Raw genomic sequence first — 56083 nt, 5'->3', positions numbered from 1 at the left:
TTACACGGTCCGCAAGCAGGGGGAGAACCAGTGCGTGGGCTTCGTAGCCAGCTTCATCGACGACAGCTATATCCCCGGCGGGGAGCAGCTGCTGGAGCCGGTGGCGGAGCTGCTGGGAGAACTGCTGTGCGACCCGGTGACCGAGCGGGGGCGCTTTGTGTCCGCCTATTTTGAGGGGGAGAAGACCAACCTGATCGACGCCATCCGTAGCCAGGTGAACGACAAGCGGGAGTATGCCTACGCCCGCCTGCTGCAGGAGATGTGCGGCGAAGAGCCCTACGGCATCAGCCGTCTGGGCGATGAGGAGAGCGCAGAGAAGCTCCAGATGAAAAAGCTCCACGCCCTGTACGGGGAGCTGCTCTCCACCGCCCGGCTGGAGCTGTTCTACTGCGGCAGCGCGCCCCTGGAGCGGGTGCGGCAGGCCCTGGCCGCCGCCTTTGCCACCCTGCCCCGGGACGGGATCCGGGACATCGCTGTCGCCGAGCCCCATCCGGCCCGGGCTGAGGTGAAGCGGGTGGAGGAGGCCATGGACGTGACCCAGGGCAAGCTGGGCATGGGCTTCGCCTGCGGCAGCGATGACCGCGCCGCTGTCCTGATGGGCAACACCCTCTTCGGCGGCAGCAGCAACTCCAAGCTGTTTTTGAACGTGCGGGAGAAGCTGTCCCTGTGCTACTACGCCTCCTCCAACTACCACCGGCAGAAGCGGATCATCACCGTCTCCTCCGGCATCGAGTTCCAGAACTACCAGAAGGCCTATGACGAGATCATGGCCCAGCTGGCCGCCGTGCAGGCCGGCCGCCTGGAGGACTGGGAGCTGGAGGGCGCCCGCAGCACCCTGCTGAACGCCTACGCCTCCATGGGAGATTCCCAGGGCAAGCTGGAGAACTTCTATCTGGGCCAGGCGGCCACCGGACAGGAGGACACGCCGGAGCTGCTGGCGGAGCAGGTGCGGCAGGTGACGGCGGAGCGGATCTTCGACGCCATGCAGACCGTCTCCCTGGACACGGTGTACTTCCTGAAGGGAAAGGAGGGTGCGGAATGAAGCAGACGTATTACGAGCGGGTCGGCGAGTCCGTCTACCGGGAGGTGCTGCCCAACGGCCTGCAGATCTGCGTGGTCCCCAAGCCGGAGCACGCCAAGAAGTACGCCTTCTTCGCCACCCGCTATGGCGGGATGGACACCCGCTTCTGTCTGGACGGCAAGTGGCTGGACACCCCGGCGGGCATCGCCCACTACCTGGAGCACAAGATGTTCGACACCAAGGAGGGCAACGCCCTCCAGGAGCTGGCGAAAAACGGCGCGGAGCCCAACGCCTTCACCTCCAACGCCATGACCGGCTATTACTTCGACTCCACGGAGCACTTTGAGGAGAACCTGGAGATCCTGCTGTCCTTCGTCTCCATCCCCTATTTCACAGAGGAGAGCGTGGCCAAGGAGCAGGGCATCATCGGCCAGGAGATCCGCATGATCGAGGACAATCCCGACTGGCAGCTCTACACCCGGATGATGCAGGCCCTGTACCAGAAGAGCACCGCCCGGACCTCCATCGCCGGCACGGTGGAGAGCATCTCCCACATCACGGCGGAGACGCTGTACGACTGCCACAAGGCCTTCTACACCCCCTCCAACATGATCCTGACGGTGGTGGGCAACGTGGACCCGATCCATGTGGCGGACCTGGCCCGGCGGATCCTGCCCCGGGAGGGCGGTCCGGTGATCCCCCGGGACTACGGCCAGGAGCCGCCCCAGGTGGCGGAGAAGGAGACCCGTATGGCCATGGAGGTCTCCGCCCCACAGTTCCTGACGGCCTACAAGTGCGCCCCTGCGGCGGATGGGGAGGACTACCTCCGCGCGGCTGTCATCGGGGATATGGCCTGCGACATCCTGCTGGGGGACTCCAGCCCCCTGTATCAGCGGCTCTATGAGGAAGGGCTCATCAACACCAGCTTCGGCGGCGCCTTTGAGATGATGCCGGGCGTGGCGTATCTCTACGCCGGCGGCGACAGCAAGGACGCCCGCCGGGCTGCGGCGGAGATTCAGAAGGAGGCGGAGCGCCTGGCGGCGAACGGCATCGACGAGGACTACTACCAGCGGGTGCGCCGGGCGTCCTTCGGCTCCAACCTCCGGGGACTGAATTCCTTTGAAAACATCGCCGTCACGCTGACGGAGGGGTATTTCCACGGCTATGATCCCTTCCGGTTCCCACAGGTGTTCGACTCCATCACGAAAGAGGATGTGGCCGCCTTCCTGCGGGACAATCTGACGGCGGACCGGGCCGTTCTCAGCGAGATCGTGCCCCGGGAGCGCTGAATCCAAGACATACAAGAAAGAGGGGGAACCCTATTTGAGAGCGTTACAGGACATGCCCATCAGTTTTCCTGGGCTTTTCGGCGACTGGGAGTTCAATCCGGATCCCATTGCCATCCACATCGGACACGGCGTGTACTGGTACGGCATCATTCTGGCCATCGGACTGCTGGCGGGCCTGCTGCTGTGCCTGAAGCAGTCTAAGCGGTACGGCCTGACAGAGGACAACGTGCTGGACATGGTGCTGTGGGCGGTGCCCAGCTGCATCATCGGCGCCCGGCTGTACTATGTGATCTTCTATCTGGACCTCTATCGGAATGCCGACGGCAGCCTGAACTGGGGCGAGATGGTGGCGGTCTGGGACGGCGGCCTGGCCATCTACGGTGCGGTCATCGCCGGCGCCATCGTGGCGTTTTTCTACACCCGGCACAAGAAGATCAAGCTGGGCGCCATGACGGATCTGGCGGTGATGGGGCTGCTGCTGGGCCAGTGCATCGGCCGCTGGGCCAATTTCATCAACCGGGAGGCCTTCGGCGCCGAGACCACCCTGCCCTGGCGGATGCGCCTGTGGGTCAGCCAGTATCAGTCGATCGAGGTCCATCCCACCTTCTTCTATGAGAGCCTGTGGAACCTGATCGGTCTGCTGCTGATTTTGTTCGTGGTCTCCAGAGCCCGCCGGTTCGACGGGGAGAACACCTGGTTCTACTTCCTGTGGTATGGCCTGGGCCGCTTCTGGATCGAGGGACTGCGGACGGACAGCCTGTATCTCTTTGACTGGACCTTCATGGGGGAGCCCATCCGGGTGTCCCAGGCGCTGAGCCTGCTGCTGGCCGTCACCGCCGCCGTGATGCTGTTCTACAACATCCGGATCAAAAAGCACTCCCGGGATGAGCTGCTGGTGAATCAGGTGGCGGCGGCTGCCGCGGCGAAAGCGGCCGCTGCGGAGCCGGGCGCAGAAGAGCCGCTCGCTCCGGCAGATGCCGCCGGCGAGGCGGAGGAGGCACAGGGGCCCCTGGAAGAGGAGCCGCAGCCCGCCGAGACCCAGAACGAAGAACGGGAGGAACCGGATGGCAACGCGCATTGACGGAAAGGCCCTGGCCGCCAAGGTCAAGGAGGAGGTCGCCGTGGAGGCGGAGCAGCTGTCCCGCCGCCCCGGTCTGGCGGTGATCCTGGTGGGGAATGACCCTGCCTCCCGGGTGTATGTGAACGGGAAAGAGCGGGACTGCGCCGAGTGCGGCTTCAGGAGTTTTGAGCATGCTCTGCCGGAGGATACCGCCCAGGAGACGCTGCTGGGACTGATCGAAGAGCTGAACCGGGACCCGCAGGTAGACGGTATTCTGTGCCAGCTGCCCCTGCCGGCCCATCTGGACGAGGATGCCGTGCTGAATGCCATTGCACCGGATAAGGATGTGGACTGCTTCCACCCCTACAATGTGGGGCGGCTGATGATCGGCGACCCGGTGTTCCTGCCCTGCACCCCTGCGGGCGTCATGGAGATGCTGCGGGAGTATGGCATCTCCGTCCGCGGAAAGCGGTGTGTGGTGCTGGGCCGCAGCAACATCGTGGGCAAGCCTATGGCCATGCTGCTGCTCCAGCAGGACGGCACGGTGACGGTTTGCCACTCCAGAACGCCGGATCTGGCAGCCATTACCCGGCAGGCGGACATCCTGGTGTCCGCCGTGGGCCGTGTGGGCCTGATCACCGCGGACATGGTGAAGGAGGGAGCCGTGGTCATCGACGTGGCCATGAATCGCAACGAGGCGGGCAAGCTCTGCGGCGATGTGGACTACGAGGCGGTGGAGCCCAGGGCCGCCTGCATCACCCCGGTGCCCGGCGGTGTGGGCCCCATGACCCGGGCCATGCTGATGCGCAACATCCTCGCAGCCGCCCGCAGGCACCAGGCGGAGATCTGAAACAGACAGAACGAGCGCCGCGGCAAACGCCGCGGCGCTCGTTTTCCATGCGGGGAGACGGCCTATCGCTCCTCCCGGAAGTAGGAGAGGCCCAAATGGGCCGGAGGCTGGTTTTCCCGCTTTTTCCGGGTGCTGATGAGGATCAGCACAGCGATGGTCACCAGATACGGCAGCATCTTGAACAGCTCCATATCCTTTCGGGTCAGATTCGGGATGTAGAAGTACAGCCAGGTCAGCGCGCCGAAGAGATAGGAGCCCCAGATGGTGTTCAGGGGCCTCCACACGGAGAAGATCACCAGAGCCAGGGCCAGCCAGCCCAGGGACTCGATGGTGCCGTCATTGCCCCAGGTGCCCTTGATGTAGTCCATGGTATAGTACAGACCGCCCAGGCCGGAGATCCCGGCGCCGATGCAGGTGGCCAGGTACTGATACCGGGTGACATTGATGCCCGCGGCGTCGGCGGTGGCGGGGTTCTCACCCACAGACCGCAGATTCAGGCCCGCCCGGGTGCGGGTGAGGAAATACCACAGGACAATGGCTACCGCAATGGCCAGATAGGCCATGAACCCGTAGCCGAACAGCAGGTTGCCCAGCGGGAAATCACCGATGGCAAGGGAACTGAGGCCGGGGATCTTGGCGCGGTACACCGCGCTGGTGGCGGCCACGGAGATCTGCCCCACGCCGCCGGCCAGGGTATTCAGGCTGCCGCCGAAGAAGTTGGCCACGCCCCCGCCGAAGATGGTGATGGCAAGACCCGTCACATTCTGATTGGCGCGGAGGGTGATGGTCAGGAAGCTGAAGAGCAGCCCGCCCAGCGCCGCAGCTGCAAAGGCGGCCAGAAAGCTCAGCAGCAGGCAGACCGCCGGGTTGGGGGCGGGATTGTTCAGCTCATAGAAGAAGGAGGCCGCCAGACCTGCGATGCCGCCCAGGTACATGATGCCGGGGACGCCCAGATTCAGGTTGCCGCTCTTCTCCGTCAGGATCTCTCCCATGGCGCCGTACAGGATCACCGTGCCGAAGACGATGGCCGCCTGGAACAGAGAGACGAATTGGGTCATGCTCATTTGCCGGCCGCCTCCTTTCTGCGGTGGAACACCAATTTGTAGTTGATGAAGAATTCACTTCCGATGATGCAGAACAGGATGATGCCGGTGATGATGTTGGAGGCGTCGTTGTTCAGATTGAACTGAGAGGCGATCTCGATGGCGCCTTTTTCCAGAAACGCCAGAAGGAAGGCGATCAGGATCATCACGAAGGTGTTGAACTTGGCCAGCCAGGCCACGATAATGGCGGTAAAGCCCCGGCCGCCGGCGGTGTCCACGGAGATGGTGTGGCCCGCGCCCGCCACAGAGATGAATCCCGCCAGGCCGCAGATGGCGCCGGAGATGGCCATGGTGCGGATGTAGACCCGGCTGAGCTTGATGCCGGCGTAGCGGGCGGTGTTGGCGCTCTCGCCCACCACGGCGATCTCGTAGCCCTGCTTGGTGTATTTGAGATAGAGGAACATGCCGACGGTCAGGGTCATCACCAGGATCACATTGAGCATGCAGTCCTGGCCCAGGATCTTGGGGAACCAGCCGGCCCGGGTCTGCATGTTGATGATGCCTACAGTGTTGGAGCCGGCGGGATTTTCCCACAGGGCCACGCAGTAGCTGGTCAGCTGGATGGCCACATAGTTCATCATCAGGGTGAACAGCGTCTCGTTGGTCCCCCAGCGGGCTTTGAAGATGGCGGGGATCAGGCCCCAGAGCGCGCCGGCCGCAATGCTGGCCAGGGCCATGATGCAGAGCAGGATGGGGGTGGAGAAGGTATATCCCAGATGGATCATCAGTCCGGCGGTGAGGATGCCGCCCACCAGGATCTGCCCCTCGGCGCCGATGTTCCAGAATCGCATCTTAAAGGCAGGGGCCAGGCCCACACCGACGCACAGGAGCATCATGGCGTCGCGGATCGTCACCCAGGTGTTGCGCTCAGAGCCGAAGGCCCCCTCGAACATACCCTGGTACACCGCCACGGGATTCAGATGGGTGACGGCAAAGATGAACAGACCGCTGAGCAGCAGGGCCAGCACCACTGCCAGAAGGCGGATGCACCAGGCCTTCCAGGTGGGGATGCTGTCCCGCTTGACGATTCGGACAGCGGGCTCGTGTTGGGTCACGGGTGCGCTCATACGCCGGCCGCCTCCTTCCTGAGATTGGTCATCATCAGGCCGACCTCCTCCTTGGTGGCGGTCCGGCCGTCCACGATGCCGTTGACGTGGCCTGCGCAGAGGACCAGGATCCGGTCGCACAGCTCCAGCAGCACGTCCAGGTCCTCGCCCACGAAGATGACAGCCACGCCCTTCTTCTTCTCCTCGGTCAGAAGGTTGTAGATGGTGTAGGAGGTGTTGATGTCCAGGCCCCGGACAGCGTAGGCCGTCATCAGCACAGAGGGCTCCTGGGCGATCTCACGGCCCACCAGCACCTTCTGCACATTGCCGCCGGAGAGCCGGCGGACCGGGGTATTGATGCTGGGCGTCAGCACGTCCAGCTCCTGCTTCACCTTCTCCGCAAGGGCCCGGGGCGGCTTGCGGTTCAGCAGGGGACCCCGGCCGGAGCGGTAGGTCTTCAGCATCATGTTGTCCGCCATGCCCATGGAGCCCACCAGGCCCATGCCCAGCCGGTCCTCCGGCACAAAGGCCATGGACACGCCGATCCTGTGGATCTGCCGGGGATTTTTGCCCAGCAGCTCCTCGCCGTCCGGAGCCACCGGCACATGGGCGCCGGCAATGGCTTCGTCCGGCGTGGGGGGGTGATAGATCACGTGAGAGCCCGGCTGCGCGGTCTGCAGGCCGGCGATGGCCTCCAACAGCTCCTTCTGGCCGCTGCCGGAGATGCCTGCCACCCCCAGGATCTCACCGCCGAAGGCCTGGAAGGACACCTGGTCCAGCGCCCGGACGCCCTCCGGCGTCAGGACGGTCAGGTCCTTCACCTCCAGCCGCAGGGGGCGGGGTTCCACCAGGGGGCGGTTGATGTTCAGTGTCACCGCGTGCCCCACCATCATGTCCGTCAGCTTCTGCGGATCGGTCTCGCTGGTGGAGACCTCTCCCACAAACACGCCCTTGCGCAGCACGGCTACCCGGTCGGAGATGGCCATGACCTCATGGAGCTTGTGGGTGATGATGACGATGGATTTCCCGTCCTTGCGCATGTTCCGCAGAACGTCGAACAGGCGGTCCGTCTCCTGAGGCGTCAGCACGGCGGTGGGCTCATCCAGGATCAGAATGTCGGCCCCACGGTAGAGGACCTTTACGATCTCCACCGTCTGCTTTTCCGAGACGGACATGTCGTAGATCTTTTTGTCCGGGTCGATGGAAAAACCGTATTTCCCGCAGATCTCCCGCACTCTGGCGGAGACCTCCCGCAGATTCAGCCGGCCCTTTTCCTTCAGGCCCAGGACGATGTTTTCCGAGGCGGTGAGCACATCCACCAGTTTGAAGTGCTGATGGATCATGCCGATCCCCAGGTCGAAGGCGTCCTTGGGAGAGCGGATGGTGACCGGCTGGCCCCGGACGGTGATCTCTCCGCTGTCGGGGAAGTAGATGCCGGAGAGCATGTTCATCAGCGTAGTCTTTCCGCTGCCGTTTTCCCCCAGCAGGGAGAGGATCTCCCCCTGGCGGATGTCCAGGTCGATCCGGTCGTTGGCGATGACGGAGCCGAAGGTCTTGGTCACGCCGCGCATTTCTACCGCGTTTTGCAATTTGTTCACCCTTTCTTGGTCCGCGCCCTCAGAAGGGGGCGGCACATGTCCCGGCGGAGGCGGATGGGCGCAGGTCCTCCGCCGTATGTCAATGGGGGGCTTTGCAAAGCCCCCCATTGGCAGTGGATGATCTTGAAACTGACAACGGGAGCTCCCGGTCCGTCAGCTCGGATTGAGTTCGGTGATGCCGTCGATCCGGATGTCAAAGTACGGCGCGGCGCGGAACACAGACTCCTGGAAGGCACCGTCCACGATGGTCTCATACTCCTGACCCTCGTAGATGGTGTTGCCGGTGGTGAAGTCCACGATGGAGGAGTTGAAGGTGTAGCTCTCCACCGGAGCGCCGCCCACGGTGAACTTGGAGGTGTCGAACACCTTCAGGCTGCCGTCGTCGATGCCGGCCCAGGCAGCGTCTACTGCCTCCTGAGTGCCCTCGGCGCAGCTGTCGCCCAGGGTGGAGATCATGACGGCGCCGTCGGCGTGGCCGGTGGCGTAGTCGGCGGGGATCTCCGTGCCGTCCAGCATGTGCTGCAGAGTGGCCTGGTACAGCACGGACCAGTTGTTCTGGGCGGAGGTCAGCGCGGCCTCAGGTGCCACGGACAGCATGTCGATGTTGTAGCCCACACTGTAGGCATTGGTGCCGGCCTCCCGGGCAGACTGGACTGCGGAGGGGGCACCGGTGGAGTCGGCATGCTGGCCGATGATGACGCAGCCCCGGGCCATCAGCGCGTTGGCGGCCTCGGCCTCGGCGGTCAGATCATACCAGCTGTTGGTGTACTGCACGTCCATGTGGGCCTCGGGCACCTGGGACTGGATGCCCAGCAGGAAAGCGGTGTAGCCGCAGACCACCTCGGCATAGGGATAGGCGCCCACATAGCCGATGTAGGGGTCGGTGACCTCGCCGTTGTCCATCATCTCCTTGAGCTTGACGCCGGCCACCACGCCGGAGACATAGCGGGATTCATAGGTGTAGGGGAAGATGTTCTTCAGGTTGGGGATGCCGGCCACAGCAGCCTGGTCGCCGGTGCAGGCCACGAAGGTGACGTCGGGATAATCCTGGGCGGCCAGGGCCATGTAGCTCTGGTGACCGTAAGAGTCGGAGAAAATGATGTCGCAGCCCGCATCGGCCAGCTGGGTGGCGGCGTCATAGCACTCCTGGGACTCGGGGATGTTGATCCGCATGGTGATCTGATTCTCGCCGATGCCGAGGGCCTCGCAGGCGCCCCGCAGGCCGTCGATATGGGCCAGGTCATAGCCGGAGTTCTCATCGTGGATGCAGATCAGGCCGATCTGGAGATCCTCCGCCGCAATGCCGGCAGTCTCTTCGGCGCCGGAACCCTCATCAGTCGTGTCGGACGGTGTCTCCTCGTCGGAGCCGCCGCAGGCCGCAAGGCTCAAGGACATGACCAGAGCCAGCAGCAGGGCCAATAACTTCTTCATTCTGCTTTCCTCCTTAAAATAATAATGTGGATCGCTGCAAGAGACAAACGGGGAATGCGCTCCCTCTATTGACATCATACAGGGTCGAACGGGAAAATTCAACCGAATTTTTACTTTTTTTAGTTGTTTGGACCAAAAAAATGCCGCACGAAATAGGTCAACCTTTGACAGCCTGCACAAACAAAACGAAAAAAATACAAACAAGGAGAGCGAGTTTTCCGCTCTCCTTGTAAAAAACTGACAGATTGACCTATTTTGGATCTTACATGGCAACAGAGGTGCCGGTCTTGCCGGCGATGCCGTCCTTGGCCTTCTCCAGCAGGGTGATGAGGGCCGTGCGGCCGGGCTTGGATTCGGCGAACTTCACGGCGGCCTGGACCTTGGGCAGCATGGAGCCGGGGGCGAACTGGCCTTCGTCCTCATACCGCCGGGCCTCCGCCGGCGGCAGGCGGTCCAGCCAGGTCTGGTTGGGCTTTCCGAAGTTGATGGCCACCTTCTCCACGGCGGTGAGGATGATGAGGGCGTCCGCGTCCAGGCTCTCCGCCAGCAGCTCGGAGGCGAAGTCCTTGTCGATGACGGCGCCGGCGCCCTTCAGGTGGTTGCCCTCCGTCCGGTAGACGGGGATGCCGCCGCCGCCGCAGCCGATGACCACCTGGCCCGCGTCCATCAGCGTCCGGATGGTCTCGATCTCCACAATGGCCTTGGGCTTGGGGGAGGCCACGCAGCGGCGCCAGCCCCGGCCCGCGTCCTCCATGACGCAGTTGCCCCGGCGGCGCATCTCCTCAGCCTCCTTTTCGGTCATGAACGTGCCGATGGGCTTGGAGGGGTTCTGGAAGGCCGGATCCGCCGGATCCACCTCCACCTGGGTGAGGACGGTGGCCACCGGCTTCTGGATGCCGCGGTTCAGCAGCTCCTCCCGCAGGGAGTTCTGCAGGTCATAGCCGATATACCCCTGGCTCATGGCAGTGCAGACGGACATGGGGGCCATGGGGTGGGAGGGATCTTCCCGGGAGAGGGTGGTCATGGCCACGTTGATCATGCCCACCTGGGGGCCGTTGCCGTGGGCCACCACCACCTGGTGCCCCTCCTCGATCAGATCCACGATGGCACGGGCGGTGTGCTTCACGGCGGCCATCTGCTCCGGCAGGTTGTTGCCCAGGGCGTTGCCGCCCAGGGCGATGACGATACGTTTACCCATAGTTGGTGTATCCCTTCTTCACAAATGATAGTGGTGGAACCTGTCAGATAGTTTTGGCGGGAATGCCTGCGCTATTCCCGCCAAAACCTGAAATTTTGAAAACGCTCAGAACAGCTTCCGCTTGCCGCCCTGATCCAGGGCCATCAGCGCGGAGACAGGGTCCTTCACCTTGCTCATCATGATCATGGCCGCAATGATATAGGGCTTGTAGCTGGCCTCCTTGTACAGGGGCACCAGGTACCGGTCGAACACGGAGTTGTCCACCTCGCCCTCCGGGCAGGAGAGGCCGGTGATGTCGGCGGGCAGGCAGTGGAGGTACAGGGCCTTGCCGTTCTTCGTCCGCTTCATCATGTCCTCGGAGCAGGTCCAGTTCTTGTGCTGGGCGTTCTGGGCCAGCAGCTGCTTCTCCAGGGCGTCGATGCCCGCCTGGTCGCCGGCCTGATACAGCTTCGTCCGCTGCTCCATGGCGGCGAAGGGGGCCCAGCTCTTGGGATAGACGATGTCGGCGCCGTCGAAGGCCTCTTCCATGGTGGAGACCTTCTTGTAGCTTCCGCCGGTGGCCGCGGCGTTCTTCTTGGCGATCTCCTCCACCTCGGGCATCACGTCATAGCCCTCGGGATGGGCCAGCACCACGTCCATGCCGAACCGGGTCATCAGGCCGATGACGCCCTGGGGCACGGACAGGGGCTTACCGTAGCTGGGGGAGTAGGCCCAGGTCATGGCGATCTTCTTGCCCTTCAGGTTCTCCACGCTGCCGAACTCGTGGATGATGTGCAGCATGTCCGCCATGCACTGGGTGGGGTGGTCCACGTCGCACTGGAGGTTCACCAGGGTGGGCTGCTGCTCCAGGATGCCGTCCCGGTAGCCCTCCTTCACGGCGTCCATGAAGGTCTTCTGGTACTTGTGGCCCTCGCCGATGAACATATCGTCCCGGATGCCGATGACGTCGGCCATGAAGGACACCATGTTGGCGGTCTCCCGGACGGTCTCGCCGTGGGCGATCTGGCTCTTCTTCTCGTCCAGGTCCTGGACGGTCAGGCCCAGCAGGTTGCAGGCGGAGGCGAAGGAGAACCGGGTGCGGGTGGAGTTGTCCCGGAAGATGGAGATGCCCAGGCCGGAGTCAAAGATCCGGGTGGACTTGTTCCGCTCCCGCAGGTCCCGCAGGGCGTCGGCCACGGTGAAGATGGCCTCCAGCTCCTCGTCGGTCTTGTCCCAGGTCCAGTAGAAGTCGGACTTGTACATATTGTTGATGTGCAGCTTTTCCAGATGCTTGGCCAGCTCAATGGTCTTGGACATATTCAGCACTCCTTGTAATATGTGTAATTGTAAAGGTATAGCAGTCACGCCCCATTCCGCCGCAGCGCAAGGAAAAAGGGCCAGGAAAAAACCGCAGGTTTTTTCCGGTTGATTTGCCGCGGGCAAATCAAGAAAGTCAAATCATTTTCGCCGAGGCGTGTACGTGGCGAAAATCCCTTGACCCGTGCGCCCTTGGGGCGCACACACCAGTCCGCAGACTGGTGAGGGGGGAGGTCGAGGGGGGACGCAGTCCCCCTTCGAAACTCACCGGATATCGTTATCCGTCAGGCTCTGCCGGAATTCCGTGGCGTCGGCGGTCTTGTTCTCCGGCTTATAGAGGCCCGGAACGGCGGCGTACAGGGCGGCGCAGGTCACCAGATCCTGCTTCCAGGTGATCTCATTGGGGGCATGGGCCTGAGACTCGGCGCCGGGGCCGAAGCCCACGCAGGGGATGCCGTACCGGCCCTGGATGGACACGCAGTTGGTGGAGAACGTCCACTTGTCGGTGAGGGGACGGCCCTCCCGCAGGTGCATGGCGTCCCGCTTGGGGTCCGCGTCGGCGTGGCCGATGCGCTTGTCGCCCCACAGGGCGTGATGGGCGTCCACCAGCGCCTGGACATGGGCGGCGCTCTCTTTGTTGATCCAGGTGGGGAAGAAGCACTCGGTCTCATAGACCTCGCCGGTCCAGGCGGGCCGGTCGTACATGTACATGCTGACCTTCACGTCGTCGCCGTACTTCTGCACGCTGGGCAGTTGCCGGATCTCCTCCAGGCAGGAGTCCCAGGTCTCGCCGGCGGTCATGCGCCGGTCGATGGAGATGGCGCAGGAGTCCGCCACGGCGCAGCGGGAGGGAGAGGTGTAGAAGATCTGGCTGACGGTGCAGGTGCCCCGGCCCAGGAACTGGGCGTCCTCATAGTGCTCGGGGTTGAACTCGGGGTTCAGCATCTTCACCAGGCCCTTCACCCGGTTGGAGGGGCCGTCGCCGCTCTCGTTCAGGGCGCGGACGTCCTGCAGGATGTCAGCCATCTTGTAGATGGCGTTGTCGCCCCGCTCCGGGGCGCTGCCATGGCAGCTGACGCCCTTCACGTCCACCCGGATCTCCATCCGGCCCCGGTGGCCCCGGTAGATGCCGCCGTCGGTGGGCTCGGTGGACACCACGAACTCGATCTTGCTGCGGGCGTCCTCCTGGCCCTGGAAGTCCTTGTTGACGATGTACTGCCAGCACATGCCGTCGCAGTCCTCTTCCTGGACGGAGCCCACCACCATGATCTTGTAGCCGGCGGGGATCAGGCCCAGATCCTTCATGATCTTGGCGCCGTACACGGCGGAGGCCATGCCGCCCTCCTGATCGCTGCCGCCCCGGCCGTAGATGACGGCGTCGTCCTCATAGCCCTGATAGGGGTCGGCGTCCCAGTTGCTGATGTTGCCGATGCCCACGGTGTCGATGTGGGAGTCGAAGGCGATGATCTTGTCGCCGTCGCCCATCCAGCCGATGACGTTGCCCAGGCCGTCGATCTCCACCTTGTCATAGCCCAGCTTCTCCATCTCCGCCTTGATGCAGTGGACGACCTCCTTCTCCTCACAGCTCTCGCTGGGGTGGGAGATCATCTCCCGCAGGAACCGGGTCATGTCCGCCTGATAGCCCTGTGCGGCCGCTTTGATCGCTTCAAAATCCATATCCCTGACCTCCATGTCAATGTCTGAAATCCTGTTGCTTCCACATCACGGATTGGCTTACCTATCCCTATCATAGCATAAGAAAACAGGATGTCAAACAAAAAATGAGAAAACCTAAAAATTTTTTTGAATCCGGTTGATTTTATGAAAAACTATGGTATGATATTTTTATCAAAGGAATAGGAACATCCTGCGTAAGATCGCTCCGCGAAGGGAGGGTGAAGCACATCGAAAGCGGGAAACTGAATCTGCTCAAGCAGGTGGCGGCGGGGATCGCCGCGCAGTTTGGCTCCGACTGCGAGGTGGTGGTCCACGACCTGAGCCGCCACCCGGACCACACCATCGTGGCCATCGAGAACGGCCACGTCTCCGGCCGGAAGGTGGGGGACGGCGCCTCCCACGTGGTGATGGAGCAGCTGGAGACCAACGACCCGGAGCCCCGGGACCACCTCTGTTATCTGACCCGGACGCCGGACGGCAAGATCCTCAAGTCCTCCACGGTCTATATCCGCAACAGCAAGGGCAAGGTCTCCGCCATCCTGGCCATCAACTATGACATCTCCAAGCTGCTGATGGTGGAGAGCGCGGTCCACGACCTGATCTCCACCGGCGAGCCCCAGCAGGAGGAGCCGGAGAAGATCGTCAACGTCAACGATCTGCTGGAGGAGCTGATCGCCCAGTCGGTGGCCCTGGTGGGCAAGCCCGTGGCCCTGATGAACAAGGACGACAAGGTGAAGGCGATCCGCTTCCTCAGTGAGAACGGCGCATTCCTGGTGACAAAGTCCGGCGACAAGATCGCCAAGTATTTCGGCATCTCCAAGTACACGCTGTATTCCTATATCGACTCGAAACAACAGGAGGGTAAGTAAGCATGATCGATCTGACCATCAACAAGGAAGGCCTGGAGCACAATCTCCGCAAGGCGAAGGAAAATCACATCATCATCCCCACCATTGCCCAGATGCAGCACCCGGAGACCATTCCGGAGAAGATCCAGGAGAAGCTGAAGACGGTGGGCCTGTGGGACGTGGACCCCCTGAACCTGTTCCGCATCACCTGGAAGAACGAGGCCAAGGAGAGCGGCGGACTGTTCCAGGCCGTGCCCAACTACATCGAGCTGCCCCCGGCCCTCACCGGCGTGCCCTGCCGGATCATCGCCATGGTGGGCAAATGGTTCCCCACCGGCTGCCACAAGGTGGGCGCCTCCTTCGGCTGCCTGGCGCCCCGGCTGGTGACCGGCCAGTTCGACGTGGAGAAGCACAAGGCTGTGTGGCCCTCCACTGGCAACTACTGCCGCGGCGGCGCCTTCAACTCCCGGCTGCTGGGGGCCCAGGGCGTGGCCATCCTGCCGGCGGAGATGAGCCAGGAGCGGTTCGACTGGCTCCATGAGATCGGCGCCGAGGTCATCGCCACCCCCGGCTGCGAGTCCAACGTGAAGGAGATCTTCGACAAGACCAACGAGCTGAAGCGGGATCCCCAGTACATGATCTTCAACCAGTTCGAGGAGATGGGCAACCCCCTGTGGCACTACAATGTCACCGGCAACGCCCTGGCGGACGTGTTCGAGGCCGTCAAGCGCCCCGGTGACCGGTTCGCCGGCGCCGCCTTCACCTCCGGCTCCGCCGGCACCATGTCCGCCGGCGACCTGCTGAAGGAGAAGTACCCCTGCCTGAAGCTGGCGGTGGGCGAGGCCCTCCAGTGCCCCACCATTCTGGAAAACGGCTTCGGCGGCCACCGGATCGAGGGCATCGGCGACAAGCACATCCCCTGGATCCACAACGTGAAGAACACCGACATGGTCATCGACATCGACGACGAGGACAGCCAGCGGCTGCTGCGCCTGTTCAACACCCCGGAGGGCCAGGCGTATCTGAAGAACGAGCTCCACCTGGACGACGAGCTGATCGAGAAGCTCACCTGGCTGGGCATCAGCGGCATCGCCAACGTGCTGTGCTGCATCAAGATGGCCAAGTACTACGAGTTCACGGAGCGCGACGTGGTGGGCACCGTCCTGACGGACTCCGCCGTCATGTACCAGAGCCGCATCCAGGAGCTGAACGACCAGCACGGCGCCTACAACGCCCACGAGGCGGCCATGGACCACGCCCTGCACATGCTGGGCCTGAAGCTGGACAGCATGCAGGAGCTGACCTATGCGGACCGCAAGCGGGTCCACAACCTGAAGTATTACACCTGGGTGGAGCAGCAGGGCCGCACCGTGGAGGAGCTGAACGCCCTGTGGTACGACACGGAGGGCACCTGGGACACCGTTCATGCCCAGGCCAGGGACCTGGATGACCTGATCAACGAATTCAATGAGGCCACCGGGCTGCTGAAAGACCTGTAAATCCGATCAAACGCCTCTGGGGCGGGGCGAAGGCCTCGCCCCGGTTTTCTGAAAACAGGAGGAAACCGTATGAAACACGTTCTGTACGGCAAATGCGTCAAGTGCGGCAAGACCTATGACGCGGTGCCGGATCTGACCAACTGCGAGTGCGGCGGCATTCTGGACATCGTCTACGACTACGACTACATCAAGACCCAGCTGACCCGTGAGAAGCTGGCGGCCCGGCAGGACCACACCATGTGGCGGTACCGGGAGCTGCTGCCGGTGGAGCCGGAGACGCCCAACACCCCCCTGCGGGTGGGCTGGAGCCCCCTGTACGAGGAGCCCCGCCTGGCGGAGCAGCTGGGCCTGAAACAGCTCTGGGTGAAGGACGACGGCCAGAACCCCACCGCATCTTTGAAGGACCGGGCCAGCGCCATGGCGGTGGCCAAGGCCCGGGAGGCGGGGGCGAAGGTCATCGCCTGCTCCTCCACCGGCAACGCCGCCTCGTCCCTCGCGGGCAACGCCGCAGCGGCGGGCCTCAAGACCTACATCTTCGTCCCCTCCCGTGCCCCTAAGGGCAAGGTGGCCCAGCTGATGACCTTCGGCGCCACCGTCATCTCCGTCCAGGGCAGCTATGAGGAGACCTTCGAACTCTCCAAGCAGGCCATCGACCGCTGGGGCTGGTACAACCGCAACGCCGCCATCAACCCCTATCTTTCCGAGGGCAAGAAGACCGTGTCCCTGGAGATCATGGAGCAGCTGGACTGGCAGGTGCCGGACTACATCGCCATCAGCGTCGGCGACGGCTGCACCATCGCCGGCCTGTGGAAGGGCCTGAAGGACCTGTACGCCATCGGCTTCATCGACCGCCTGCCCCGGCTGATCTCCGCTCAGGCGGAGGGCTGCTGCCCCATCAACCGGGCCATTGCGGAGAACAAGCCCTGGCACCCCATGGAGGAGAACACCCTGGCGGACTCCATCGCCGTGGGGGTGCCCCGGAACGCGGACAAGGCGCTGATGGCCATTCGGGAGTCGGGCGGCATCGTGGTGAACGTCTCCGATGAGGAGATCATGGCCGCCCAGCAGCTGCTGGGCCGGACCTGCGGCGTGTTCGGCGAGCCCGCCGGCGTCACCGGCACCGCCGGCGTGAAGAAGCTCTGTGAGCAGGGCGTCATCGGCAGGGACGACACGGTGGTCAGCGTGGTCACCGGCAACGGCCTCAAGGATGTGGCCAACGCCATCAAGGCCGCCGGGGAGCCCATCTCCATCCCCTCCGACATGGACCGCCTGCTGGCGGCCTTCGCGGAACACGATATTCATGTAGAATAAGACGGAAGGCGTCCGGCGGAACACCGCCGGGCGCTTTTTTGCAAAAAGATCCGCCCCATCTGCAACCTTTCTCTCCCGCTTTCCGTGAATGATAGTTGAAAGCAGCTTTCAAAAGAGAGGGATCACCATGGAGGACAAGGACATCGTGGCACTGTACTGGGCCCGCTCCGAGGAGGCCATCCGGGCCACCGCAGCCAAATACGGCGCCTACTGCCGCGCCATCATCCGGCGGCTCCTGGGGGACGGCCGGGACAGCGAGGAGTGCCTGAACGACACTTGGCTGGGGGCCTGGAACGCCATGCCGCCCCAGCGGCCTTTGCGCCTGCCGCCCTTCCTGGGCCGCATCGCCCGAAACACCGCCCTGGACCGGTACGACTACAACACCGCCCAGTGCAGGGGCGCCCTGCCGGCGGTGCTGGAGGAGCTGGGGGAGTGCGTCTCCGGCACGCCGCTGGAAGAGACGCTGGACCTCCGCGCTCTGGGGGAGGCCATTTCCGATTATCTGGACACGGTGTCTCCGGCGGCCCGGCGGGCCTTTCTCCGGCGGTACTGGTACGGCGACAGCCTGGAGGACATTGCCCGCCGGTACGGCTACACCACATCCAAGGTGAAATCCCTGCTTCACCGCACCCGGAAGGGGCTGCGGGAACATCTGACCCGGGAGGGATACGCGCTATGACGAGAGAAGAGCTGTTCCGCGCCGTGGGGGAGGTCCGGGAGGACCAAATCATGGATGCGGCGGAGAAGCCGAACAAGACCGCCGCCCGCTGGCGGCGGTATGGGGCCCTGGCGGCCTGCCTGGCGGTGGTGCTGGCGGGGGCCATCGGCGTGAGCCGGCTGGGCATCGGCGGTGTCTCTGACCAGGAGACTGCCCAGGAGAGCGCCGACGCCCCGGCGGCCCCTCAGTACTCCGTGGGAACGGAGATCCGGGAGATCGACGGCTCGGGCGCAGATCACTGGTGGAACCAATTATTTGACAAGAGTGATAGAGAAGAAAGTACCGCTGATGTGATCTGGCTGTCCCCGGAGGAGATTTTGAACTTGGACACCGTGATCTTCCGGGGCACGGTGACAGGGCTGCGGTACTTCGAAGTTACCGTGGGCGGCCTGGAGGAGACCTACACCGTGGCCTCTGTGGAGGTCTCCGACTGTATTCGGGGAGATCTGGCGGCGGGGGATACCTACAACGTGGCGTATCGAGGCGGGCCTGGGGTCACCACCTCCATCTCCGTGGACCTGGAGAACCTGGCCGTGGGCAGCAAGGCGGTGTTCATGCCCCGCATCGCCACGCCGGACACCGGCTGGAGCAGCGGCGACGACTACTTCTGCTACGCCGACCTGGCGGAGCTCTACATGGACGAGGGCCGCCGCTTCCTGTTCCTGGACACAGGCGACGGCGTCTCCTACGCCTCGGAGGTCTACGACATCCCGGCGTCAAGCGGGGAGACGGTGACACTGGATGACGTGACGGCCTACCTCCGGGGGCTGCTGGAACAGTAGGAGGGGAACCGTATGGCAGAACCTGAGAAAAAGTGGAGGATTTCCCCCGGAAAGGGCCTGCTGCTGGCGCTGCTCCTGGCCGTCGCACTGCTGGCAGCCTTGGGAAAATTTACACGGCCGGACAGGACGGGGGATTACCCTGCCGCCATCATGGTGGACGGCACGGTTTACCTGGTTTCGGTGAATCCTCTGCCTGCCGGGACGGTGGACGAGGCGGAGATCACCGGCTGTGTGGACTCCTATACAGAGACCTTTCCCGAAAAAGACGGCCAGCAGAATTTCAGCCGGGAGGCGGCTCTGCCCTACGCCCCGGCCGAAGGCGGCCTTGCCCTGCTGCATGACGGCGCATGGTATCTGTGCGTACCCGCACAGGTTGATGGCGATGGCGTGCTCCTGCCCGGCGGAGACCGCCCCTGAGCGTCCCGGGCCGGACAACGCAGAGCCTTCTTGACTTTTCCCACGCAAATTATATAATAGGTACGGTGCCTCCCAGGCACCACCCACCTGAGGGAATGAGAAAGAGGAGGCACCTGATATGACGTATCCCATGACCGTGGCGGGCCTGCAGCGGGACCTGCCCATCTGCAAGGTGACAGACGACCTGTACATCGGCGCGTTCATCGTGTTCGGCGACGCGGAGCTGACCGTGGCCTGCGCCCGGGAGCTTTTGAAGCTGGTCCCGGCGGACGACTACGACTATATGCTGACGGCGGAGGCCAAGAGCATCCCCCTGATCCATGAGATGGCTCGCCAGTCTAGCGCGAAGAAGTACTTCATCGCCCGGAAGGGCCCCAAGGCCTATATGCCGGACCCCATCCACGTGGAGGACAGCTCCATCACCACCGCCGGCACCCAGCGGCTGTACCTGGGCCGGGACGACGCCGAGCTGATCCGGGGCAAGCGGATCCTGCTGATGGATGACGTGATCTCCACCGGCGGCTCTCTCCACGCCATGGAGGAGCTGGTGGCCCTGGCGGGCGGCACCGTCACCGGACGGGTGGCCGTTCTGGCGGAGGGCGACGCCGCAGAGCGGACGGACATCAAGTTCCTGGAAAAGCTGCCGCTGTTCAACGCGGACGGCACAGTCAAGGCCTGAGAGGAGAAGAAAGGCGCACCGCATCTGCGGTGCGCCTTCAGACTGTCGGGAAACCCGGAGGTCCGGGGAAACGGGAAGGAAGATAGCTACGAAAGAAACCCAGGAAGGGTGTCTTTCGTTTTCAATCAACCGTTTTTCAGAACGTTTCAAAGTTCTGAAAAACGCAGGCAGCTTGTCGAAAAGACTTTTTCGACAAGCTGAAGGCGCACCGCATCTGCGGTGCGCCTTTTTGCTTTTGTAAAGAACTTGTAAAATCCTGAAACCATGCTACAATAGGAGAGACGCAGAAATCAGGCCGGCCGGGCCGGCTGAAAGGAGGCCTCTATGACAGATCACGCCGTACCGCCGATCGGGATGCGGATGGTCAAAACAGCGGCGGCAGTGCTGATCTGCCTGCTGGTGTCCATGGTGGTGGACCGTGAGGACATGCGCATCTATTCCTCCATCGCGGCGCTGCTGTGCGTCCAGCCCTATGCGGAGGACACGAAGCGCATGGCCATCCAGCGGACGGTGGGCACTGCCATCGGCTCCGTGTTCGGCATCGCCACGCTGCTGCTGGAGATGGCGCTGGACATCCGGGGGACGCTGACGGGCTATGTGGTTATCGCGGCGGTGACGGTGCCCACGCTGTGGATCTCCGTGGCGCTGAAGTCCGCCAACGCGGCGGCTCTCTCCGGCATCGTGTTCCTCAGCATCACGGTCACCCATGTGACGGATGCCAGCCCCTGGATCTTTGCCTGGTACCGGGCGTCGGAGACGCTGGTGGGGATCGCGGTGGGCATCGCCGTCAACGCCTTTCAGCTGCCTCGCCGGAAGCGGCGGGACGTCCTGTTCGTCTCCGGGCTGGACGGCCTGCTGCTGACAGAGCAGGGGACGCTGACGCCCTACAGCCGGGTGAGTCTGAACCGGATGCTGGACGACGGGATGCAGTTCACCCTGTCCACCATGCGGACCCCCGCCTCCGTGCGGGAGGCCACCCGGGACCTGCGGCTGCGGCTGCCGGTCATCGTCATGGACGGGGCGGCCCTGTACGACATGGGGCAGAAGCGGTATCTCCATACCTGCGTCCTGCCCAAGGAGCTGGCCCTGCAGTGCGAGGCAGTGTTCCAGGCTCAGGATATCCACTGCTTTCTCAACGGTGTGCTGGATGACAACCTGATGATCTACTACGGCACCTTCCGTCATGAGACGGAGCAGGCCATCTTCGAGAAGCTGCGGACCTCCCCCTACCGGAACTATGTCAGCCGGGAGTACTACAAGGACTGCCCCATCCTGTATCTGATGGGCATCGACCTGACAGAGCGGATCCAGGCCCTGTACGACGCTCTTGGGAAGGCGGGGCTGCTGGAACAGGTGAAGGTGCGGCTCTACCCATCGGCAGAGTATCCCGGATACAGCTATCTGAAGATCTATGAGCGGTCTGCTTCCCGGGAGGATATGCTGGACCGGCTGAAGCGGGAACTGGGCATGGAGCGCAGCGTGGTGCTGACCACTCGGGAGGGCTGCGGAGACGTGGTGATCCGGGGCGGCGTCAACCAGGCGGTGAAGCGGCTCGGGCGGCTGTTCGAGCCCTATCTCTGGGAGAGAAAAAAATAGGCCAGGTGCAAACGGACAGAGACGGAGCTGCGGCTCCGTCTTTTTTTGAAAAAAACGGGAGAGGGGGTTGACAGCTGAACGGATGTGTGTATAATATGAAGTATCCTTCATGTGAAAGATGCTTCACGAGAAGGAAACTTCATGTTTTCGGGGAGGAGCGAGGGCCGTGAAAAACCGTGTGCGGGAGCTGCGAACAGAGGCCGGCATGACCCAGCAGCAGCTGGCGGACCTGGTCCACGTGTCCTCCCGCACCATCATCTCCCTGGAGAAGGGGCAGTACAACCCGTCGCTGCTGCTGGCCTATCGGCTGGCGCTGGTGTTCCGCACCACGGTGGAGGACCTGTACTGCCTGGCGGAGAACAAGGAACAGGAGGACCGGGAAAATGAAGACTGGGCATAAGCGGCAGATGACCGCCGGCATTCTGGAGCTGGTCCTGGGGATCGGCCTGATCTTATACGTCTGCCTGGCGGACCGGCAGCGGATCGGTCTGGCGGCGGTGGCTGCTGTGCTGGTGACAGCGGGGCTCGTGACCTTCTGCGCCGGGGCCACGGAGTTGCCGGCAAAGCGGAAGGAGGGCCCTGCGCGATGAAGATCTACTACAAAAAGAAATTCTGGGCCAGCGTGGGCAGTCTGCTCCTGGGACTGGCCCTGCCGGGCACCTGCCTGTTCGTGGGCTGGGAGACCTTCGACCTGAAGGACGCCGTGCTGACGGTGCTGATGATCCTGGGCGGACTCAGCGGCATCCTGCGGAGCCTGGACCGGGAGAAGGCCCGCCAGGACAAGGCTGAGGACCGGGACGAACGCAGCCGCTACAACGCCCTGCGGGGCCGGGCGCTCACCTTCCGGGTGCTGTTCTGGCTGAACTTTGCCATGCTGGCCGGATGCTTCATCGGCTGGTGGCGGTCGGGGGAGCAGGAGGTCTACATCCAGACGGCCCTGCCCTGCATGGTGCTGCTGATCGTGGGCTGGATCACCCGGATTGTCAGCGATTTCTACTATGAGTTCAGGGGGTGAGCGGTATGCGAATCTACAACCGACGGAATTTTTTTGCCGGCATTGTCAGCCTTGCCCTGGCGGCGGCCTGCGGCGCTGTGCTGCTGGTGACGGGCTTTCAGGCAAAGTGGCTGATCTCTCTGGTGCTCCTGCTGGCCGCCGGCGGCTTCGATCTGTGGTGGTCGTTGTCCCGGGATTCCCGGCTCCCCCGGGTGGATGAGCGGGACGAGGCCGTCAGCCGCAAGAGCGCCTGGCTGGCTTACCGGATCGTGGCCAACGGCTGCTGGGCCGCAGGCATCGCAGCCCTTGTGATCTATGGGATCAGCCGGATGCCGGCGGCCCTGGCGGTGACCGTCACCCTGGACGCGGTGGCCATCGCCGCCTTTGCTGCCCTGCTGGGGGCGGAGGTCTACTATGAAAAACGGATGTGAGGCCGCGGGCCTCTTGCAAAAGGAGACTGTATGGAACGAAGTGAGGATCTGAAGCAGGTCCGGGACCTGCACCTGGTCCGGGACGAGCGGGACCGGGAGGTGGAGGCGGAGGCCGGCCGCCGGGCGGGAAACGCCGTGCTGCTGGTGACCCAGCTGCTTGCCGCCGCCTGCCTGCTGCAGGGGGATCCTGCCTGGATGGCCCTGCTGTGCCTGACCTTCATCTGGGGTGCCGTGAAGGGCTTCTGCCGATTCGGGCAGGACCGGGAGAAGCTCTATCTGGCCTGGGGCCTGCTGACCGCCGCCGGGGCGGCGATCCTGCTGGGGGCCTACTTCCGGCAGGCCTGGTCCGCCGGCATGTCCCTCTCCCGGCTGGTCGGCTACGCGGTGCTGTGCCGGGTGCTGGTCAAGATCGCGGGTCTGCTCTGGGCGGGGCTGCTGCTGGGGATCTTCTGGCTGGCCCACAGGATCGGGCACATGGAGGGGGACCGGTGGGAACAGTATTTCCAGTCCGTCTCCACCGCCGGACTGCTGCTGCGGATGGGCGCCGTGATGGCGGCGGCCCTGGCGGCGGTGGCGGCCATCAGCGCCCCGCTGTTCGCCCGGCTGGGCTTCCAGCAGCCGGAGCTTTTGGCGGCGCTGTTTTTCGTGGCGGGCGGCGCCCACCTGCTGGGCAAGTTCAGCCGCCGGCGGGATGAGCTGATCCGGAAGCTCCTGAAGCTGAAGAGGTGACCGCCCGGCATTTGGTGACATTGCCGGAATCGGAGGCCGGGCGCCGAGGGATTTTCTCCGCCGGTGCCTATTACAGCGGAGCCCTTCCGAAAGGTATAATAGAATATAACAACACAGCGGAAAAGTCCATATGCGATAGAAATAAGTCCGACGGGCGTAGTCTATGGGGAATAGGCTGCGCCTGTTCTTTTTCCGCAGAAACGAAGGAGTGTGGATCATCATGCCAAAAACGACTGGACAGAAGGTGCTCTTCGGCCTGCTGATGTCCTTCTTCATGGTGCTGGCCATGGAGCTGTACAACACGGGGCTGCGGAACGGCGGCCTCACCAACGCCGGGATCCTGGAAGCCCTGAGGGAGCTGCCGCTGATGTTCGTGCTTTGCTTCCTCACCAGCACGGTGGCGGGAGAGCCCCTGGCCGCCCGCCTGGCGGCACGGCTGGCGGTGCCCCGGGAGTGGCCTCTGGCCGCCGTCCTGGCCCGGTCCGCCATGACGGTCTGCGTCATGTGCCCGGCCATGAGCCTCTGGGCCACGGCGCTCTTCCAGCGGCCCGGCGCCGAGTTCGTCCCGGCCTGGCTCCAGACGGTCGTGAAGAACTTCCCCATGGCGTTCTTCTGGCAGATCTTCTTCTGCGGCCCGCTGGTGCGCCGCCTGTTCCGGCTGCTGGTGCCCGCTGCGGCAGCTGCCTCCGCCTGCGCGGAAGAAGCGGCGGAATGACCCTGCGCAAAAAAGCAGTCCCGGACGCGTCTGCGTCCGGGACCGCCTGCTGTCAGCCCTCCGGGTGATTCTTCAGATAGGTGAGATAGCCCTCCAGGATCAGCGACGCGGCCACGGCATCCACCACCTTCTTCCGCTTTTTGGCGTTCTTGCCGCTGTTGAAGAGGATCTGGTGGGCGTCGATGGTGGTGCGCCGCTCGTCCCACAGCACCACCGGCAGGCCGGTGGTCTCCTCCAGCAGCTGCCGCATGGCCTGCGCCTTTTCCGAGCGGGGGCCGCGGGTGCCGTCCATGTTGATGGGATGGCCCAGCACCAGCCGCTCCGCGCCGTGCTCCCTGGCGAGAAGCGCGATCCGCTCCGCCACGATGTCGGGGCGGTAGGCGTCGATGACGGTGGTGAAGCCAGCCAGGAAGCCGGTGGGGTCAGAGACGGCGATACCGGTGTGGGCGTCGCCGTAGTCGATGGCCAGGATGCGCATGGTGGTCTCCTTTCCAGGGCAGAATAAGCGCCGGTATGGCGCGTTTTTCCTGCTCTTAGGATAGCACACCGGACCGGGCCGCGCAAGGCGGAAAAATCCTGACATTTTTTCAAAAAAGAGGTTGACCGGGGACTTGACCTGTGGTACAATCTCTATTACCTGTGAAATAGGGCTTTCTTTTCATGCGCTTTTTTCGCTTTTCAGCCATGGAGATCTGCCCGCAAAGCTGCAGGGAGGCAATCGGGATCCTGCCGGTGTGCCGGACGGGATACCAATAATAAGGAGGTGCCGTTAGATGCGCGTGAAAGTCACTTTGAGATGCAACGAGTGCAAGCAGAGAAACTACAACACCATGAAGAACAAGAAGAACACTCCGGATAAGCTGGAACTGAACAAGTACTGCCCCTTCTGCAAGAAGCACACGCTCCATACCGAGACCAAGTAAGCGGTAACGAATGATGAGAAAGGGCGTGTAAAACGTTATGGCAGAAGAAGTCAAGAAGAGAAAGAGCCGCGGACAGTGGTTCCGCGAAATGAAAAGCGAACTGAAGAAGGTCGTCTGGCCCGACCGGAAGACCGTCGCGAAGAACACCGGTACCGTGCTCCTTTGCTCCCTGGCCATCGGCGTGTGCATCTGGGTCTTTGACTTTGTCATGGTCACTGCCGTCCAGATGATCCTCAGCCTGTTTGGCGCCTGATCGAGGTAGCGACATGGCAGAGAGCGCGAAGTGGTATGTGGTGCATACCTATTCCGGCTATGAGAACGCTGTCAAGACCAGCATTGAGAAGTTCGTCACCGGCCGCGGCATGGAGGACATGATCCTGCGGATCGAGGTCCCCATGGAGACCGTGACCGAGGTCACGGATTCCGGCGCCACCAAAGAGGTGGAGCGGAAGGTGTTCCCCGGCTATGTGCTGATCAAGATGGTCATGACCGACGATACCTGGCATCTGGTGCGGAACGTCCGCGGCGTCACCGGCTTCGTGGGCTCCGCCAACAAGGCCATCCCCCTCACGGAGGAGGAGGTCCTGGCCATGGGCATGGAAAAGCATGAGATCGTGGTCAAGTACAACGTGGGCGACCACGTGAAGATCGTGGACGGCCCCCTGGCCAGCTTCACCGGCGTGGTGGAGGAGATCGAGCCCGAGAAGAATCGGGTCAGCGTGATGGTCTCCATGTTCGGCCGCGAGACACCGGTGGAACTGGAACTGGACCAGGTGGAAGTCCAGGACTGATCGAAACCAACAGCGCCGCTCGCGGCGCCGCAGCCGCCGGGCGTCTCCGGCGGAAAAGTGGGAGGGGCATTCACCGCCCCGCCAAAGACGGCCCCTGCGCCGCCACCACATTCATAGATTTAGGAGGTGCTACTCCGTGGCACAGAAGATTACTGGTTATGTGAAACTGCAGATCCCCGCAGGCAAGGCAACTCCCGCGCCCCCCGTTGGTCCCGCTCTGGGCCAGCACGGCGTGAACATCGCCGCCTTCACCAAGGAGTTCAACGAGCGTACCAAGAACGACATGGGCATGATCATCCCCGTGGTCATCACCGTGTACGCTGACCGCTCCTTCTCCTTCATCACCAAGACGCCTCCCGCAGCCGTCCTGATCAAGAAGGAGTGCAACATCGAGTCCGGCTCCGGCGTCCCCAACAAGACCAAGGTGGCCACCATCTCCAAGGCCTCCGTCCAGAAGATCGCTGAGATCAAGATGAAGGACCTGAATGCCGCCAGCCTGGAGTCCGCCATGAGCATGATCGCCGGTACCGCCCGCTCCATGGGCGTCGTCGTCGGCGACTGAGCCCGGTTTTCACCGACCATTCCAAACAGTTGAGCGGCCGCAGGAGGCCGCACCATACAGTGGGAGGATCCAATTCCGAAGAACCACTATGAGGAGGAAGTAACATTGTTTAGAGGCAAGAAATATAAGGAAAGTGCCAAGCAGATCGACAAGACCATGCTGTACGAAGCTGCTGACGGCATGGCGCTGATCTGCAAGACCGCCAGCGCCAAGTTCGATGAGACCGTTGAGCTGCATGTGAAGCTGGGCGTGGACTCCCGTCACGCCGACCAGCAGGTCCGCGGCGCCATCGTGCTGCCCCACGGCACCGGCAAGACCGTCCGGGTCCTGGTGTTCGCCAAGGGCGACAAGGCCGACGCTGCCCGGGAAGCCGGCGCGGATTACGTGGGCGATATGGACATGGTGGAGAAGATCCAGAAGGAGAACTGGTTCGAGTTCGACGTGGTGGTCGCCAGCCCCGACATGATGGGCGTTGTGGGCCGCCTCGGTAAGGTCCTGGGCCCCAAGGGCTTGATGCCCTCTCCCAAGGCCGGCACCGTCACCCCCGACGTGGCCAAGGCTGTGCAGGAGGTCAAGGCCGGTAAGATCGAGTACCGCCTGGACAAGACCAACATCATCCACTGCCCCATCGGCAAGGTGTCCTTCGGCCCCGAGAAGCTGACCGAGAACTTCAACGCCCTGATGGGTGCCATCGTGAAGGCGAAGCCCGCCGCCGCCAAGGGCCAGTATATCCGCAGCTGCGTGGCTGCGTCCACCATGGGCCCCGGCGTGAAGATGAACACGGCGAAGATGATCTAACATCTTTCGGAGGGGAGCAGGCTCCCCTCCGAACCACCCCACTCGGCTCCACCGTTGCGGCATTGCGATTCCCGGCCCTATTTGGGCCGCCAATCGCGCCGCTACCTCGAAACAGCCTCACTTTTTCCGCCACAGGCGGCGTTTCGGCTGTTTCCCAGTGACGTCGGTCACTGGTGTGCGCGCCCCCGGCGCGCGGGTCAATGAATTTTCGGCAGGTACACGCCCTGCCGAAAATGATTTGATTTTCTTCTTCCGCCTTGCGGCGGAAGAACCGGAAAAAACCGGAGGTTTTTTCCTGGCCCTTTTCCCGGATTTGCGGGAATTGGGGGAAAACTGTTATTTAGTTCTTGACATTTTGGCAAGAATTAAATATAATACCAGATGCGTTCCAAAGACAGCAGGTGGCGTGAGCCGTAAATCCTGCCGAGGGCGGCAAACTTGCTTTGCTATCCGTCCCTGTGTCTTTGCGCACAGGGACGGTTCCTTTTTTGAACGCACCGACAATTTTCCTGGAGGTGAACACTAGAATGCCTAACGCAAAGGTCTTATCCGAAAAGCAGGCCATCGTGGCCGAGCTGACTGAGAAGATCCAGAAAGCTTCCGCCGGCGTGCTCGTGGACTACAAGGGCATCACCGTTGAGGAGGACACCGCGCTGCGCAGAGAGTGCCGGGAGAACGGCGTCGACTATGCCGTTGTCAAGAACACCCTGCTCCGCTTTGCCTTCAACAACACCGGCCTGAACGAGCTGGACGGTCTGCTCAACGGCACCACGTCTCTGGCTCTGTGTGACAGCGATGTGGTCGCTCCCGCCCGCGTGATGAGCGACTACGCCAAGAAGCTGAACGACAAGTTCGAGATCAAGGGCGGCTTCATGGACGGCAAGCCCGTCTCTCTGGAGACCATCCAGTCCCTGGCTTCCATTCCCGCTCTGCCCGTGCTGCAGGCCCAGTTCCTGGGCACCATGCTGGCGCCCATCACCGGCCTGGCCGTGGTCCTGAAGCAGATCGCCGAAAAGGGCGGCGAGCCCGTGGCCGCTGCCGAGGAGGCTGCCCCCGCTGAGGAGGCCGCTCCCGCCGCTGAGTAATTCACGGCACCGTTTACTTTTTTAAATTTTACAATTAGGAGGCTATTACAATGTCTGAGAAAGTTACCGCTATGATCGAAGAGATCAAGGGCCTGACCGTTCTGGAGCTGAACGAGCTGGTGCACGCTCTGGAGGAAGAGTTCGGCGTGTCCGCCGCCGCTATGGCTGCTCCCGCCGCCGGCGCTGCTGCTCCCGCCGCTGAGGAGAAGACCTCCTTCGACGTGGTCCTGGCTGGCTTTGACGCCGCTGCCAAGATCAAGGTCATCAAGGTCGTCCGCGAGATCACCGGCCAGGGCCTGGCCGAGGCCAAGGCTACCGTCGAGGGCGCTCCCAAGACCCTGAAGGAGGGTGCTTCCAAGGAGGATGCCGAGGCTCTGAAGAAGCAGCTGGAAGAGGCTGGCGCCAAGGTCGAGCTGAAGTAATCAGCCCTTCAGGTGCTCCTGTCCGCCGGGTGCGGACAAGATATCTCTGCAAAACGGTATCAAAGGACCCGAGACAGCTTGGCTGTCTCGGGTCCTTTTCTGCACATCTCCCTGCCTGGAGCGGAGGTCTCGGCAGGGCACAGGCCAGATCGGGGCTTTTCAAAGCCAAACACTTGTTCGAAAGCGGGGCCTGTGGTATACTGAGAACAAAAGCTTCGCAGGAGAGGCGGCGGGGAGCAGGATGCAGCGGACGCAGCCCGATCTGGCGGCAGATCCCGGCAGATCGGAGAATACCATCTGTCTGGAGGCCAGTCCGTCACCGAAACCGTGCGGCATCCCGGAGAGAGCGCGGCCCTTTGTGGCGACCCGGTGGATGGCGGAAGCCCGGCGGAACGAAGGCAGCGCATTTCCGGCCATGCCCTTCTGCGTGGCGGCTATGACGCCGCCGCTGCCCGCAGGCTCTGCAGCCTGCCGGCCCGCCCCCGGACAGCGGCTCATTCCGGGTAAAACGGTGCTGCCCGCACCGGAGATCCGAGGTTGAGGATCTGCCCCGATTCTGTTATCATGGAAGAAACAAACGTTCGACAGGAGGATGCCGCTATGACCGATCTGCTATCCGGCCTCAACGATGCTCAGCGCCGGGCCGTTGCTACCACAGAGGGATATGTCCGGGTCATCGCCGGGGCAGGCTCCGGCAAGACCCGGGCCCTGTCCCACCGCTTTGCTTACCTGGTGAACGAGCTGGGCATCCTGCCGGGGAACATCCTCTGCGTCACCTTCACCAACAAGTCGGCAAATGAGATGCGCCAGCGCATCCACCAGCTGACCGGAGACAACGACACCGGGTACATCAACACGTTCCACGGCTTCTGCGACGCCGTGCTGCGGGAGGACAGCCATGCCGTCCAGTACCCCAGAAGCTTTCTGGTGCTGGACAATTCGGACATCGACGCCATGCTTCGGATCATCTACGAGGAGCGGGGGCTGACCCTGCGGGACATGACCTTTTCCGCCGCCCGGGACATGATCGAGATCCAGAAGCTGTTCAAGCGCCCCGACTACTATCAGGACATGATCACCATGTCCCTGGACACCCTGAAAGAGAAGTACGACCGGGCGGACACGCCCGCGGACATCATCTTCTACGGCTATCTCTACCAGGAAAAGAAGTGCTTCGGCCTGGACTACAACGACTTGATCAAATTCTCCCTGTACATCTTCCGGCAGCGGCCCGACATCCGGATCAAGTGGCAGCAGCGGCTGGAATACATCATGATCGACGAGTTCCAGGACATCGACCAGCTGCAGTATGAGCTGATGGAAGTGCTGTGCGGATACCACAAGAATCTCTTCATCGTGGGGGACCCGGACCAGACCATCTACACCTGGCGGGGCGCCGACGTGAAGTACCTGCTGGACTTTGACAAGAAATTCCCCGGCACCCAGACCATCTTGATGGTGGAGAACTACCGCTCCACGCCGGAGATCCTGGCCGTGGCCAACTCCCTGATCGACAAGAATCGGAATCGCATCAAAAAGGAGCTGAAGCCGATCCTGCCTGCCGGGACTCCGGTGGTCTGCCACTTTGCGCAGACCCAGGAGGCGGAGGCCCGGTGGATGGCGGGGGAGATGCGGCGGCTCCACGAGGCGGGCACCCCCTTCCGGGATATGACGGTGCTCTACCGGGCCCACTATGTGACCCGGGCGGTGGAGGAGGTGCTGCTGGAGGAGAAGATCCCATACACCATCTACAGCGGCGTTCAGTTCTTTGACCGTATGGAGATCAAGGACGCCCTCTCCTATCTGCGGATGATCGCCTATAAGGATGACCTCTCCTTCCGGCGGATCGCCAATGTGCCCAAACGGAACCTGGGCAAGCGGCGGATGGAATTCCTGCAGGAGTACGCGGAACAGCGGGGCTGCCTGCTGTATCAGGCCCTGTTGGACAACCTGGAGGATCCCATCATAAAAGGAACCGGGGCCGGAAAGTTTATCAGCCTCATCGAGTCCTTCGCTGCCGGATATGAGGGCCGGCCGGTGTCAGAGGTGCTTTCGGCCATCCTCAACGAGAGCGGCTATGAGAAGATGCTCCGCACCGAGGGCAGCCAGGAGCGGCTGGACAACCTGGCGGAGCTGAAGCAGTCGGTATACGAGTACGAGACCACCTGCGGGGAGGAGGTCACCCTGGAGCACTATCTGGCCCGTGCGGCGCTGTTCACCAATGCGGATACCGCCGAACAGGGGGACAGGGTGAAGCTGATGACCGTCCACGCCGCCAAAGGCCTGGAGTTCCCCTGTGTCTTCCTCTGCGGCATGAACGAGGGCGTATTCCCCTCCCGGAAGGTGCGGACCCGGCAGGCTATGGAGGAGGAGCGGCGGCTGGCCTTCGTGGCTGTGACGAGAGCGGAAAAGGAGCTGTACCTCTCTGAGGCGGATGGGCGGAACTTCGACGGTTCGCCCCGATACCCCTCCCGCTTCCTTCTGGACATTGACGAGAAGCTGCTGACCTTCACCCGCCCGCCGGAGGAAGGACTGATCCGGCGGGCCCGGGATTACATCGGACACAGTCAGGCCGGCCTGCCGGAGGCGGATGGGCAGACGGTGTTTCCGGCAGGCCAGCGGGTGCGGCACGCCCTGTTCGGGCCTGGGACGGTGCTGGATACGGATATGGACAGGGGCGCCCACGTGGTGCAGTTTGATGAGATGGAGACGCCCCGAAAGATCTCCTTCCGGGCAAAGCTGGAGCGGATCTGAACCGCTGCACCCACGGAAGAGGATTCCCCGTCCGCCGGACGGGGAATTTTTTCAGAAAATTTTGCAGTGCATGGGATATTCTCCCCTGTGCTCTCGTCTTACAGACGAAAAGCTTTTCAGGGATGAGGGAGAGGCGCGATGACAGAGCGGGATTTCACGGCCGCGGCGGAGCGGTATCTGGATATGGTGTACCGGCTGGCGCTCAACTGCCTGCGGGTCCCCGCCGACGCAGAGGACGCGGCCCAGACGGTCATGCTGCGGCTGTGGCAGCGGGCAGAGCCCTTTTCAAATGATGATCACCTGCGCCACTGGCTGGTGCGCGTGACGCTGAACGTGTGCAAAGATGCCGCCCGCAGCCCCTGGCGCCGGCGGATGGTGCCCCTGGAGCACTGCCGGGAGCCGGTCTTTGATACGCCGGAGCACCAGGCGCTCTACGCCGGGGTCATGGCCCTGCCGGCCAAGTATCGTCTGCCTCTGTACCTCTATTATTACGAGGGCTGCACCGTGGCGGAGGTGGGGGAGCTGCTGGGACTGAAGCCCTCCACCGTCCAGACCCGGCTGGCCCGGGCCAGAGAGAAGCTGAAGGCACAGCTGAAGGAGGAATGAGCCATGCGGAACATCTATCGGAAGACATTTGAACAGGTCCGGGCACCTGAGGATCTTTGGCGGGAGATCCGGGAGATCCCGGCAAGGGAGCAGAGGCCTGTCTGCCGGCGCAGGGTTTCCGGGGGAGTTCTGGCAGCGGTCTTGATCCTGGCCCTGACCGGAACGGCCCTGGCGGCGGTATATCATGTGGAGATCCGGAACTTCACGCCGGAGCAGCTGGCGGAGACAGGGGCAGATCACGCATACAAGGTGCTCACAGACGTGGAGCGCACACCGCTGGAGGCATTTTCCCAGGAGGCTCTGGATGCAGCGGCCGGTGCGGAGCGGTTTTGGGAACAGAAGTTTGACACATGGGCGGAAGCCGAGGACTTCCTGGGCACCCGTGTACCGGGTGTGGAAGCGCCTGCGACACTCCAGCTCAAAACGAGAAACGGAGAGCTGGCGGAGGCGGAGCTGAGATCCTACCCGCTCCCCCTCCAGACCCCCACGGATCGGCTCAATATCGGTGTGCGTGCGACCCTCTACACCGAGAACTACGTGGAAGAGCCGGGGGACAACACATTCCTCTACTACGGATTACCGGACCCAAATTACAGCATGGAGCGGGAGGATCTGCGCTATCAGCTGCCGGATGGGGAAGAGGCCGTCATGGTTTCCACATGGGATGACGACTCAGGCGGCGTAGACGCCTTCCTGGTCAGAGGAAATATCCGGTATTGGGTCTATGCAACATATGTGCTGTACGATAGAGAGACCGTTCTGGAAGAGGTGGAGTTCATCCTGCAAAATCTGTAAAAGGGCGGTTCTCCTCAAAGAAGGAAAGGCCCCGCCGGAGGGCGGGGCCTTTCCTCTGCGCCCGGACCTCCCTGCAAAAGTCCTGTTCACAAAATGTTTTCAAAAAAGAGAGAACTGTTTCCGATTTGTTGTTGAGTGGGGGATCCGCATCCCGTATAATGGGCAAACGGTCGCGCGCGAGGCCGTACAAATTCTCAAAAAAGGATGGAACCACACATGAAACGAACGATCACTGCATTGCTGGCGGCGCTGATGCTGCTGACGCTGGCGGCCTGCGGCTCCAACAGCGATCCCTCCGGGAACGGGGACGCCGCGGTCAGCGGCACGACGGACAGCACGGAGGAGGCCACCGCCACTGTCAGCGGCGTTGTGAACCGGCTGGATGATTATCTGGTGCTGCTGACAGAGGATGAGACCTATGCAGTCTTCGACTTCGGCGAGGACGTGGACCCGGCAGAACTGGAGGAGGGCGACTCTGTGACAGTCACCTACACTGGAGAGCTGGGCAGCGAGGATCCGGCGCCTGTGGCGGTCTCGATCACCAAGTCTGAGACGGCCTGACAGTCTGCGGGCACTCCTGCTCCATAACAAAAGCAGCCCGCTGAAAGCGGGCTGCTTTTGCGTCTGCGGTCAGAGGGCGACGATCAGGTCCCGCACCACGGCGCTGCCCAGCAGCAGCCCCGCCGTGGCGGGCACCCAGGGGTTGCTGGCAGGCACGCTGCGGCGGCCGGGAGGCGGTGTCTCCGGCTGGGCGGGGGAGACGGGCTCCTCCGGGCTGAACACCACCTTCAGGTGCTGGATGCCACGGGCACGCAGCTCCTTGCGCATCACCCGGGCCAGGGGGCAGCCGTAGGTCTTGGAGATATCCGTCACCTGCAGCAGGGTGGGGTCCAGCTTGTTGCCGGTGCCTAGGGCGGCGATGAGCGGGATCTGCAGCCGCAGGGCCGTCTCCGCCAGATCCAGCTTGCAGGACACCAGGTCGATGGCGTCCACAATGTAGTCATACCGGCAGCCCTCCGGGAAGAACCGGTCCCGGTGGGCGGCATCGTACAGGCCGTGGATGGGATGGAGCACCGCCTCCGGATTGATGTCCCGGAGCCGGGCGGCCACCGCCTCCGCCTTGGGCTGACCCAGGGTGGAGTGGAGAGCCTCCAGCTGGCGGTTCAGGTTGGTGAGGGCCACGGTGTCGCTGTCCACCAGCGTCAGCTCGCCGATCCCGGACCGGGCCAGGCACTCGGCGGCGTAGCTGCCCACGCCGCCCAGTCCCAGCAGCAGTACGTGGGCGGAGCGGAGCCGGGCCTGGGCCTCCGGGCCCCACAGCATCTCATTGCGGAGAAAAGGATGTTCCATAACAGACCTCCATACGGAAAAGGGTGAAAAATGTCCGGCTTTGAACACGCAAAGCCGGACATTTTGGTGCAGGGAGATCAGCCCACAAAGCGCATGCCGAAGGAGGACTGCTCAGCAGTATAGCCCTCGGTCTTCTCTGTGTAGAAGCTGTCCACAGCGTCACTTACCAGAGCGTTGGTCACCCGGATCTGCCAGTAGGGCTTGTCATAGCCCACGAAGTACATCACATGGTAGCCGGTGGAGTCGTTGTGGATGATGCCGGTGTCGCCGGGCTGCCGGGCGGGATCGAAGCACCAGTCGTTGAACTCCGTCACCATCTGGCCCTGATAGACCTGCTCATACAGGCCGCCGTTGGTGTTGGAGCCGCCGTCTGCGGAGTACTCGTTGGCCAGCTCGGCGAAGGAGTCCTCCGTGGCGGCGCCGGCCTCCCACTCGTCCAGGATGTCCTGGGCCTTCTGCTGGGCCTCGGCATCCTTGGCGGCCACGTCGTCCTCATAGCCCTCGTCGTCCTCAGAGAGCTCGGAGGCCTCCGGCTGGATCAGGATATGCCGCACGTTCACCGTGTTGTAATCATCCCGGCCGCGGCTGTTGAAGACCACCACATAGAAGGCATCGTTGTCGGCATCCTCCAGCACGGCGGAGTCGCCGGCCTGGCGGGCGTCGTCATACAGCCACTCGCCCAGGACGGAGGTGTTGTAAGTGTAGCTCTCGGAGTTTGTATAGGAGGCGGTGGACTCATATTCGGCCGCAGCATCCTCCAGAGAGGTGCCGGCCTGATAGGCGGCGTAGATGGCATCGGCGGTGGTCTTGGCAGTGGCCATGGCCTCGGCGGTCATCTCGTCCGTGACCTCGATCTCATTGCCCTCCTCATCCGTGTCCGCGGCGGCGCCGTTGACCCGGACGAACTGGCAGGTCACGTGGTCATAAGTGGTGCGGGCCTCCTCATAGGCGGCCTCCAGCTCCTCGTCGGTGTAGGACAGGCTGTCCTGATAATCCTGGAGGTAGGCGGTGGCCAGCATGCTGCGGCGGGTCTGCTCCTCATAGATGCTGCGGGTCATGGTGCTGCCGTAGATCAGGCTCAGGTACTGCTGCTCCGTGTAGCCGTAAGTGCTGGCGGTGCTGGACAGCGTCTCCATATTGGCGTCCAGATCAGCCTGCAGCTCATCGGTCCAGGTGAAGCCGTCGGCCGCGGCGGCATCATTCAGCGCCTGGATGCCGGCCATCTGATCCAGCGCCCCGTTCAGGAAGTAGTCGTACCAGGTCTCGCCCTCGGTGGCGTCGGTGACGAACATGGCGCCGGTGGCAGAAACGGTCTGGCTCTTCAGGGAAGAGCCGGTGTCCAGGCCGATCATGCTCAGATAGTTGTAGTTTTGGTTGAGGAAGTTCTGGTAGTTGTTCTCGAAGTAGAAGTTCACCTCGGCGGCGTTGTACGTCTCACCGTTGATGGTGACGGCAGTGGCCGACTTGGGGATGATGTTGGACTTCCAGACAACGGCGGCGATGGCCACCAGCAGGAACACCACACCAATGGTGCCGTACAGGATGTTGGTGCGCCGCTCCTCTTTCCGCTCCTTTGCTTCGCGGGCGGTCTTGGGATCGTTCCAGCCGGAGCCGGTCTGCTCCTGGCGGGATTTCTTTTCTCTTGATGCGCTCATGTGTGTTTCAGTCCTCTCAAGTAATCAGGTGCGAGGTTTCCCAAAAAACCGGAATTTACGCACTTTGATATTATACTGGATACAGACGGATTCTGCAAGAGGAATTTGCGGGAACCCGCGAGATTATCTGGAATCCGTCCAGCGCCCCGGGGCCGGCAGGCAGAAAAAGGGGCGGCCTGTGCCGCCCCTTTCTGATTCCAAAGCGTGCCCCGCAAAAGCCGTGTAGATCCGTTATAACCTGCACCTTCACGGCCAGGTGGGTCGCCTCCAGCGCGCTTTACCACTTCCAACTTCCAGCCGCGGACGGCAGCCGGGAGGCCTGCGAACCACGCACTGATCTGGCGTCCCGTATAACGAAATGTGGGTTAAAAAAAGATCTATCACAAACCCCGCAGGGCACATATTCAACGTATCACATCCCGACGCGGGATGCAAGGGGATCTGCGGAAAAGCCGCAGAGAAATTTTTCGGGTCCCCGGCCTCAGGAGGGGTCGTCCTCGTCGAACAGGGACTCCATGAACAGGTCATAGACCGCGTCCAGCTCTTCGTCGGAGTCCAGGGTGGACAGCAGATCCTCTCCGTCCTCGTGGATCACCTTCAGGATCACCAGGCCGTTGTCGGGGTCATCTTCGTCCTCTCCCTCCGTCTCGGCGGGGAAAAACGCCTGATACTGCTGCCCGTTGTACTCCAGCGCGTCGATGAATTCCAGCACGATCTCCCGGCCGTCCTCGTCCGTGACCGTGATGAAAGTGGGGCCGTATTCCTCTGCCATAGGGAATCCTCCTTTGTGGCTGCGTATATGCGTATTGTAACCGACTTTCCGGAAGATTGCAAGGGGGCGAAGTTTTGGAAATCTGAAAAACTCGGCTCAGGGAATGACCTTATCCTGCCCGGAAAACAAAAAAAACATGTAGATGGGGAACTTTTTTTCTTCAAAATACGACATTTTCAATATTGACAAGGGATGGTACAATAGAACATATTATGGAGGACTCTGCGCCTTCGCGCCCGCGGCATGCGGCGCGGTGACTGCTTTCAGCAGCAAATCCAATTTCGAAAAAAGGAGGTGCTCTGCATTGGAACATAACAGACGGACCGGCGGCCATGAGATGGTCCCCCGTCGGGAACCCCAACAGCGGAAAAGCACCAAACGCACAGGACATAAAGTCGCCTTTATTCTGGGGACGGTCCTGCTGGTGGGCATCTGCACGACTGCGATGCTCGCCGGGATCTTTATGATGTACGTCAGGACGACGCTGGCGCCCACGCTGGACATCAACGCCGATGACTACACCATGAATCTCAGCTCCATCATCTATTATCAGGACAAGGACTCCGGAGAGTGGGTGGAGTACCAGACGGTCTACGGCGATGAGAACCGGATCTGGGTGGACTTTGATGAGATGCCGGACGCCCTGTGGCAGGCGGCCGTGGCCATCGAGGACCACCGGTTCTTTGAGCACAACGGCGTGGACTGGACCCGAACCGCCTCGGCGACGCTGAACTTCTTCACCGGCAGCCGGGCCACCTTCGGCGGTTCCACCCTGACCCAGCAGGTGCTGAAGAACATGACCGGCGACGATGGCAACACCATCAACCGCAAGGTGCGGGAGATCTTCCGGGCGCTGGAGTTCGAGAAGAACTACACCAAGTGGGAGATCCTGGAGATGTACCTGAACACCATCTATCTGGGCCAGGGCTGCTACGGCGTGCAGACCGCCGCGGAGTTCTACTTCGGCAAGGATGTGTCGGAGCTGGACGTGGCGGAGTGCGCATGCCTCATCGCCATCACCAACAACCCCTCCATGTACGGTCCCATGTCCACCATCACCATCACCCGGGAGGACGGCACCACCACAACGCCCCGGGAGGCCAACAAGATGCGCCAGGAGCTGATCCTGGACCGGATGGCCGGCGGCAATGCGGAGGTGGGCGTCACCGGTCTGGACTACCTGACGCCGGAGGAGGCGGAGGCCGCCAAGGCGGAGGAGCTCCACTTCACCGACGGCACCACCTCTGCCACGGACATCGTGACGGAGGCCACCGGCGGCACCAACATCAACTCCTGGTTTGTGGACCAGGTGCTGGACGACGTGTCCGCGGACCTGGCGGAGCTGTACGGCATCACCACGGAAGAGGCCCGGATCCGCATCTACAACAGCGGCTACAACATCTACACCACCCTGGACCCGGAGATCCAGGAGATCGCCGAGTCCGTCTACGAGGACCGGGGGAGCCTGAACAACCTGACCTCCGCCAACGGCCAGCTGATCCACTCCGGCATCACCATCATCGAGCCCTCCACCGGCAACATCGTGGCCATGGTGGGCGACATGGGGGCCAAGGAGGGGAACCGGCTGTGGAACTATGCCACGGATATCCAGCAGCCCGGCTCCTCCATCAAGCCGCTGACGGCCTATGCCCCGGCACTGGACGCCGGCGTGGTGTCTCCGGCCACTACCTTTGACAACTACCCGGTCCAGCTGCTGAACGGTAGCCCGTGGCCCAAGAACTCTCCCAACACCTATACGGGCTGGACCTCGGTGAGCAACGGCGTCAAGGCGTCCATCAACACCATCGCCGTGCAGACCCTGGAGAAGGTGGGCGTTACGGAGGCGTTCCGCTTTGCCACGGAGAACCTGAACCTGCCCCTGGCGGCGGAGGACATGAATGTCAGCCCCCTGGGTCTGGGCGGATTGACCTACGGTCTCAGCACCGTGGACATGGCGGCGGCCTATGCGGCCTTTGCCAACAACGGCGTCTATAACGAACCCAAGACCTATGTCAAGGTTCTGGCCAACGACAACACCACCGTGATCCTGGAAAAGGAGACGGAGCAGCATGTGGCCATGAAGGAGACCACCGCCTATCTGATGACGAACATGCTGTACCGGGCGGTCAACGAGTACGGCGGCACCGGCGGCGGCGCCCGCTTCAGCGGCATGCACATCGCCGGCAAGACCGGTACCACCAACGACAACTACGACCGGTATTTCACCGGCTACACCCCCTATTACTGCGCGGCCGTCTGGGTGGGCTATGCCAAGAACGAGCGGATCAGCTACTCCGTGAACCCGGCGGCCTCCCTGTGGCGGCAGGTGATGGAGAAGGTCCACGCCGACCTGCCGGACAAGTCCTTCAGCAAGCCCAGCAGCGGCCTGACCACCGTCACGGTCTGCGCCGACAGCGGCCTGCCGTGTACGGAAGCCTGCCATGCTGACCCAAGAGGAGACCGGGCCGTCAGATATACGGTAGCCAGCGGTACGGAACCCCAGGGCGAGTGCACGCTCCACAAGATGGTGGACATCTGCACCGAGGGCAACTGTCTGGCAGGGGAGTTCTGCCCGGCGGAGTCCATCGTCCAGCAGGGTTATCTGGATTACGTGCGGGAGGACTACGGCGAGAGCATCACCGCCTCGGACGACGCCTACCTGATCAGCACGCTGGAGGAGGCGGTCGCCCCCACGGAGACCAGCCCCGGCGGCTGTCCCGTCCATACTTCGGCCACGACCACGGACCCGGATGACCCCAACGCCGGACTGGATCCCAGTGATCCCAACTGGCAGCCTCCGGATCCCAATGACCCGGGCACCTCCACAGATCCGGGCACGTCGGGGGAGGATCCCTCCGGCGGCGGAGAGGAGCCTACGGAGCCGGATCCTACGGATCCCACCGGCGGCTTCGGAGACGCCGGCGAGGACTGGTGGAGCGGCTTCTGGGACAGCAGCACCGGAACATGAGCAGCAGCGGCCCGGCATCTGCCGGGCCGCTGTCCTGCTTCCGGCGGCGTCCCGCCGATCCCGATGGAAAAGAGCGACAGGCTGTGGTATCCTGCTGCTGGGGGCCGCCGGAGCCCCAGAGGGCCGGGACACGGGCCGGAGGAGGCGCAGAGCCGATCGGCAGACACCGCCGGACAAGGCGGAGACGTCCCGGCCGGCTGCAGGCGGGCCCCGGCCCGGAAAAGAAAATACTGAAAAAGGAGTTTCATATGGAGCAGAGATTTACCGGAGGAAACGAATATGTGGCCTCCGCGGAGCTGATGAATGCCGTCAACATTGCCATCACCCTGCAAAAGCCCCTTCTGGTGAAGGGAGAACCTGGCACCGGAAAGACCATGCTGGCCCAGGCGGTGGCGGACGCTCTGGGCAAGCGGCTGATCATCTGGAATGTGAAATCCACCACCAAGGCCCAGGACGGCCTGTATGTGTACGACGTGGTCCAGAGGCTGTACGACAGCCAGTTCGGCGGCCACGGGGTGGATGACATCAGCCGGTATATCAAGCTGGGGAAGCTGGGGGAGGCGTTTGCCGCCGAAGAACAGGTGGTTTTGCTGATCGACGAGATCGACAAGGCGGACCTGGAGTTCCCCAACGACCTTCTCTGGGAGCTGGACCAGATGGAATTCTACATCCCGGAGACCCGGGAGACGGTGCGGGCCAGGCAGCGGCCCATCGTCATCATCACGTCAAATGCGGAAAAGGAGCTGCCGGACGCCTTCCTGCGCCGCTGTGTCTTCCACTACATCGAATTCCCGGATCGGGAACAGATGGAGCGGATCGTGCGGGTCCATCTCCCGGATATCGAGGAAGCGCTGGTGGAGCAGGCCCTGGAGGCCTTCTACTGGCTGCGGGGCCTGCGGGACATTGAGAAGAAGCCCAGCACCTCCGAGCTGGTGGACTGGCTGCGGGCCCTGGCGGCCGGGGGCGTGGACCCGCAGCGGATCACGGAGAAGATCCCTTACGCCGGAGTGCTTCTGAAAAAGGACAAGGATCTGCGGACCCTGGCCAGAAATCAGCGGTGAGATCATGTTCGCTTCATTTTTTTACCTGCTTCGCCAGCGAGGCCTGGACGTCTCCCTCAACGAGTGGCTGACGCTGCTGGAGGGCATGGAGAAGGGGCTGCATCGCTCCACGCTCACGGGATTTTACCAGCTCTGCCGGGCGGTGCTGCTGCACAGTGAGTCGGAATATGACCGCTTCGACCAGGTGTTTCTGGAGTTCTTCCGGGATGTGCCTTGGGAGGGAGAGCTGCCCCGGGAACTGATGGACTGGCTCGATCACCCGACGGAGGACCTCCGGCGCACCCTGGAGGAGCTGAGGCGCCGCCGCGGAGAGGACAAGACCCTGGAGGAGATCCTGCAGATGCTGGAAGAGCGCCTCCGGGAACAGACCGAGGAACACAACGGCGGCAATTACTGGATCGGGACCCAGGGCAGCTCCGTCTTCGGAAATTCCGGATGGCGGCCCAACAGCCTCCGGGTGGGCGGCGAGAGCCGGCGCCGGGCGGCGCTGGCGGTGGCGGGAGAGCGCAGGTTCCGGGACTTCCGCAAGGATGCCACCCTGGACACCCGCCAGTTCCAGATGGCCTTCCGCCTACTGCGGCAGTTTTCCGCACAGATCAGCGATGCGGAAAAGGTGCTGGATGTGGAGGGGACGATCCGCGACACCTGCGACCGGGCGGGACTGCTGAAGATCCGCTACAGGAATCCCAGGAGAAACGCCGTCAAGGTCCTGCTTCTGATCGACAGCGGCGGATCGATGGACTACTACTCTGACCTCTGCAGCACCCTGTTCCAGGCTGCCACCAAGTCCAACACCTTTCAGGAGCTGCATACCTACTACTTCCACAACTGCATCTATGAGTCCGTCTACCGCCATCCCCGGATGCGGCAGGAGGACAGGGTCGAGACGGAGTGGCTTCTGAAAAACTTCGACGGAGTCTATAAAGTGATCGTTGTGGGAGATGCGGCCATGAATCCGGGAGAACTGCTGTCACAGCAGTACGACTGGAAGAGAAGGGTCCCCATGCCTTCCGGGCTGGAGTGGCTGCAGCGGATCCGGGCGCACTTCCCCTATCTGATCTGGCTGAATCCGGAGCCGCTTCCCGCCTACGCAGGCTTTTGGGGGCAGACCCATGTGCATCTGGCAAAGCTCTTTCCCATGTATCCGCTCTCTGTGGAGGGGCTGGAGAGCGGGATGCACCGCCTGATGGTCAAATGAACTGTTGGCTGTGGCCGGAAGAAGTGCAGCACCGGAATACGAACAGCAGCGGCCCGGCATTTGCCGGGCCGCTGCTGTATCTCCAGTGGGAAGTTACAGGTTCTTCTCGTAGGACTCGATCATCTTCTTGACCATCTGGCCGCCGACGGAGCCGGCCTCGCGGGAGGACAGGTCGCCGTTGTAGCCCTGCTTCAGGTTGACGCCCACCTCCCTTGATGTTCTTTCTCCTTATTAACAGCCAAAATCGTCTGCATAATGCACAATTCACGAAGCGTGGTTTTGTGCGCCATCAACAACTTCGGTGCCGTTTAAGATGGAGACACCCACCTGTGTGCTGGGAGCGGCTCCAGTTGCTCCAATGGGTAAATCACGGGTTGCCTCTCTCTTGACCTCACCAATAAAGCGGTAAAAGATGCGAACACTCTGCCGGTAAGGCTGATTTCGATGAGTGACTTTTGAAGTTCCATCAGGGAGAATTTTGGGACCAATCTCGATTCGATCAACGAAAGTCAATAGCGTGTCCCGAGTGAGCTCTTCGATGTGCGTATACTGCTTGGCCATATCAAAGAAACGCTCATAGTCTTTCTTAATCGCATCCGGCTTGGTCAAATGGTTGAGCTGCGCAATAGTCGATTTCAAAGTAACAGACTCTTTTTCCAAATCCGAAACCATTCGGCGAAGTCTATCATCATCAATACGGCCTTCAGCGTTGTCGGCATAAAGCTTTCCTACCATCTTATCTATGGTCAGCAGCCTCGCCTCCGCCGCCTGCAACTGCGCTTTCTTTGCTTTAAGCATATCAGCGTTTCCAGAGCTCTCCAGTGCAGCTTTTACTAACTCATCGATTCCTTCGTCAGTCATATTCAGAAGCTCGTTGAGATCTCGCTTAACGATCTCCACGAGATCGGCGTACCTTATGCGAACTCCTGAACATGGGTTGGCAATATCTTGACGTTGGTGGGTGCATGAAAGAAACCAATATTTTTCTCGCTCCCCCTTATACACCGTACCACTGGAACAGAGTGAGTAACCACACTTCGCACATACAGCGATTCCACCGAAAATACTCTTGCGCACATGCTCATACTGCAGATAGTTCTTTGCACCTCGGCCAAGGTTTCTTTGGGCTTTTTCGTAAGTTTCCACTGAAACCAAGGGTGGATGTGTGTTCATCGTCACCGCCCAATCGTCCTTGGGAACAGGCACCTTCTTCTTCGATTTCAAGCTTACCTTGCGGCTTTTCCCAAGGATAGTATGGCCAAGATACACCTTGCTTTTTAGGATACGCTTGACGGTAGTGTAATTCCATAAATCGCTTGCTCGTGCAGCACCCTTTGGAGTGAACTTATCGCGGTACATAACGCGATACTTCAACGGCGGAATAACTCCATCAGCATTCAGATCTGAAGCAATCTTTCTCGCTGAATCGCCGTGATTGGCAGCCTGATCAAATATGCGCTGAACGACCGGAGCTGTGCTTTCATCAGGAACCAGCTTATTGTTGTCATTCGTGTCTTTACGGTACCCATAGGGCGGACAAGCGCAGTACTGACCGTGCTCTCGTTTGCTACGGAGCACATCTTTCACCTTCCGGGAGCCATCCCGCAGGTAGACCTCGTTCATGGCAAACAGGAAGGGGGCCATAATGTTCTCATTCTCGGTATCGAAATTGTCCGAAATCGTGAGATAGCGTATCCCGTGCTCTGGGAAATACTGCTCGGCATAGTAACTGGACTCCCGCATATCACGCCCGAGCCGGCTTAGGTCCTTGGTGATGACCATGTTGGCTTTTCCAAGTTTCAGCTGTTGAAGCATCCTCTGGAATGCAGGACGGTCAAAATTTCCACCAGACCAACCATCGTCCACAAACTCGTCAACCAGTATGATTCCATGCTGCTCACAGTATTTTTGGATCATCATGCGCTGATTGGAGATACTTGCGGATTCAGATTTGCCTTCCTTTTCGTCATCTGAGAGTCGCAGATATGCAAATGCCAAGTTAAAAACGTCGGTTCTCATTTTCGCCTCCTCCGACGAACCGACCCACTGAAACCCATTATACGCTTCAAGTGTGGCCTTCGTCAAAGGTAGGATTTTCTGAATAGGATTCCACTAAACGGTCGGCAATCAACTCACCCATAGATTTCTCCCCGCTGAACACACGGGTAACTTCATACGTGACTTCACCAATTTTGAATTCCGTTTCTTGCATTGTTTCGCCTCCAGCATTATTGTTTGCTGCTGGCGTTTTTTTCATGCCTTTTAATGGCGTTTGTTTCATACAAATACCCCCTTTGTTAGTCCGGCAATTTTGCCTTCATAACGGAGGGAGAAATGGGGGGCTTTTTTTGCATAGTAAAAATCAAAAAGTTTTTTGTAAATGGGGGGGCAATATGCCCCCCCTCTTTTCTCCATGCATTATGAGAGGCAAATTACGGGGGTTTTTAATCCTCCCCAACTGTATCTCTCAACTACTCCCCAGCACCTTGTACCTTGATAATTTCATACGATCTCAAGACATCACCATGTTCGAGCCACCGTAGCGAGGTGTTAAGGGCCGAGGACAAGCCCACAGCGAAGACGGCATGGGAAAATAATGGTACGCTCGTCCGGCCAGGCCACACACCGGGGGACGGATAGCCCACAAGAATGGGTATAGGCTGAAATGCCTGCGCATCCTTTGACCAGGGAACTTGGGATCGATTCTATCTAAATTCTTGAAAGGAGGTGTGCAGGATGGCCTGTACGCAGAAATGCCAACTTGTCCGATTTCCGAAATCTCGCGTCCAGAAACAATGGTTCCGATATTTCAACGACCACAAGGACTTTCAAAATGAAGGAACGCTGCATCTATTCAGCCTCATGGCTCTGTACTCATATGCGTGCTTCAGATCAAACGTGCGGCAGATCGGTGACCAGAAGTACATGGAAGGCCCGGGACAATGGATCTGCAAGGTGTCTGCGCTCCCACGCATCCTGCGTGTGCATCACAAGGCCCAGGCGAGGGAACTCATGGCCTATTTTCAAGATGCCGGCTTCCTAGAGTTTGAGATCTTGGATGAAGAAAAGGAGCTGATCCGCTTTTCCATACGAGATTGGAAACGGCACTGTGTCCACCTGGAGTACAACTACTACAGCTATAAGAGCTCCGGGTTCTTCTTTTTTCCACTGCCCGTCGGCCGGCAGTTGATTCGTGCGAGCCGGTCAAGGGGCAAGGTCCAATTCAGTGAACTGGATGCCATCATGGATCTTTGGCTCCATACGATCTTGAACGATCAGACAGTCAAAGGTTCAGAGTATATGCCTGTGGTCTATTATGCGGATATGAAGGGGATGCCACTACTTTCATATAGTTACCTCGCCCACCGCTGGGGCTGGTCGAAGTCCCGCGTTGGAAGGTTTATTCTCAAAATTGAAGACGCCGGCATCATCAGCCGCGTGAGCTTCTCCAGTTCACGCGGTTCAGTTCTCTCTCCGTGCCGCTACCGCGAAATGATTTACGGCGAAGACTGTGAGGAGTTACAGCTCAAGCGCATAGGAGAAATTCTCGGCATCGCCAAGGCAGCGAGTCAGTTTGATGGGAATGGGCAGATCCAGGTGGATGTCCAGCTTGGCGTCCCAAGTGAAAAAGCGATCCTGGTCGGGGCACAAGCCTTGCAAATACAGGTGTTTCGGATACCGCATGATTCTTTTTTTGCCCGCCCAGTTCCCTTAATCTTCTATAGCTCTTTAGACTGGGGTAAGTGCAAGCTGGCAGAAGGGTCTTATCGCGGACCACCGAAACCAAAGAAAAACGAATGAGAGGAGCGGATATTATGCCGAATAAAACCAAGCGCACCCTTCGGCCGGCGCTTGCCATAGAAAAAGAGGTCAAACGGGATGAGATCTCCACAGGCCTGAACGTCGGTGTGGAAAAGCTGGAGGGGAAGACGACTGCCCGTCAGCCGATTGATAATACCCACAACACCAAGTACCTGCTCAAGCAATACCGCCGAGTCGCCTATGCTGTGGAGATCTCCGAGTCGGAGCTGAACCTTCGGATGGAGATGGAGCATGGTACTCGTCTCTCCACTCTGGAGGTCAATGCCGAACTTGCAGGGGTCGATCTGAGCAACACAAAGCTGGAAGCATATGCCCAGAGCGTGATCCGCAGCAAATCCATGCTGGAAATCATCAAGACTGCTCTGGATTCCGTGAGAAAAGATCCCGACCGGGGAGAACTGATGTACCAGATCCTGTACGAGACTTACTTCACCCCCAGTAAGCCCAGACGCCGGGAGGACATCATTGATAAGCTGGATTCCATGGGCTTCCCGATGTCCATCGCCTCATACCACAATTACCTGAATGCGGCCATCCACGCAATCGACCGAATTCTGTGGGGTTATACCGCACGGGACTGCATCGAGATCATCAAGCAGTTTCTGCCGGATTGAGTTAGACGAAAGATATAGGAAACTTATACGGCTCTTGAATTGCTATTAGAGTTACATTGTGATATGATTTTACCGTCGAAAATTGCAAAGGCTTCCATGACGCCACCTATCAGGTGGCTTTTTTGCTGGCTGAAATGGCCCAGGCAGAAGGCTGATCGCACTGTCACGCTTTCTGTCTGGGCCATTTTGCATTTTCGGCAATCTTCAACGTAAAGGAGGCAAATCGCACCATGCACACCAAAATCAACGCCGTGACGGAGCGGATTCGGAAAAAGGTGCAGGACGTCAATGTCGGACGGGCGCTCTATACTGCGTTTCTAATCCCAACTGCTGTCGCCGCTACTCCGCTCCAGGCGCACGCCGCTGGTGATACGATCTGGACCAAAGCATCTGAGATCATGCAGGATGTCTACACCCAGATCCTCGGCATCTCTACCATTGCCGCCATCGTGACCGCCAGTATCGCTCTTTTGCTGATGAACTTCTCTCGTTCGGGCAGAACGGTGGATGAATCCAGAGCCTGGCTCAAGCGGATCATCATCACCTGGGCGATCCTCAACGGCCTGGGCTTTATTATGGCGTACGTTACGCCTTTCTTCAGCGGCGGCACCTGGTCCCCCACAACTACCTGAAGCGGAGAAAGGACTAACAGATGAAGAAAAATATGCTTTGCTTGATCGGCGGCGTTATTACCGGGGTCTTCCTGTGTCTTGCTGCCGCCAGCATGATCCCCATCGATCCTCGAAGCGACAAGGATCTCTGGGAATGATGGCTGCCAGGAGGTGTTCACATGGGCATCCTTGACAGCATTGTCGGCTGGATCGCTGAGCAGATCATGAACCTGTTGGACCTCACGACTGGTGCCGTGCTCGGTGCATTAGGCTGTGATATGTCCGTATTCCTTCGGTATTTCCCTGCTGCGGAGACGATGTACGACATCTTCGTGGCGATTGGAATTGGGTTCATACTGCTCAACCTGGTCTGGCAATTGTTCAAGAACTATGGCGCAGGTATCGGCCTCAGTGCGGAGGACCCCGGTAAACTGCTCCTTCGGTCGATCCTCTTTTTGTTCCTGGCCTATTTTTCGGACCAAATCCTGGCACTCATCCTCCAATTTGCCGGCACGCCGTACACTTGGGTCGTTGACGCTTCTCTTCCGCCCATCGAGTTTGCGAATTTCGCGAGCGTGCTGACGGTCATTGTCGGCTGCCTGGCATCGGGATCTGTGACCTTGATCGTCCTGATCCTCACGATCATCGTGGCCTGGAACTACATCAAATTGCTGTTTGAAGCAGCTGAGAGGTACATCATGGTCGGCGTGCTGGTTTTCACGGCGCCGGTGGCGTTTGCCACCGGTGCTTCCGAGAGCACCTCCAATATTTTCAGTGCATGGTGCCGCATGCTCGGAGGCCAACTGTTCCTGCTCGTGATGAATGCCTGGTGCCTCAGGCTCTTTGTCTCCATGGTCGGGAACTTCATCGCAAACCCGCTTTCCCTTTAGGCCGGCCAAATCAGATTGGAGGCTTGAATGAAAAGAAACATCCTTAAAGTCAGCGGCGCGGTTATGGCTCTATCTCTCGTACTCTGCACGCCGGCATTTGCCATTGAAGAGTCGGAAGTGGAGAACGCCATCGCCGCGTCCAGCAACGAGGCTGTCGCCGGGAACATCTTTCTCTGGTTCCTCTGCGCGGTGGCCTTTTTGAAAATCAGTCAGAAGATCGACAGCTTCCTCGCCGGGCTCGGAGTCAATGTCGGGCGCACTGGCGGAAGCATGCTGACAGAACTGCTGATTGCAGGCAGAGCGATCGGCGCCGCCGCAAGCGGGCTTAGTGGAGCTGCCGGGAACATCTTTAACCGTTCTCATGCAAGTTCTAATAGTACAACGAGGCAGGCTGCAGGTCAGGCTTTCGTAGGGTCTGGCGGCGGACTTGTCGGAGTCGCCAAGCGTGCCGCCGGCAATGCCGCAGCTGGGAGTGCAACAGGAACTGGCTCCGGACTTGGAAGTGTCATCGGTGGAGCGATGTTTGGCTCCAGCATGGCGTCCGGAGGGAAGTTTGCCAATGAGGTCGTTGGCGCCGTTGCCACCGGCAATATCGCGTCAGTCGGCTCCATCAAAGGTGAGCAGGCCGCCCAGGCACTCACCAACTACCTTGGATACGGCTCGGTGGCAACTGATGGTAGTGGAGCGGTACCCACAGCGCCCGTAGGAGAAGTTGCCGCAGCGACGGTCATTGGAGAAGAACTCGACCCCAGTATCGGAGAAGACGGCGAAGTCACCATCACACAGGATGGAGGGTCCGCCGGCGGGGCTTCCATTCCGGGCCAAAGTCCCAACACGATCCCATCCAGCCCGAAAGTGGGACATGAGGCAGTTGAAAAAACCACTGAGGCCGTTCCTGGAGCGGCACCAGCCCCTGCAGCAGAAGGTGCTCCGATCCCCTCTCAGCCCCCGACATTTCGTGACGTTGAGATTGGCGGCGGCCGCATAACGGGCTATGAGACTCCGGCTGGCGGAGGCGAGGAACGTCAATTTGCCATGTATAACGCCTCGCAGTACATGGTCCCCAGCGGCCCTTACGAGGTCGTCAAGACAGTTGATGGAGAGAGCTGGTACAAGCAGTACGCCCAGCCGACTGTTCAGAAAACGCCCTATGAGGATGCCTCCGGGAAAATCAAATACAATGAGAAAATCGTGGAGCAGATGCCCCAAATCCCGAAGAGAAAGGATCGTGTCTGATGCCTGAAGAACAGAGAACAAGCGGTGAGTCGTCTGCCGCCTCCGCACGGGGAGCGGCAAAGACGGGAAAAGCCATCGCAAATATTGCAAAGGGGGCTGCTACCGGCGGAGCGCACGGGGCAGCCCTCGCTGCTGCAAAGGAGTCAAAGAAGTGGATCGCCGGCATCGCGATCCTGCTCCTTCTGCCAGTCCTGATCGTACTGATGCTCCCTGTGGTCATTTTCGGCTCCTTATTTGGAATTGGAACCGATGAGCCAAATGCAATCGTGGATGACACGGTCCTCTCTGCCAACATGGTAAGCCTGAACACGGGCATCAGCACGATTTTATCGGAAGGCTTGACTGATGTCCTTGCCAGGATCGATGCCGATTTTGCCGCGTCTGGCTGTGACGAAAAAGAGGTGAATAACCCCTATGGGGCAGATGTCCTGTTCAATGCCAACCAGTTCATATCAATGTACTGCGCAAGCAAAGACACGGACGTGGAGTCCATTTCCCAGTCTGACCTGGAAGCTGTTTTGCGTCAGCATGTCGATCAGCTCTACTCCTTCACCTACAAGGACGAGACCAGAACAGTCGAAGCTGACTCCAGCTCTGATTCCAGTTCTGAAGAGGCTGAGGAGACAACAATCACTGTCCGAGTCTATACAGTCACCTACAACGGGGAGTGGTATTTCGCAGACCATGTCTTTGCGTTGAGTGAAGATCAGAAGGACCTTGCGGACAACTATGCGGAAAACCTCTCGGTGTTCCTCTCTGATGGCTCTTATCAGGTACTATCAGATACTGAGTTCTCCGCAATGGGTCTTTCATACGACGGCGTGGTATTCACAGACGGCGAGACCCAGGTTGTTTACTATAACCAGTTAGATGAGCGATGGAAGGACGAGCCCTATGGCACCGACAACATCGGCGGCTATGCGTGCGGTCCCACCGCTATGTCGATCGTAGTCTCCAGCCTGACGTCCGACACTGTTGACCCGCCTCACATGGCGCAGTGGGCCTATGAAAACGGCTACTGGTGCAGCAAGTCTGGCTCTTACCACTCCCTGATCCCTGGTGCTGCAAAGGCCTGGGGCCTCGCCTGCGAAGGCTGTACCCCCTCTGAGCCCCAGAGGATAGTTGATGCCCTTGCGGACGGGAAATTGGTTGTGGCGCTCATGGCCAAGGGACATTTTACGTCCTCCGGTCATTTCATCGTCCTCCGGGGTGTGACTTCGGAAGGCAAGATCCTGGTCGCAGACCCTGCAAGTTATCAGAGATCCAACAAGGAGTGGGACCTGTCCATTATCCTTGATGAGGCAGGTTATGCCAGTGCTGGCGGCCCGTTTTGGATCATCGGCTGAAATGGAGGTATTTATGGAACGCAATGAGTATGGATGCAAAAACAACAAGATGGTCAATTGCGGAAACCGCAATGGCTGCAGTTCCTGCGGCTGGGACGAAGATACCCGAAACAGGCGCCTGACAGAGATCCGCAGGCAGAGGGCAAAAATCGCCGGATTGGCATCATGTCCCTTCTGCGGCCGTCAGCCGTTTGCTATCCACTCCCGTGCCGGCTATTCCATCCGGTGCCGCAATGGTCTTTGCATCATGCCGGCAACTGGTATCTACGCTTCACTGGATGCGGCCGCAAAAGTGTGGAACCGCCGCTTTTTTGACGCCAGTCCCGGCCAGATTCGAGGTTATGTAGTAAATGAGTAATGGAAAAGAAGAAAGGGATATCTATTATATCCCAGGCAACTTCCTCACAAGTGGCCGGCTATTCGGAGGCATGATTCGGGTGCGCAATGCGATTGAAGCTTGCGCACTCGTTTTACTTACCGGCCTTCCCATCATTAACCTCGGCATCTCTTTGACCGCCCGGGTGATAATCTTATGCCTCATCACTTTGCCGCTTGGTGTGTTCGGCGTCGTAGGCATTGAGGGTGATTCCCTGAGCGAGTTCGTCATCAACTGGTTCAAGTGGCTGTGCAATCGGAGAGTCCTCTATCGCTCCGATACTCCCGCGAAGCAGGAGCCGGAAAAGCCATCTGCCGTACTCCGAAGATCACCGCCTGAGCATCGCCCTCCTGAGCAGTTGGGCATCACACTCAAACAGCATCCCATGCGTACTAAGGCAAGGAGGCCTCGCCGCCATGCTCCGCCCAAAGCGGCGACGAGAAACCGCACAGTGCAGCCAAAACGGCGGAGCCGGCGTGAGAATACCACCGAGGACATGATCCCGGTCCTGGACATCCAAAACGGCATCGTTCATATGAAAGATGGCAGATACATCAAAATCCTGGAGGTTGAGCCCATCAACTTCCTGCTTCGGAGTGTCCGTGAACAGAAAAATATCATCGCTTCATTTGCCAGCTGGCTGAAAATCAGTCCGGTCAAGATCCAAATCAAAGTTCTCACGAAGAAGGCGGATATCAGTAAGCATCTGAACGCCATCGAGCGAGACATGGAACGAGAACAGGACCCGAAGTGCAGGGAACTCCAGCTTGACTACTATAACCTGATCAAGACCATAGGCTCACGGGAGGCCATTACCCGCCGGTTCCTCATTATCTTCGAATATGAGCCCACGTTCAACAACCGCAAAACCGAGTATTCTGAGATCGTGTCAACGCTTGAGACTGCCGCCAGGACAGCCAAGCAGTACTTCCTGCACTGCGACAATATCGTGGTGACCCACGATGACGAGAATGCTTTCCTGCTTGAGGTCCTCTACACCATTTTCAATCGTGAGACCAGCGAGAACACCACGCTGGAGAAGCGGATCGAGCAGTTGGAGGCCTATAACCTGACTCACGGCCTTGGCGCCGATCTTACCATTCCGAGGATCATCGCCCCGGAGTGCATTGATCTCCAGCACGGCAGCTATACCGTCATGGATGGACTGTACCACTCCTACCTCATGATCCCCTCCGACGGCTATAATCCCCGCGTTGTTGCCGGCTGGACATCCATCTTTGTCAACGCCGGTGAGGGGATCGACGTTGACATCTACTTCCAGAGGGAGCCGAAAGAGCGCATACAGACAAAACTCGGCCAGCAGATCCGCATCAACCGCAGCCGGATCAAGGACACCTCCGATACCAACACCGACTACGATGACATCGAGGATGCTATCCGATCCGGGTACTACTTGAAACAGGGCCTGGCGAATTACGAAGATTTCTATTACGCCGTTATTCTCATCACGGTGACGGCGGACACTTTGGAAAACCTGGAGTGGCGGGTCGCTGAGGTCAAGCGCCTGATGGTCTCCCAGGACATGGATCTCCGGGTATGCCGATTCCGTCAGGAGCAGGCGATGACCGCAGTCATGCCCTTTTGCAAACTGGATAAGAAACTGTTCGAGCGCGGCAAGCGGAATATGCTTACTTCTGCCGCAGCAAGCTGCTACCCCTTCACGAGCTATGAGATGTCGGATGAGAACGGGATCTTGCTCGGTGTCAACAAGTTCAACAACAGCTTGGTTATCGTCGATATCTTCGATTCGCGGGTCTATAAAAATGCGAATATGGCCATCATCGGAACCTCCGGAGCAGGCAAGACCTTTACCTTGCAACTGATGGCGTTAAGGATGAGGCGTAGAGGCACCCAAGTATTCATCATCGCTCCTCTGAAGGGCCATGAGTTCCTCAGAGCCTGCAAGAATGTCGGAGGCGAGTTCATCTCGATCAGTCCGGCATCCAGGCAGTGCATCAACATCATGGAGATCCGGCGTGTTGATCAGACAGCCAACGCAATCATTGACGGAGTCGTCAATGAAAACTCCATTCTGGCCAAGAAAATTCAACAACTCCATATCTTTTTTTCGCTTCTGATCCCAGACATGAGCCATGAGGAGAAGCAGCTGTTGGACGAAACGCTGATCCGAACATATGCGCTCAAGGGGATCACGCATGACAATGAGTCCCTGATCGACCCTGATGATCCCTCCCAGTACCGGGAGATGCCTCTGCTTGAGGATGTCTATAATCTGCTGATCCAATCTCCTGAGACAAAACGCCTCGGCAACATCCTGAACCGCCTGGTGCATGGCTCCGCGAAGACCTTCAACCAACCTACCAACGTGGACCTGTCGAATCCCTACACGGTCCTCGATATCTCTGAGCTCACTGGCGACCTGCTTGTCGTCGGTATGTTTGTCGCACTCGACTACGTCTGGGACAAGGCGAAGGAGGATCGAACGAAGGAAAAGGCCATCTTCATAGATGAGATCTGGCAGCTGATCGGCGCCAGTAGCAACACGATGGCCGCTGAGTTCTGCCTGGAGATCTTCAAGATCATCCGCGGATATGGCGGCGCGGCGATTGCTGCGACCCAGGACCTGACAGACTTCTTTGCGCTGGAAGGTGGGAAATACGGGAAGGGCATCATCAATAACGCCAAGACGAAGATCATCTTGAACCTGGAAGATGATGAAGCTATGCGTGTCCAGGATGCCCTTAAACTGACAGACGCGGAGATTTCCAATATCACCCGCTTTGAGCGAGGAAATGGACTGATCTCCACCAATAACAATCACATCACGGTTGAGTTCAAAGCCTCCAAATTGGAGAAGCAGCTCATCACTACAGACCGCTATGAACTGAGTCAAATCCTCAAAGAGCGGTCTTGATTTTTACGCTTTTCGTCAACGAGCGGCAACGCTCCATCCGCCACAATTTACACATCGGCGACGTTCAACGTTGACGGTTTCCCTGCCAGCGTTGAATGTCGCCAATCTTCTACATGAGGAGTGATCATTCATGTCCTTTGCAAGTCGGTACCGGGGCTCCGAACTCACCATTATGGTGAAGCTGATCTCGATTTTCGGGGTCGTTGAAGCCTGCCAGATGCGTGAGTTGTTCTCCCATCTTGGGGACAAACAGTACAGCAAGATTATGAGCAGGCTCCATCAGGAGGGAATGCTCTACATTTTGCCTGATGCCGAGCACCTGGCCTCCAATCGTCTCTCTGTCAATAAAGTCAACTGGGATGACAGCGTCGCCAGTTTTTGGGCCCTGATCAGCATCAAGGACAGCATCCAAGACTTCTGCGCCGGCGAGATGCCGGCGATCCTGACGGTATCCACGGGTGAATTTGACTGCGATATTATCCCCGTCAATGACAAGGCACTGGCCTTGATCAATGACACCTGCTTTGAATTGCCAAGTAATGTGCGCCGGCTTCTGGTTGTCCGATCATTCGATGCCGCTGCGGGCATAGAGCGCAGGTTCCGCAATGATTTCGTCATCGTCGTGGGGAAAGACGGCGTGACAGGCTCCTATGAACTGTGAGGTGTGACATGATAAACGAGACTTACATGGAGGCGATGATGACATTGGCCTCCGACTACGACCAAATGAGCCAAGAACTCTTCCGGCTGGCTCATAAGCTGGAAGATACCCCTGGCTATAACCCCAAAAATGAGATGTATAGCCTTGTCCGGACAGCGGAGCAGGCTACCGTCGGGCTCCGTGGCCTTGCGGCACGGACGGAATGGGAGAAAGCCAGAGAACTCTATGAAACCGCCGGGGATGCAATGGGCATCCGAGTCAGTGAAGACCCGAACTGGATCAAAATCACGGTCCCCGCTATCCTCCCAAAGCGGAATGCACGAGACAATACGCTTTACCTCACCCGGCCGCTTCGTGCCTGCCTTTTGAAGTTCCAGGCCGCAGACCCCATTGAGCGATTTGAACGGTGCGTGATCTGCATAGTCCACCAGTACGATGCGGCTCTTGGCACCCGCCGTGTTCGCGATTACGACAACATTGAGACCAAGCGGTTTCTGGATGTGATCGAGTCGGTGTTCCTGACCAATGACAGCGGCCTTCTCTGCTCAGTGCTTCAGACGACCAAAATGGGTGATCGGGACGCTACGGATTTTTATCTGATGCTCCCGGAATCCCTGCTGAAATGGGTCGAGAAGTACCTCTAAACAGATACCGGAACCTACAAAAAAATCGGTTCAGAAACTGGTATGAAAATCAGCCGTACAGAAACCCTGTACCTGGGCCCTCATTTTTCGGTATGAAATTAGGGCTCTGATTTACCGGGGTGTTTTTGATTATGTTCAGAAAGGGCCGCGAGCAGATCGAGATGTGGCTTTCTTTCGGCAGTCTATTCCGCAGGCTTTGAAGGCCTGCTGTTTTTATATCTTTTTCAAGCGAGAAGGTGGTTATCTTTGCTGTTCCAGTCAGATGACCGTATGCTGGAGCTTCTCTGGTTTGTCGGCTACTGTGTGGATTTTCCTGCTCAGCTGGCGGATCGGATCGATGGCCATTGGGAATGGAATCGGCATGTGAAGTACAGGGCGATCAAGAGTGGTTATCTTTCAGTGCATCGGGATGTGTATCGGCAGCGGGTGATAAGGTCTCTGCGTTTGACGCCGGCGGGGCTTGAGTATATCGGGCAGCGTGATCCCAAAGCGCAGGTCCACATCATGGCCCGTCAGGACTTGAATGTAGGCAATCGGAACGCCACAGATCGGATCATGCGTCGTCATGCACAAGCCACAGCTCTGTTGATGGCCTATCACGCCGGCGCAAAGTTCCTGCCCCAGGAAAAGCCCAGCCTACTGGCAAAGCCGCAAGCCGCCTCCGTGCCCTATGACCCAGCGCAATTCTACTACTACTTTTTACATGATTTCCGCCAGGCACTCCGCGAAAAGAGCGATCTGGTGGATGCGAAGGCCTCGCGGCTCTTGGGGGTGCTCATACACCAGCATTACGGCTACCTGCTGTACTACACAGGTCATACCCGGATGTTCTGGCTCGCCGGCACTGAGGAGAACGTGAGCGCGATGGTGGAGCAGGTCCTGAATATTCGGGGCATGCCAGTCACCACCTTCAACGAGGTCATCATTGGCTCCAGAATGCCCGTAGCCCAAAAGCTCAT

General features: G+C 60.2%; 57 protein-coding genes, 1 other RNA gene, 1 pseudogene and 1 other annotated feature (2 of these 60 only partly in view). Of the genes and pseudogenes, 44 read left to right on the top strand and 15 right to left on the bottom strand.

The window, feature by feature from the left end:
* The 4 genes in view from yfmF to folD are tightly spaced (at most 52 nt apart) and all read left to right on the top strand, a layout consistent with a single transcriptional unit that may run on beyond the window.
* Nucleotides 1–1042, top strand: partial view of an EF-P 5-aminopentanol modification-associated protein YfmF gene (gene yfmF, locus H9X91_RS02275; protein ID WP_204802059.1) — the 3' portion only. Its footprint begins 227 nt before the window's first position; 1042 of the gene's 1269 nt are visible here — the last part of the coding sequence; the start codon falls outside the window, past its left edge; its stop codon occupies nucleotides 1040–1042.
* Nucleotides 1039–2310 (top strand): EF-P 5-aminopentanol modification-associated protein YfmH, encoded by a 1272-nt coding sequence (gene yfmH / locus H9X91_RS02270; RefSeq protein ID WP_204802057.1) that lies wholly within the window; start codon nucleotides 1039–1041, stop codon nucleotides 2308–2310. Before yfmF ends, yfmH begins: the two co-directional genes overlap by 4 nt.
* 52 nt (nucleotides 2311–2362) lie before the next feature.
* Nucleotides 2363–3391, top strand: coding sequence for a prolipoprotein diacylglyceryl transferase (gene lgt / locus H9X91_RS02265; RefSeq protein WP_243414379.1), 1029 nt, complete (start codon nucleotides 2363–2365; stop codon nucleotides 3389–3391).
* Entirely contained in the window at nucleotides 3375–4220 is an 846-nt protein-coding gene (folD, locus tag H9X91_RS02260; RefSeq protein ID WP_204802053.1) for a bifunctional methylenetetrahydrofolate dehydrogenase/methenyltetrahydrofolate cyclohydrolase FolD, read from the top strand. Before lgt ends, folD begins: the two co-directional genes overlap by 17 nt.
* A 62-nt stretch (nucleotides 4221–4282) precedes the next feature.
* Here folD and H9X91_RS02255 read toward each other — a convergent pair whose 3' ends face one another.
* From H9X91_RS02255 to H9X91_RS02225, 7 genes are all read right to left on the bottom strand, one after another.
* Nucleotides 4283–5284, bottom strand: a complete 1002-nt coding sequence (locus tag H9X91_RS02255; RefSeq protein ID WP_476739235.1) for an ABC transporter permease — start codon at nucleotides 5282–5284, stop codon at nucleotides 4283–4285.
* The gene (locus H9X91_RS02250) at nucleotides 5281–6390 is read right to left on the bottom strand and encodes an ABC transporter permease (protein ID WP_204802051.1); all 1110 of its coding nucleotides are present in this window, start codon (nucleotides 6388–6390) and stop codon (nucleotides 5281–5283) included. The genes H9X91_RS02255 and H9X91_RS02250 overlap by 4 nt, the downstream gene beginning before the upstream one ends.
* Complete coding sequence (locus H9X91_RS02245; protein ID WP_204802109.1) at nucleotides 6387–7940, bottom strand: ABC transporter ATP-binding protein; 1554 nt, start codon at nucleotides 7938–7940, stop codon at nucleotides 6387–6389. The genes H9X91_RS02250 and H9X91_RS02245 overlap by 4 nt, the downstream gene beginning before the upstream one ends.
* Before the next feature lie 180 nt (nucleotides 7941–8120).
* Nucleotides 8121–9398, bottom strand: coding sequence for a BMP family ABC transporter substrate-binding protein (locus tag H9X91_RS02240; RefSeq protein WP_204802049.1), 1278 nt, complete (start codon nucleotides 9396–9398; stop codon nucleotides 8121–8123).
* A 262-nt stretch (nucleotides 9399–9660) separates the two neighbouring features.
* Nucleotides 9661–10596, bottom strand: coding sequence for a carbamate kinase (arcC, locus tag H9X91_RS02235; RefSeq protein WP_204802047.1), 936 nt, complete (start codon nucleotides 10594–10596; stop codon nucleotides 9661–9663).
* A gap of 105 nt (nucleotides 10597–10701) precedes the next feature.
* A complete protein-coding gene (gene ygeW, locus H9X91_RS02230) occupies nucleotides 10702–11892 on the bottom strand; it encodes a knotted carbamoyltransferase YgeW (RefSeq protein WP_204802045.1) in 1191 nt (396 codons plus the stop codon).
* A gap of 264 nt (nucleotides 11893–12156) precedes the next feature.
* Complete coding sequence (locus H9X91_RS02225) at nucleotides 12157–13569, bottom strand: YgeY family selenium metabolism-linked hydrolase (protein WP_204802043.1); 1413 nt, start codon at nucleotides 13567–13569, stop codon at nucleotides 12157–12159.
* Between the two features lie 227 nt (nucleotides 13570–13796).
* Between H9X91_RS02225 and H9X91_RS02220 the strand changes: the two genes are divergently transcribed.
* From H9X91_RS02220 to H9X91_RS02155, 14 genes are all read left to right on the top strand, one after another.
* Nucleotides 13797–14438, top strand: a complete 642-nt coding sequence (locus tag H9X91_RS02220) for a helix-turn-helix transcriptional regulator (protein WP_295690536.1) — start codon at nucleotides 13797–13799, stop codon at nucleotides 14436–14438.
* Between the two features lie 2 nt (nucleotides 14439–14440).
* Nucleotides 14441–15916 (top strand): pyridoxal-phosphate dependent enzyme, encoded by a 1476-nt coding sequence (locus H9X91_RS02215; protein ID WP_204802041.1) that lies wholly within the window; start codon nucleotides 14441–14443, stop codon nucleotides 15914–15916.
* Nucleotides 15917–15985: 69 nt separating this feature from the next.
* Nucleotides 15986–17227 (top strand): threonine synthase, encoded by a 1242-nt coding sequence (locus H9X91_RS02210; protein ID WP_204802039.1) that lies wholly within the window; start codon nucleotides 15986–15988, stop codon nucleotides 17225–17227.
* Nucleotides 17228–17354: 127 nt separating this feature from the next.
* Nucleotides 17355–17906: an RNA polymerase sigma factor gene (locus H9X91_RS02205; RefSeq protein ID WP_204802037.1), complete on the top strand. Its 552-nt coding sequence runs from the start codon at nucleotides 17355–17357 to the stop codon at nucleotides 17904–17906.
* A complete protein-coding gene (locus H9X91_RS02200) occupies nucleotides 17903–18727 on the top strand; it encodes a hypothetical protein (RefSeq protein WP_204802035.1) in 825 nt (274 codons plus the stop codon). The genes H9X91_RS02205 and H9X91_RS02200 overlap by 4 nt, the downstream gene beginning before the upstream one ends.
* 12 nt (nucleotides 18728–18739) lie before the next feature.
* On the top strand, nucleotides 18740–19144 hold the full coding sequence (locus H9X91_RS02195) for a hypothetical protein (RefSeq protein WP_204802033.1): 405 nt from the start codon (nucleotides 18740–18742) through the stop codon (nucleotides 19142–19144).
* A gap of 118 nt (nucleotides 19145–19262) precedes the next feature.
* The gene (locus H9X91_RS02190; RefSeq protein ID WP_204802031.1) at nucleotides 19263–19823 is read left to right on the top strand and encodes a phosphoribosyltransferase family protein; all 561 of its coding nucleotides are present in this window, start codon (nucleotides 19263–19265) and stop codon (nucleotides 19821–19823) included.
* A gap of 324 nt (nucleotides 19824–20147) precedes the next feature.
* Entirely contained in the window at nucleotides 20148–21419 is a 1272-nt protein-coding gene (locus tag H9X91_RS02185; protein WP_204802028.1) for an HAD hydrolase family protein, read from the top strand.
* A 166-nt stretch (nucleotides 21420–21585) separates the two neighbouring features.
* Nucleotides 21586–21819 (top strand): helix-turn-helix transcriptional regulator, encoded by a 234-nt coding sequence (locus H9X91_RS02180; RefSeq protein ID WP_204802026.1) that lies wholly within the window; start codon nucleotides 21586–21588, stop codon nucleotides 21817–21819.
* The gene (locus H9X91_RS02175; RefSeq protein WP_204802024.1) at nucleotides 21803–22009 is read left to right on the top strand and encodes a hypothetical protein; all 207 of its coding nucleotides are present in this window, start codon (nucleotides 21803–21805) and stop codon (nucleotides 22007–22009) included. Before H9X91_RS02180 ends, H9X91_RS02175 begins: the two co-directional genes overlap by 17 nt.
* Nucleotides 22006–22434, top strand: a complete 429-nt coding sequence (locus H9X91_RS02170; protein WP_204802021.1) for a hypothetical protein — start codon at nucleotides 22006–22008, stop codon at nucleotides 22432–22434. Before H9X91_RS02175 ends, H9X91_RS02170 begins: the two co-directional genes overlap by 4 nt.
* Nucleotides 22435–22439: 5 nt before the next feature.
* Nucleotides 22440–22844, top strand: a complete 405-nt coding sequence (locus H9X91_RS02165; RefSeq protein ID WP_204802020.1) for a DUF2178 domain-containing protein — start codon at nucleotides 22440–22442, stop codon at nucleotides 22842–22844.
* A 30-nt stretch (nucleotides 22845–22874) separates the two neighbouring features.
* Complete coding sequence (locus H9X91_RS02160; RefSeq protein WP_204802018.1) at nucleotides 22875–23573, top strand: DUF6442 family protein; 699 nt, start codon at nucleotides 22875–22877, stop codon at nucleotides 23571–23573.
* 220 nt (nucleotides 23574–23793) lie between these two features.
* Nucleotides 23794–24288, top strand: coding sequence for a DUF2798 domain-containing protein (locus H9X91_RS02155; RefSeq protein WP_204802016.1), 495 nt, complete (start codon nucleotides 23794–23796; stop codon nucleotides 24286–24288).
* Nucleotides 24289–24340: 52 nt separating this feature from the next.
* Here the strand turns inward: H9X91_RS02155 and ruvX are convergent, their stop codons facing one another.
* Nucleotides 24341–24766: a Holliday junction resolvase RuvX gene (gene ruvX / locus H9X91_RS02150; RefSeq protein WP_204802013.1), complete on the bottom strand. Its 426-nt coding sequence runs from the start codon at nucleotides 24764–24766 to the stop codon at nucleotides 24341–24343.
* A gap of 295 nt (nucleotides 24767–25061) precedes the next feature.
* Between ruvX and rpmG the strand changes: the two genes are divergently transcribed.
* The 12 genes from rpmG to H9X91_RS02090 all read left to right on the top strand — a co-directional run bounded on the left by rpmG (nucleotide 25062) and on the right by H9X91_RS02090 (nucleotide 33585).
* Complete coding sequence (rpmG, locus tag H9X91_RS02145) at nucleotides 25062–25211, top strand: 50S ribosomal protein L33 (RefSeq protein ID WP_021747855.1); 150 nt, start codon at nucleotides 25062–25064, stop codon at nucleotides 25209–25211.
* A 37-nt stretch (nucleotides 25212–25248) separates the two neighbouring features.
* Complete coding sequence (gene secE / locus H9X91_RS02140) at nucleotides 25249–25464, top strand: preprotein translocase subunit SecE (RefSeq protein WP_204802011.1); 216 nt, start codon at nucleotides 25249–25251, stop codon at nucleotides 25462–25464.
* Between the two features lie 13 nt (nucleotides 25465–25477).
* The gene (nusG, locus tag H9X91_RS02135; protein ID WP_204802009.1) at nucleotides 25478–26002 is read left to right on the top strand and encodes a transcription termination/antitermination protein NusG; all 525 of its coding nucleotides are present in this window, start codon (nucleotides 25478–25480) and stop codon (nucleotides 26000–26002) included.
* A 136-nt stretch (nucleotides 26003–26138) separates the two neighbouring features.
* On the top strand, nucleotides 26139–26564 hold the full coding sequence (gene rplK, locus H9X91_RS02130) for a 50S ribosomal protein L11 (RefSeq protein ID WP_204802007.1): 426 nt from the start codon (nucleotides 26139–26141) through the stop codon (nucleotides 26562–26564).
* Nucleotides 26565–26669: 105 nt separating this feature from the next.
* Nucleotides 26670–27362, top strand: a complete 693-nt coding sequence (gene rplA, locus H9X91_RS02125) for a 50S ribosomal protein L1 (RefSeq protein ID WP_204802005.1) — start codon at nucleotides 26670–26672, stop codon at nucleotides 27360–27362.
* A 157-nt stretch (nucleotides 27363–27519) separates the two neighbouring features.
* Nucleotides 27520–27888, top strand: coding sequence for a hypothetical protein (locus H9X91_RS02120; RefSeq protein ID WP_204802003.1), 369 nt, complete (start codon nucleotides 27520–27522; stop codon nucleotides 27886–27888).
* Nucleotides 27733–27857, top strand: a sequence feature (ribosomal protein L10 leader region). (Overlaps the previous gene by 125 nt.)
* Nucleotide 27889: 1 nt before the next feature.
* Nucleotides 27890–28447: a 50S ribosomal protein L10 gene (rplJ, locus tag H9X91_RS02115; RefSeq protein ID WP_204802001.1), complete on the top strand. Its 558-nt coding sequence runs from the start codon at nucleotides 27890–27892 to the stop codon at nucleotides 28445–28447.
* 50 nt (nucleotides 28448–28497) lie between these two features.
* The gene (gene rplL / locus H9X91_RS02110) at nucleotides 28498–28869 is read left to right on the top strand and encodes a 50S ribosomal protein L7/L12 (RefSeq protein WP_204801999.1); all 372 of its coding nucleotides are present in this window, start codon (nucleotides 28498–28500) and stop codon (nucleotides 28867–28869) included.
* Nucleotides 28870–29469: 600 nt separating this feature from the next.
* Entirely contained in the window at nucleotides 29470–31623 is a 2154-nt protein-coding gene (locus H9X91_RS02105) for an ATP-dependent helicase (protein WP_204801997.1), read from the top strand.
* A gap of 138 nt (nucleotides 31624–31761) precedes the next feature.
* Nucleotides 31762–32229, top strand: coding sequence for an RNA polymerase sigma factor (locus tag H9X91_RS02100; RefSeq protein WP_204801995.1), 468 nt, complete (start codon nucleotides 31762–31764; stop codon nucleotides 32227–32229).
* A gap of 3 nt (nucleotides 32230–32232) precedes the next feature.
* Nucleotides 32233–33024 (top strand): hypothetical protein, encoded by a 792-nt coding sequence (locus tag H9X91_RS02095; RefSeq protein WP_204801993.1) that lies wholly within the window; start codon nucleotides 32233–32235, stop codon nucleotides 33022–33024.
* Between the two features lie 216 nt (nucleotides 33025–33240).
* Nucleotides 33241–33585, top strand: coding sequence for a hypothetical protein (locus H9X91_RS02090; protein ID WP_204801991.1), 345 nt, complete (start codon nucleotides 33241–33243; stop codon nucleotides 33583–33585).
* A gap of 69 nt (nucleotides 33586–33654) precedes the next feature.
* On the opposite strand, the gene H9X91_RS02085 is transcribed toward H9X91_RS02090, so the two are convergent.
* The 4 genes from H9X91_RS02085 to H9X91_RS02070 all read right to left on the bottom strand — a co-directional run bounded on the left by H9X91_RS02085 (nucleotide 33655) and on the right by H9X91_RS02070 (nucleotide 36801).
* A complete protein-coding gene (locus tag H9X91_RS02085) occupies nucleotides 33655–34374 on the bottom strand; it encodes a tRNA threonylcarbamoyladenosine dehydratase (RefSeq protein ID WP_204801989.1) in 720 nt (239 codons plus the stop codon).
* A 77-nt stretch (nucleotides 34375–34451) separates the two neighbouring features.
* Nucleotides 34452–36029: a peptidylprolyl isomerase gene (locus H9X91_RS02080; protein WP_204801986.1), complete on the bottom strand. Its 1578-nt coding sequence runs from the start codon at nucleotides 36027–36029 to the stop codon at nucleotides 34452–34454.
* 202 nt (nucleotides 36030–36231) lie between these two features.
* A non-coding RNA gene (ssrS, locus tag H9X91_RS02075) (6S RNA) lies at nucleotides 36232–36430 on the bottom strand.
* An 80-nt stretch (nucleotides 36431–36510) separates the two neighbouring features.
* Nucleotides 36511–36801 carry a DUF1292 domain-containing protein gene (locus H9X91_RS02070; protein WP_204801984.1) on the bottom strand — a complete coding sequence of 97 codons (291 nt, stop codon included), beginning with the start codon at nucleotides 36799–36801 and terminating at the stop codon, nucleotides 36511–36513.
* A gap of 304 nt (nucleotides 36802–37105) precedes the next feature.
* Between H9X91_RS02070 and H9X91_RS02065 the strand changes: the two genes are divergently transcribed.
* The 3 genes from H9X91_RS02065 to H9X91_RS02055 all read left to right on the top strand — a co-directional run bounded on the left by H9X91_RS02065 (nucleotide 37106) and on the right by H9X91_RS02055 (nucleotide 42028).
* Nucleotides 37106–39769 (top strand): transglycosylase domain-containing protein, encoded by a 2664-nt coding sequence (locus H9X91_RS02065; protein ID WP_204801982.1) that lies wholly within the window; start codon nucleotides 37106–37108, stop codon nucleotides 39767–39769.
* 248 nt (nucleotides 39770–40017) lie between these two features.
* Entirely contained in the window at nucleotides 40018–40830 is an 813-nt protein-coding gene (locus H9X91_RS02060) for an AAA family ATPase (protein ID WP_204801980.1), read from the top strand.
* 4 nt (nucleotides 40831–40834) lie between these two features.
* Entirely contained in the window at nucleotides 40835–42028 is a 1194-nt protein-coding gene (locus H9X91_RS02055) for a vWA domain-containing protein (RefSeq protein ID WP_204801978.1), read from the top strand.
* Nucleotides 42029–42121: 93 nt separating this feature from the next.
* Here H9X91_RS02055 and H9X91_RS02050 read toward each other — a convergent pair.
* The 3 genes and pseudogenes from H9X91_RS02050 to H9X91_RS02040 form a co-directional block, all read right to left on the bottom strand.
* Nucleotides 42122–42244: pseudogene (locus H9X91_RS02050) on the bottom strand (alpha/beta-type small acid-soluble spore protein); the annotation flags it as partial.
* Between the two features lie 48 nt (nucleotides 42245–42292).
* Nucleotides 42293–44047, bottom strand: a complete 1755-nt coding sequence (locus H9X91_RS02045; protein ID WP_204801973.1) for a recombinase family protein — start codon at nucleotides 44045–44047, stop codon at nucleotides 42293–42295.
* 46 nt (nucleotides 44048–44093) lie between these two features.
* Entirely contained in the window at nucleotides 44094–44309 is a 216-nt protein-coding gene (locus H9X91_RS02040; RefSeq protein ID WP_195608017.1) for a hypothetical protein, read from the bottom strand.
* Between the two features lie 455 nt (nucleotides 44310–44764).
* Between H9X91_RS02040 and H9X91_RS02035 the strand changes: the two genes are divergently transcribed.
* The 11 genes from H9X91_RS02035 to H9X91_RS01985 form a co-directional block, all read left to right on the top strand.
* Complete coding sequence (locus H9X91_RS02035) at nucleotides 44765–45829, top strand: hypothetical protein (RefSeq protein ID WP_204801971.1); 1065 nt, start codon at nucleotides 44765–44767, stop codon at nucleotides 45827–45829.
* A 14-nt stretch (nucleotides 45830–45843) separates the two neighbouring features.
* Nucleotides 45844–46464 (top strand): hypothetical protein, encoded by a 621-nt coding sequence (locus tag H9X91_RS02030; RefSeq protein WP_204801969.1) that lies wholly within the window; start codon nucleotides 45844–45846, stop codon nucleotides 46462–46464.
* Nucleotides 46465–46694: 230 nt separating this feature from the next.
* Entirely contained in the window at nucleotides 46695–47096 is a 402-nt protein-coding gene (locus tag H9X91_RS02025) for a fimbrial protein (RefSeq protein WP_195608014.1), read from the top strand.
* Nucleotides 47097–47254: 158 nt separating this feature from the next.
* Nucleotides 47255–47965: a hypothetical protein gene (locus H9X91_RS02020; RefSeq protein ID WP_195608013.1), complete on the top strand. Its 711-nt coding sequence runs from the start codon at nucleotides 47255–47257 to the stop codon at nucleotides 47963–47965.
* 27 nt (nucleotides 47966–47992) lie between these two features.
* Nucleotides 47993–49201 (top strand): hypothetical protein, encoded by a 1209-nt coding sequence (locus H9X91_RS02015; protein ID WP_204801967.1) that lies wholly within the window; start codon nucleotides 47993–47995, stop codon nucleotides 49199–49201.
* Nucleotides 49201–50547: a C39 family peptidase gene (locus tag H9X91_RS02010; protein ID WP_204801965.1), complete on the top strand. Its 1347-nt coding sequence runs from the start codon at nucleotides 49201–49203 to the stop codon at nucleotides 50545–50547. Before H9X91_RS02015 ends, H9X91_RS02010 begins: the two co-directional genes overlap by 1 nt.
* Before the next feature lie 13 nt (nucleotides 50548–50560).
* Nucleotides 50561–50905 carry a Lar family restriction alleviation protein gene (locus H9X91_RS02005; protein WP_204801963.1) on the top strand — a complete coding sequence of 115 codons (345 nt, stop codon included), beginning with the start codon at nucleotides 50561–50563 and terminating at the stop codon, nucleotides 50903–50905.
* Nucleotides 50898–53819: a VirB4 family type IV secretion system protein gene (locus H9X91_RS02000; RefSeq protein ID WP_204801961.1), complete on the top strand. Its 2922-nt coding sequence runs from the start codon at nucleotides 50898–50900 to the stop codon at nucleotides 53817–53819. Before H9X91_RS02005 ends, H9X91_RS02000 begins: the two co-directional genes overlap by 8 nt.
* Nucleotides 53820–53949: 130 nt before the next feature.
* A complete protein-coding gene (locus H9X91_RS01995) occupies nucleotides 53950–54480 on the top strand; it encodes a DUF5697 family protein (RefSeq protein WP_195608008.1) in 531 nt (176 codons plus the stop codon).
* An 8-nt stretch (nucleotides 54481–54488) separates the two neighbouring features.
* Entirely contained in the window at nucleotides 54489–55124 is a 636-nt protein-coding gene (locus H9X91_RS01990; RefSeq protein ID WP_195608007.1) for a DUF6100 family protein, read from the top strand.
* Between the two features lie 246 nt (nucleotides 55125–55370).
* On the top strand, nucleotides 55371–56083 hold the 5' portion of the coding sequence (locus tag H9X91_RS01985; RefSeq protein WP_204801959.1) for a hypothetical protein. It continues 391 nt past the right edge of the window; 713 of the gene's 1104 nt are visible here — the first part of the coding sequence; it begins with the start codon at nucleotides 55371–55373; its stop codon lies beyond the right edge, outside the window.

The organism is Oscillibacter valericigenes (assembly GCF_016902445.1).
GTDB classification, from domain to species: Bacteria; Bacillota; Clostridia; order Oscillospirales; family Oscillospiraceae; genus Oscillibacter; species Oscillibacter avistercoris.
The sequence above is the reverse complement of the archived record's forward strand: the minus strand, read 5'-3'. Positions and strand labels throughout refer to the sequence as shown.

Coding starts and splice junctions, on each gene's coding strand:
- yfmH (WP_204802057.1), top strand. CDS start 1,039: ATGAAGCAGACGTATTACGAGCGGGTCGGCGAGTCCGTCTACCGGGAG.
- lgt (WP_243414379.1), top strand. CDS start 2,363: ATGCCCATCAGTTTTCCTGGGCTTTTCGGCGACTGGGAGTTCAATCCG.
- folD (WP_204802053.1), top strand. CDS start 3,375: ATGGCAACGCGCATTGACGGAAAGGCCCTGGCCGCCAAGGTCAAGGAG.
- H9X91_RS02255 (WP_476739235.1), bottom strand. CDS start 5,284: ATGAGCATGACCCAATTCGTCTCTCTGTTCCAGGCGGCCATCGTCTTC.
- H9X91_RS02250 (WP_204802051.1), bottom strand. CDS start 6,390: ATGAGCGCACCCGTGACCCAACACGAGCCCGCTGTCCGAATCGTCAAG.
- H9X91_RS02245 (WP_204802109.1), bottom strand. CDS start 7,940: ATGCGCGGCGTGACCAAGACCTTCGGCTCCGTCATCGCCAACGACCGG.
- H9X91_RS02240 (WP_204802049.1), bottom strand. CDS start 9,398: ATGAAGAAGTTATTGGCCCTGCTGCTGGCTCTGGTCATGTCCTTGAGC.
- arcC (WP_204802047.1), bottom strand. CDS start 10,596: ATGGGTAAACGTATCGTCATCGCCCTGGGCGGCAACGCCCTGGGCAAC.
- ygeW (WP_204802045.1), bottom strand. CDS start 11,892: ATGTCCAAGACCATTGAGCTGGCCAAGCATCTGGAAAAGCTGCACATC.
- H9X91_RS02225 (WP_204802043.1), bottom strand. CDS start 13,569: ATGGATTTTGAAGCGATCAAAGCGGCCGCACAGGGCTATCAGGCGGAC.
- H9X91_RS02215 (WP_204802041.1), top strand. CDS start 14,441: ATGATCGATCTGACCATCAACAAGGAAGGCCTGGAGCACAATCTCCGC.
- H9X91_RS02210 (WP_204802039.1), top strand. CDS start 15,986: ATGAAACACGTTCTGTACGGCAAATGCGTCAAGTGCGGCAAGACCTAT.
- H9X91_RS02205 (WP_204802037.1), top strand. CDS start 17,355: ATGGAGGACAAGGACATCGTGGCACTGTACTGGGCCCGCTCCGAGGAG.
- H9X91_RS02200 (WP_204802035.1), top strand. CDS start 17,903: ATGACGAGAGAAGAGCTGTTCCGCGCCGTGGGGGAGGTCCGGGAGGAC.
- H9X91_RS02195 (WP_204802033.1), top strand. CDS start 18,740: ATGGCAGAACCTGAGAAAAAGTGGAGGATTTCCCCCGGAAAGGGCCTG.
- H9X91_RS02190 (WP_204802031.1), top strand. CDS start 19,263: ATGACGTATCCCATGACCGTGGCGGGCCTGCAGCGGGACCTGCCCATC.
- H9X91_RS02185 (WP_204802028.1), top strand. CDS start 20,148: ATGACAGATCACGCCGTACCGCCGATCGGGATGCGGATGGTCAAAACA.
- H9X91_RS02175 (WP_204802024.1), top strand. CDS start 21,803: ATGAAGACTGGGCATAAGCGGCAGATGACCGCCGGCATTCTGGAGCTG.
- H9X91_RS02170 (WP_204802021.1), top strand. CDS start 22,006: ATGAAGATCTACTACAAAAAGAAATTCTGGGCCAGCGTGGGCAGTCTG.
- H9X91_RS02165 (WP_204802020.1), top strand. CDS start 22,440: ATGCGAATCTACAACCGACGGAATTTTTTTGCCGGCATTGTCAGCCTT.
- H9X91_RS02160 (WP_204802018.1), top strand. CDS start 22,875: ATGGAACGAAGTGAGGATCTGAAGCAGGTCCGGGACCTGCACCTGGTC.
- H9X91_RS02155 (WP_204802016.1), top strand. CDS start 23,794: ATGCCAAAAACGACTGGACAGAAGGTGCTCTTCGGCCTGCTGATGTCC.
- ruvX (WP_204802013.1), bottom strand. CDS start 24,766: ATGCGCATCCTGGCCATCGACTACGGCGACGCCCACACCGGTATCGCC.
- rpmG (WP_021747855.1), top strand. CDS start 25,062: ATGCGCGTGAAAGTCACTTTGAGATGCAACGAGTGCAAGCAGAGAAAC.
- secE (WP_204802011.1), top strand. CDS start 25,249: ATGGCAGAAGAAGTCAAGAAGAGAAAGAGCCGCGGACAGTGGTTCCGC.
- nusG (WP_204802009.1), top strand. CDS start 25,478: ATGGCAGAGAGCGCGAAGTGGTATGTGGTGCATACCTATTCCGGCTAT.
- rplJ (WP_204802001.1), top strand. CDS start 27,890: ATGCCTAACGCAAAGGTCTTATCCGAAAAGCAGGCCATCGTGGCCGAG.
- rplL (WP_204801999.1), top strand. CDS start 28,498: ATGTCTGAGAAAGTTACCGCTATGATCGAAGAGATCAAGGGCCTGACC.
- H9X91_RS02105 (WP_204801997.1), top strand. CDS start 29,470: ATGACCGATCTGCTATCCGGCCTCAACGATGCTCAGCGCCGGGCCGTT.
- H9X91_RS02100 (WP_204801995.1), top strand. CDS start 31,762: ATGACAGAGCGGGATTTCACGGCCGCGGCGGAGCGGTATCTGGATATG.
- H9X91_RS02095 (WP_204801993.1), top strand. CDS start 32,233: ATGCGGAACATCTATCGGAAGACATTTGAACAGGTCCGGGCACCTGAG.
- H9X91_RS02090 (WP_204801991.1), top strand. CDS start 33,241: ATGAAACGAACGATCACTGCATTGCTGGCGGCGCTGATGCTGCTGACG.
- H9X91_RS02085 (WP_204801989.1), bottom strand. CDS start 34,374: ATGGAACATCCTTTTCTCCGCAATGAGATGCTGTGGGGCCCGGAGGCC.
- H9X91_RS02080 (WP_204801986.1), bottom strand. CDS start 36,029: ATGAGCGCATCAAGAGAAAAGAAATCCCGCCAGGAGCAGACCGGCTCC.
- H9X91_RS02070 (WP_204801984.1), bottom strand. CDS start 36,801: ATGGCAGAGGAATACGGCCCCACTTTCATCACGGTCACGGACGAGGAC.
- H9X91_RS02060 (WP_204801980.1), top strand. CDS start 40,018: ATGGAGCAGAGATTTACCGGAGGAAACGAATATGTGGCCTCCGCGGAG.
- H9X91_RS02055 (WP_204801978.1), top strand. CDS start 40,835: ATGTTCGCTTCATTTTTTTACCTGCTTCGCCAGCGAGGCCTGGACGTC.
- H9X91_RS02045 (WP_204801973.1), bottom strand. CDS start 44,047: ATGAGAACCGACGTTTTTAACTTGGCATTTGCATATCTGCGACTCTCA.
- H9X91_RS02040 (WP_195608017.1), bottom strand. CDS start 44,309: ATGAAACAAACGCCATTAAAAGGCATGAAAAAAACGCCAGCAGCAAAC.
- H9X91_RS02035 (WP_204801971.1), top strand. CDS start 44,765: ATGGCCTGTACGCAGAAATGCCAACTTGTCCGATTTCCGAAATCTCGC.
- H9X91_RS02030 (WP_204801969.1), top strand. CDS start 45,844: ATGCCGAATAAAACCAAGCGCACCCTTCGGCCGGCGCTTGCCATAGAA.
- H9X91_RS02025 (WP_195608014.1), top strand. CDS start 46,695: ATGCACACCAAAATCAACGCCGTGACGGAGCGGATTCGGAAAAAGGTG.
- H9X91_RS02020 (WP_195608013.1), top strand. CDS start 47,255: ATGGGCATCCTTGACAGCATTGTCGGCTGGATCGCTGAGCAGATCATG.
- H9X91_RS02015 (WP_204801967.1), top strand. CDS start 47,993: ATGAAAAGAAACATCCTTAAAGTCAGCGGCGCGGTTATGGCTCTATCT.
- H9X91_RS02010 (WP_204801965.1), top strand. CDS start 49,201: ATGCCTGAAGAACAGAGAACAAGCGGTGAGTCGTCTGCCGCCTCCGCA.
- H9X91_RS02005 (WP_204801963.1), top strand. CDS start 50,561: ATGGAACGCAATGAGTATGGATGCAAAAACAACAAGATGGTCAATTGC.
- H9X91_RS02000 (WP_204801961.1), top strand. CDS start 50,898: ATGAGTAATGGAAAAGAAGAAAGGGATATCTATTATATCCCAGGCAAC.
- H9X91_RS01995 (WP_195608008.1), top strand. CDS start 53,950: ATGTCCTTTGCAAGTCGGTACCGGGGCTCCGAACTCACCATTATGGTG.
- H9X91_RS01990 (WP_195608007.1), top strand. CDS start 54,489: ATGATAAACGAGACTTACATGGAGGCGATGATGACATTGGCCTCCGAC.